This is a genomic window from Isoptericola sediminis, from assembly GCF_013085345.1.
GTDB classification, from domain to species: domain Bacteria; phylum Actinomycetota; class Actinomycetes; order Actinomycetales; family Cellulomonadaceae; genus Isoptericola; species Isoptericola sediminis.
Genome location: NZ_JABFAJ010000021.1, coordinates 55,130 through 111,963 on the forward strand (window position 1 = coordinate 55,130; position 56,834 = coordinate 111,963).

Annotated in this window: 53 protein-coding genes and 1 pseudogene (2 of these 54 running past the window's edge); 19 read left to right on the forward strand and 35 right to left on the reverse strand. The window is 74.2% G+C overall.

All coding sequences use genetic code 11. The features are described from left to right. From murG to mraZ, 10 genes are all read right to left on the reverse strand, one after another. On the reverse strand, positions 1-89 hold the 5' portion of the coding sequence (gene murG / locus HLI28_RS11675) for an undecaprenyldiphospho-muramoylpentapeptide beta-N-acetylglucosaminyltransferase (RefSeq protein WP_343035808.1). It extends 1,039 nt beyond the left edge of the window; the window shows 89 of its 1,128 coding nt (coding positions 1-89); the start codon lies at positions 87-89; the stop codon falls past the left edge of the window. 26 nt (positions 90-115) lie between these two features. Next, entirely contained in the window at positions 116-1,348 is a 1,233-nt protein-coding gene (ftsW, locus tag HLI28_RS15590) for a putative lipid II flippase FtsW (RefSeq protein ID WP_171247738.1), read from the reverse strand. Positions 1,349-1,356: 8 nt separating this feature from the next. Continuing rightward, positions 1,357-2,766, reverse strand: coding sequence for a UDP-N-acetylmuramoyl-L-alanine--D-glutamate ligase (gene murD, locus HLI28_RS11685; protein WP_216077670.1), 1,410 nt, complete (start codon positions 2,764-2,766; stop codon positions 1,357-1,359). After that, positions 2,763-3,845: a phospho-N-acetylmuramoyl-pentapeptide-transferase gene (gene mraY / locus HLI28_RS11690; protein ID WP_171247740.1), complete on the reverse strand. Its 1,083-nt coding sequence runs from the start codon at positions 3,843-3,845 to the stop codon at positions 2,763-2,765. The genes murD and mraY overlap by 4 nt, the downstream gene beginning before the upstream one ends. Continuing rightward, positions 3,842-5,251 carry a UDP-N-acetylmuramoyl-tripeptide--D-alanyl-D-alanine ligase gene (locus tag HLI28_RS11695; protein WP_171247741.1) on the reverse strand — a complete coding sequence of 470 codons (1,410 nt, stop codon included), beginning with the start codon at positions 5,249-5,251 and terminating at the stop codon, positions 3,842-3,844. Before HLI28_RS11695 ends, mraY begins: the two co-directional genes overlap by 4 nt. Further along, positions 5,248-6,846 carry a UDP-N-acetylmuramoyl-L-alanyl-D-glutamate--2,6-diaminopimelate ligase gene (locus HLI28_RS11700; protein WP_171247742.1) on the reverse strand — a complete coding sequence of 533 codons (1,599 nt, stop codon included), beginning with the start codon at positions 6,844-6,846 and terminating at the stop codon, positions 5,248-5,250. The genes HLI28_RS11695 and HLI28_RS11700 overlap by 4 nt, the downstream gene beginning before the upstream one ends. A 28-nt stretch (positions 6,847-6,874) precedes the next feature. Continuing rightward, positions 6,875-8,686, reverse strand: coding sequence for a peptidoglycan D,D-transpeptidase FtsI family protein (locus tag HLI28_RS11705; RefSeq protein ID WP_343035809.1), 1,812 nt, complete (start codon positions 8,684-8,686; stop codon positions 6,875-6,877). 107 nt (positions 8,687-8,793) lie between these two features. Next, a complete protein-coding gene (gene ftsL, locus HLI28_RS15305) occupies positions 8,794-9,216 on the reverse strand; it encodes a cell division protein FtsL (RefSeq protein WP_216077671.1) in 423 nt (140 codons plus the stop codon). After that, a complete protein-coding gene (gene rsmH, locus HLI28_RS11710; protein ID WP_171247744.1) occupies positions 9,213-10,223 on the reverse strand; it encodes a 16S rRNA (cytosine(1402)-N(4))-methyltransferase RsmH in 1,011 nt (336 codons plus the stop codon). Before rsmH ends, ftsL begins: the two co-directional genes overlap by 4 nt. A gap of 146 nt (positions 10,224-10,369) precedes the next feature. Next, positions 10,370-10,843, reverse strand: coding sequence for a division/cell wall cluster transcriptional repressor MraZ (gene mraZ / locus HLI28_RS11715; protein ID WP_304603722.1), 474 nt, complete (start codon positions 10,841-10,843; stop codon positions 10,370-10,372). 270 nt (positions 10,844-11,113) lie between these two features. Between mraZ and HLI28_RS11720 the strand changes: the two genes are divergently transcribed. Genes HLI28_RS11720 through HLI28_RS11730 form a run of 3 tightly spaced genes read left to right on the forward strand, consistent with a single transcriptional unit; the run spans position 11,114 to position 15,767 of the window. After that, entirely contained in the window at positions 11,114-12,169 is a 1,056-nt protein-coding gene (locus tag HLI28_RS11720) for an AAA family ATPase (protein WP_425483392.1), read from the forward strand. A gap of 2 nt (positions 12,170-12,171) precedes the next feature. Continuing rightward, complete coding sequence (locus HLI28_RS11725; protein WP_171247747.1) at positions 12,172-13,497, forward strand: DUF58 domain-containing protein; 1,326 nt, start codon at positions 12,172-12,174, stop codon at positions 13,495-13,497. Beyond that, positions 13,494-15,767, forward strand: coding sequence for a transglutaminase TgpA family protein (locus tag HLI28_RS11730; protein ID WP_171247748.1), 2,274 nt, complete (start codon positions 13,494-13,496; stop codon positions 15,765-15,767). The genes HLI28_RS11725 and HLI28_RS11730 overlap by 4 nt, the downstream gene beginning before the upstream one ends. A 126-nt stretch (positions 15,768-15,893) precedes the next feature. Here HLI28_RS11730 and HLI28_RS11735 read toward each other — a convergent pair whose 3' ends face one another. From HLI28_RS11735 to HLI28_RS11745, 3 genes are read right to left on the reverse strand one after another with little or no spacing between them, the layout of a single operon-like run. Continuing rightward, positions 15,894-16,307 (reverse strand): DUF3040 domain-containing protein, encoded by a 414-nt coding sequence (locus HLI28_RS11735; RefSeq protein WP_171247749.1) that lies wholly within the window; start codon positions 16,305-16,307, stop codon positions 15,894-15,896. 53 nt (positions 16,308-16,360) lie between these two features. Beyond that, positions 16,361-17,608 (reverse strand): DNA polymerase IV, encoded by a 1,248-nt coding sequence (locus tag HLI28_RS11740; RefSeq protein WP_171247750.1) that lies wholly within the window; start codon positions 17,606-17,608, stop codon positions 16,361-16,363. Beyond that, entirely contained in the window at positions 17,605-18,018 is a 414-nt protein-coding gene (locus tag HLI28_RS11745) for an SAV_6107 family HEPN domain-containing protein (protein ID WP_246246690.1), read from the reverse strand. The genes HLI28_RS11740 and HLI28_RS11745 overlap by 4 nt, the downstream gene beginning before the upstream one ends. Before the next feature lie 127 nt (positions 18,019-18,145). Between HLI28_RS11745 and HLI28_RS11750 the strand changes: the two genes are divergently transcribed. Then, positions 18,146-19,042 (forward strand): spermidine synthase, encoded by an 897-nt coding sequence (locus HLI28_RS11750; protein WP_171247752.1) that lies wholly within the window; start codon positions 18,146-18,148, stop codon positions 19,040-19,042. 68 nt (positions 19,043-19,110) lie between these two features. Here the strand turns inward: HLI28_RS11750 and HLI28_RS11755 are convergent, their stop codons facing one another. From HLI28_RS11755 to HLI28_RS11775, 5 genes are all read right to left on the reverse strand, one after another. Continuing rightward, complete coding sequence (locus HLI28_RS11755; protein WP_171247753.1) at positions 19,111-19,314, reverse strand: cold-shock protein; 204 nt, start codon at positions 19,312-19,314, stop codon at positions 19,111-19,113. Positions 19,315-19,529: 215 nt separating this feature from the next. Then, a complete protein-coding gene (locus HLI28_RS11760; protein WP_171247754.1) occupies positions 19,530-20,462 on the reverse strand; it encodes a PAC2 family protein in 933 nt (310 codons plus the stop codon). 95 nt (positions 20,463-20,557) lie between these two features. Beyond that, complete coding sequence (locus tag HLI28_RS11765) at positions 20,558-20,998, reverse strand: response regulator (RefSeq protein ID WP_171247755.1); 441 nt, start codon at positions 20,996-20,998, stop codon at positions 20,558-20,560. A gap of 9 nt (positions 20,999-21,007) precedes the next feature. Beyond that, positions 21,008-22,177, reverse strand: a complete 1,170-nt coding sequence (locus HLI28_RS11770; RefSeq protein WP_171247756.1) for a sensor histidine kinase — start codon at positions 22,175-22,177, stop codon at positions 21,008-21,010. Continuing rightward, positions 22,167-23,492 (reverse strand): PP2C family protein-serine/threonine phosphatase, encoded by a 1,326-nt coding sequence (locus tag HLI28_RS11775; RefSeq protein WP_171247757.1) that lies wholly within the window; start codon positions 23,490-23,492, stop codon positions 22,167-22,169. Before HLI28_RS11775 ends, HLI28_RS11770 begins: the two co-directional genes overlap by 11 nt. 143 nt (positions 23,493-23,635) lie before the next feature. On the opposite strand from HLI28_RS11775, the gene HLI28_RS11780 reads away from it, so the two are divergent. Together HLI28_RS11780 and serA are read left to right on the forward strand one after the other, a co-directional pair. Further along, positions 23,636-25,897: an AAA family ATPase gene (locus HLI28_RS11780; RefSeq protein ID WP_171247758.1), complete on the forward strand. Its 2,262-nt coding sequence runs from the start codon at positions 23,636-23,638 to the stop codon at positions 25,895-25,897. Between the two features lie 43 nt (positions 25,898-25,940). Further along, entirely contained in the window at positions 25,941-27,179 is a 1,239-nt protein-coding gene (gene serA / locus HLI28_RS11785) for a phosphoglycerate dehydrogenase (protein WP_171247759.1), read from the forward strand. Between the two features lie 9 nt (positions 27,180-27,188). On the opposite strand, the gene nrdR is transcribed toward serA, so the two are convergent. Next, positions 27,189-27,674, reverse strand: coding sequence for a transcriptional regulator NrdR (gene nrdR / locus HLI28_RS11790; RefSeq protein WP_171247760.1), 486 nt, complete (start codon positions 27,672-27,674; stop codon positions 27,189-27,191). Between the two features lie 93 nt (positions 27,675-27,767). Further along, entirely contained in the window at positions 27,768-28,109 is a 342-nt protein-coding gene (locus HLI28_RS11795; RefSeq protein WP_171247761.1) for a LysM peptidoglycan-binding domain-containing protein, read from the reverse strand. A 222-nt stretch (positions 28,110-28,331) separates the two neighbouring features. Here HLI28_RS11795 and lexA point away from each other — a divergent pair, with 222 nt between their 5' ends. Beyond that, positions 28,332-29,075, forward strand: coding sequence for a transcriptional repressor LexA (gene lexA / locus HLI28_RS11800; RefSeq protein WP_171247762.1), 744 nt, complete (start codon positions 28,332-28,334; stop codon positions 29,073-29,075). Positions 29,076-29,108: 33 nt separating this feature from the next. Here lexA and HLI28_RS11805 read toward each other — a convergent pair whose 3' ends face one another. The 3 genes from HLI28_RS11805 to hflX are packed head-to-tail and all read right to left on the reverse strand — an operon-like array spanning position 29,109 to position 33,706. Beyond that, positions 29,109-30,068, reverse strand: a complete 960-nt coding sequence (locus HLI28_RS11805) for an L-lactate dehydrogenase (protein WP_171247763.1) — start codon at positions 30,066-30,068, stop codon at positions 29,109-29,111. Positions 30,069-30,078: 10 nt separating this feature from the next. Further along, on the reverse strand, positions 30,079-32,124 hold the full coding sequence (locus tag HLI28_RS11810) for a helicase C-terminal domain-containing protein (protein WP_171247764.1): 2,046 nt from the start codon (positions 32,122-32,124) through the stop codon (positions 30,079-30,081). A gap of 52 nt (positions 32,125-32,176) precedes the next feature. Further along, positions 32,177-33,706: a GTPase HflX gene (gene hflX, locus HLI28_RS11815; protein WP_171247765.1), complete on the reverse strand. Its 1,530-nt coding sequence runs from the start codon at positions 33,704-33,706 to the stop codon at positions 32,177-32,179. A gap of 73 nt (positions 33,707-33,779) precedes the next feature. On the opposite strand from hflX, the gene HLI28_RS11820 reads away from it, so the two are divergent. Further along, positions 33,780-34,397, forward strand: coding sequence for a methyltransferase (locus HLI28_RS11820; RefSeq protein ID WP_171247804.1), 618 nt, complete (start codon positions 33,780-33,782; stop codon positions 34,395-34,397). Positions 34,398-34,419: 22 nt separating this feature from the next. Here HLI28_RS11820 and HLI28_RS11825 read toward each other — a convergent pair whose 3' ends face one another. From HLI28_RS11825 to miaA, 3 genes are read right to left on the reverse strand one after another with little or no spacing between them, the layout of a single operon-like run. Continuing rightward, positions 34,420-35,514, reverse strand: a complete 1,095-nt coding sequence (locus HLI28_RS11825) for a hypothetical protein (protein ID WP_171247766.1) — start codon at positions 35,512-35,514, stop codon at positions 34,420-34,422. Beyond that, the gene (gene dapF, locus HLI28_RS11830; protein WP_171247767.1) at positions 35,511-36,446 is read right to left on the reverse strand and encodes a diaminopimelate epimerase; all 936 of its coding nucleotides are present in this window, start codon (positions 36,444-36,446) and stop codon (positions 35,511-35,513) included. The genes HLI28_RS11825 and dapF overlap by 4 nt, the downstream gene beginning before the upstream one ends. Then, positions 36,443-37,426 carry a tRNA (adenosine(37)-N6)-dimethylallyltransferase MiaA gene (gene miaA / locus HLI28_RS11835; RefSeq protein ID WP_171247768.1) on the reverse strand — a complete coding sequence of 328 codons (984 nt, stop codon included), beginning with the start codon at positions 37,424-37,426 and terminating at the stop codon, positions 36,443-36,445. Before miaA ends, dapF begins: the two co-directional genes overlap by 4 nt. A gap of 52 nt (positions 37,427-37,478) precedes the next feature. Between miaA and HLI28_RS11840 the strand changes: the two genes are divergently transcribed. Continuing rightward, a complete protein-coding gene (locus HLI28_RS11840; RefSeq protein ID WP_171247769.1) occupies positions 37,479-37,949 on the forward strand; it encodes a hypothetical protein in 471 nt (156 codons plus the stop codon). A 1-nt stretch (position 37,950) separates the two neighbouring features. Here HLI28_RS11840 and HLI28_RS11845 read toward each other — a convergent pair whose 3' ends face one another. Beyond that, positions 37,951-38,550, reverse strand: coding sequence for a hypothetical protein (locus HLI28_RS11845; RefSeq protein WP_171247770.1), 600 nt, complete (start codon positions 38,548-38,550; stop codon positions 37,951-37,953). A 110-nt stretch (positions 38,551-38,660) separates the two neighbouring features. On the opposite strand from HLI28_RS11845, the gene HLI28_RS11850 reads away from it, so the two are divergent. After that, positions 38,661-39,152: a YbjN domain-containing protein gene (locus tag HLI28_RS11850; protein WP_246246692.1), complete on the forward strand. Its 492-nt coding sequence runs from the start codon at positions 38,661-38,663 to the stop codon at positions 39,150-39,152. Further along, entirely contained in the window at positions 39,149-39,658 is a 510-nt protein-coding gene (locus HLI28_RS11855) for a type III secretion system chaperone family protein (protein WP_425483393.1), read from the forward strand. The genes HLI28_RS11850 and HLI28_RS11855 overlap by 4 nt, the downstream gene beginning before the upstream one ends. Positions 39,659-39,677: 19 nt before the next feature. Here the strand turns inward: HLI28_RS11855 and miaB are convergent, their stop codons facing one another. Next, entirely contained in the window at positions 39,678-41,315 is a 1,638-nt protein-coding gene (gene miaB, locus HLI28_RS11860; protein WP_171247772.1) for a tRNA (N6-isopentenyl adenosine(37)-C2)-methylthiotransferase MiaB, read from the reverse strand. 146 nt (positions 41,316-41,461) lie between these two features. On the opposite strand from miaB, the gene HLI28_RS11865 reads away from it, so the two are divergent. From HLI28_RS11865 to HLI28_RS11880, 4 genes are all read left to right on the forward strand, one after another. After that, entirely contained in the window at positions 41,462-42,262 is an 801-nt protein-coding gene (locus HLI28_RS11865; RefSeq protein ID WP_171247773.1) for an amino acid ABC transporter ATP-binding protein, read from the forward strand. A 44-nt stretch (positions 42,263-42,306) separates the two neighbouring features. After that, positions 42,307-43,188 (forward strand): glutamate ABC transporter substrate-binding protein, encoded by an 882-nt coding sequence (locus tag HLI28_RS11870; protein WP_171247774.1) that lies wholly within the window; start codon positions 42,307-42,309, stop codon positions 43,186-43,188. A 114-nt stretch (positions 43,189-43,302) separates the two neighbouring features. Further along, positions 43,303-43,980, forward strand: a complete 678-nt coding sequence (locus HLI28_RS11875; protein ID WP_171247775.1) for an ABC transporter permease subunit — start codon at positions 43,303-43,305, stop codon at positions 43,978-43,980. Beyond that, positions 43,977-44,924 carry an amino acid ABC transporter permease gene (locus tag HLI28_RS11880; protein ID WP_171247776.1) on the forward strand — a complete coding sequence of 316 codons (948 nt, stop codon included), beginning with the start codon at positions 43,977-43,979 and terminating at the stop codon, positions 44,922-44,924. The genes HLI28_RS11875 and HLI28_RS11880 overlap by 4 nt, the downstream gene beginning before the upstream one ends. Positions 44,925-45,032: 108 nt before the next feature. On the opposite strand, the gene HLI28_RS11885 is transcribed toward HLI28_RS11880, so the two are convergent. Together HLI28_RS11885 and recA are read right to left on the reverse strand one after the other, a co-directional pair. After that, the gene (locus HLI28_RS11885) at positions 45,033-45,575 is read right to left on the reverse strand and encodes a regulatory protein RecX (RefSeq protein WP_343035810.1); all 543 of its coding nucleotides are present in this window, start codon (positions 45,573-45,575) and stop codon (positions 45,033-45,035) included. Between the two features lie 65 nt (positions 45,576-45,640). Next, positions 45,641-46,786: a recombinase RecA gene (gene recA, locus HLI28_RS11890; RefSeq protein WP_171247777.1), complete on the reverse strand. Its 1,146-nt coding sequence runs from the start codon at positions 46,784-46,786 to the stop codon at positions 45,641-45,643. Between recA and HLI28_RS11895 the strand changes: the two genes are divergently transcribed. Further along, positions 46,785-46,937: a hypothetical protein gene (locus tag HLI28_RS11895; RefSeq protein WP_171247778.1), complete on the forward strand. Its 153-nt coding sequence runs from the start codon at positions 46,785-46,787 to the stop codon at positions 46,935-46,937. The two genes, recA and HLI28_RS11895, sit on opposite strands and share 2 nt — an antisense overlap. A 62-nt stretch (positions 46,938-46,999) precedes the next feature. Here the strand turns inward: HLI28_RS11895 and HLI28_RS11900 are convergent, their stop codons facing one another. Next, complete coding sequence (locus tag HLI28_RS11900) at positions 47,000-47,233, reverse strand: DUF3046 domain-containing protein (RefSeq protein WP_171247779.1); 234 nt, start codon at positions 47,231-47,233, stop codon at positions 47,000-47,002. A 55-nt stretch (positions 47,234-47,288) separates the two neighbouring features. On the opposite strand from HLI28_RS11900, the gene HLI28_RS11905 reads away from it, so the two are divergent. Together HLI28_RS11905 and HLI28_RS11910 are read left to right on the forward strand one after the other, a co-directional pair. Beyond that, positions 47,289-51,974 carry an ATP-dependent helicase gene (locus HLI28_RS11905; RefSeq protein ID WP_171247780.1) on the forward strand — a complete coding sequence of 1,562 codons (4,686 nt, stop codon included), beginning with the start codon at positions 47,289-47,291 and terminating at the stop codon, positions 51,972-51,974. Then, complete coding sequence (locus tag HLI28_RS11910) at positions 51,974-52,774, forward strand: DNA-formamidopyrimidine glycosylase family protein (RefSeq protein WP_171247781.1); 801 nt, start codon at positions 51,974-51,976, stop codon at positions 52,772-52,774. Before HLI28_RS11905 ends, HLI28_RS11910 begins: the two co-directional genes overlap by 1 nt. Here HLI28_RS11910 and HLI28_RS11915 read toward each other — a convergent pair. From HLI28_RS11915 to pgsA, 3 genes and pseudogenes are all read right to left on the reverse strand, one after another. Beyond that, positions 52,758-53,215: pseudogene (locus HLI28_RS11915) on the reverse strand (helix-turn-helix domain-containing protein). The gene HLI28_RS11910 and the pseudogene HLI28_RS11915 sit on opposite strands and share 17 nt — an antisense overlap. Before the next feature lie 108 nt (positions 53,216-53,323). Then, a complete protein-coding gene (locus HLI28_RS11920; RefSeq protein ID WP_171247782.1) occupies positions 53,324-53,803 on the reverse strand; it encodes a CinA family protein in 480 nt (159 codons plus the stop codon). Next, positions 53,800-54,435 (reverse strand): CDP-diacylglycerol--glycerol-3-phosphate 3-phosphatidyltransferase, encoded by a 636-nt coding sequence (gene pgsA / locus HLI28_RS11925; RefSeq protein WP_171247783.1) that lies wholly within the window; start codon positions 54,433-54,435, stop codon positions 53,800-53,802. Before pgsA ends, HLI28_RS11920 begins: the two co-directional genes overlap by 4 nt. Positions 54,436-54,477: 42 nt before the next feature. Here pgsA and HLI28_RS11930 point away from each other — a divergent pair, with 42 nt between their 5' ends. Further along, the gene (locus HLI28_RS11930; RefSeq protein ID WP_343035811.1) at positions 54,478-55,734 is read left to right on the forward strand and encodes a CapA family protein; all 1,257 of its coding nucleotides are present in this window, start codon (positions 54,478-54,480) and stop codon (positions 55,732-55,734) included. Positions 55,735-55,742: 8 nt separating this feature from the next. Here HLI28_RS11930 and HLI28_RS11935 read toward each other — a convergent pair whose 3' ends face one another. After that, positions 55,743-56,834: the final stretch of an FtsK/SpoIIIE family DNA translocase gene (locus tag HLI28_RS11935; RefSeq protein WP_171247784.1), read on the reverse strand. 1,491 nt of this gene lie beyond the right edge of the window; the window shows 1,092 of its 2,583 coding nt (coding positions 1,492-2,583); its start codon lies off the right edge, out of view; its stop codon occupies positions 55,743-55,745.

Genomic DNA, 56,834 nt, shown 5'->3' on the forward strand with positions numbered 1-56,834 from the left:
GAGTCGCGGGCGCGCAGCTCGTCGGCGACCGCGAGCAACGGGTTGACGTGGCCGGCGGTCCCTCCGCCGGCCAGCACGACAGAACGCACGGAGGAAGTCTTCACACGGGCAGACCCTACCGGCCCCGGGCCCGCGCCCGGCCCAGCACCGTCAGGGAGCGGCGGACCACACCGGGTCGCGCGGCGAGCGCCTCGGCGGCACCCGGTTCGGACCGTGCGAAGCTGATGACCATGCCGAGCGCCGCCATCGTCGTCACCAGCGCCGACCCGCCGGCCGACACCAGGGGCAGCGGCACGCCGATCACGGGCAGCAGCCCGAGCACCACGCCGATGTTGACGAAGGCCTGGCCCACGATCCAGCAGGCCACGGCCGCCGTCGTGATCTTGACGAACGGGTCGGTGTGCCGGCGCACGATCCGGGCCATCGCGACACCGAGCACGACGAACAGGGACAGCACGAGCAGCGTGCCGAGGAGACCCAGCTCCTCGCCGATGATGGCGTAGATGAAGTCGTTGTGGGCCTCGGGCAGGTACCGCCACTTCTCGCGGCTCGCCCCGAGCCCGACGCCGAACAGACCGCCGGTCCCGAGGCCGTACATCCCGTGCAACGACTGGTAGCACTCCCCCTCGGCGTCCGTGCACCCGCCGTAGGTCGCCAGGATGCGGCCCATGCGGTTCGCGTTGCCCAGCACGAACAGCCCCACGACCGCGGCGAGCGCGACGCTGCCGCCCAGGGCCAGCATCCGCCACGGGGCCCCGGCGACCCACAGGGCACCGGCGACGAGCCCGGCGATGACGAGCATGGTCCCGAGGTCGTTGCCGGCGATGACCAGGCCCAGGACCACCAGGGCCCCGGGCACGGCGGGCACGACGGCGTGCGCCCACGAGCCCAGCAGGTGCTGCTTGCGGCCCAGCACGGCGCCCAGCCAGACGGCCAGGGCGAGCTTGCTCACCTCGGCGGGCTGGACGGTGATCCCGCCGAGCGAGATCCAGCCGACGTTGCCGCCCTGCGCCCGGGCGAGCGCAGGGACCAGGGTCAGCGACTGCAGCACGATCGCGCACGCCAGCGCGGGCCAGGCCAGGCGCCGGTACCAGTGCACCGGCAGCCGCGCGGCGACGATCATCACGGGCAGGCCGATCAGGGCGAACCGCGCCTGGGTCAGCCCGGCGGCGTAGGGCGGCTCCCCCGCGGCGATCGAGGTGACGGTCGTGCTGGAGAACACCATGACCAGGCCGATGAGCAGCAGCAGCCCGGTCGCCCCGACGACGAGGTAGTAGCTCGTCACGGCGGAGTTCCACTGCCCCAGCCACGGCCGGTCGGTGCGGCGTGCGGCAGACGTGACCGCCATCGTGCTCCCTACGTCAGGTCCCGCACCGCGGAGGCGAACTCCTCACCCCGTGCCGCGTAGGACGCGAACTGGTCCATGGACGCCCCGGCCGGGGCCAGCAGCACGGTGTCGCCCGCCCGGGCGGCCTGCCGTGCCGCGGCGACGGCGCGACGCATCACGGTGCCAGTGTCGCCGGGATCGATCACGGTCACGGGTACCTCGGGCGCGTGTCGGGCGAGCGCGTCGACGAAGGGTGTCGGGTCCGTCCCGATGACGACCGCGGCGCGCAGCCGGTCCGCGCGGCCCGCGACGAGGTCGTCGAAGGACGCCCCCTTGGCCAGCCCGCCCGCGATCCAGACACCCGTGCCGGGGGCGCAGGCCGCGAGGGACGCGGCCGCGGCGTGGGCGTTGGTGGCCTTGGAGTCGTCGACGTACGTCACCCCGTCCAGGGTGCGGACGACGGCGGCACGGTGGGCGTCGGCGGAGAAGCTCCGCAGGCCCTCGCGGACCGCCCGGGCGTCGACTCCGTGGGCCCGGGCGAGCGCCGCCGCGGCGAGGGCGTTGGCCACGACGTGCGGGGGCGGGCCCTGGGGGCCGCCGAGGTGGGCCAGGTCGTCGAGGGTGGCCAGCTCGGCGGCCGTGCGGTGCCGGTCCGGGGCGTCGGTCGGCGCGTGGAAGGCGCGGTCGACCAGCACGTCCTCGACCAGACCCAGCTGTCCCGGACCGGGTGGGCCGAGCGTGAACCCGACGGCCCGCGCCCCGTCGGCGACCTCGGCGTCGCGCACGAGCTGCTCGGTCCGCGGGTCGGCGACGTTGTAGACGCACGCCACCTGCGCGCCGTGGTAGATCCGGCCCTTGTCAGCGGCGTACGCCTGCGCCGAGCCGTGCCAGTCGAGGTGGTCGTCGGCCACGTTGAGCACGGCCGCGGCCTCCGCGGTCATGCTCGTGGTGTGGTGGAGCTGGAAGCTGGACAGCTCCACGGCCAGCACGTCCAGGTCGGGGTCCTGGGCGGCGGTGAGCACCGGGGTGCCGACGTTGCCGACCGTGGCGGTGCGCAGCCCGGCGGCGGTGAGGATCGAGGCGAGCATCTGCACGGTCGTCGTCTTGCCGTTGGTCCCGGTGACGGCCAGCCACGGGGCTCCGGTCCGCAGCCGCCAGGCCAGCTCCACCTCGCTCCACACCGGGACCTCGGCCTGCCGGGCGGCGGTGAGCAGCGGCGTCGACGGCGCCCACCCCGGCGACGCGACCACCAGGTCGGCGTCCGCGACGAGGCCGGCGACCACCCGCGGGTCCGTCGCGTCGGCCCCGGTCACGTCCGCGTCGCCGGCGCGGCCGTCGACCGTCGTCACCGTGGCCGCGCGACCCGCGAGCGCCGCGACGACGGCGCGGCCGGTCACGCCGAGCCCGGCCACGACCACCCGGGCACCGGTGAGCCTCAACTGACGACCCACTCGGCGTAGAAGATCCCCATGCCGAGGGCGGAGAAGAGGCCCGCGATGAGCCAGAACCGGATGACGATGGTGACCTCGCCCCAGCCGGACAGCTCGAAGTGGTGGTGCAGCGGGGCCATCTTGAACACCCGCTTGCGGGTGAGCTTGAAGGACCCGATCTGGATGATGTCGCTGAGCACGATGATCACGAACAGACCACCGATGATGGCGGCGAGGATCTCGGTGCGGGTGAGGATCGACAGCGCCGCGAGCGCACCGCCCAGGGCCAGCGACCCGGTGTCGCCCATGAAGATCTTCGCCGGACTGGCGTTCCACCACAGGAATCCGAAGCAGGCTCCCATGACCGCCGCCGCCACGATCGCCAGGTCCTGCGGGTCACGCACCTCGTAGCAGCCCGGTCCGGCGGCGGCGAGGCGCTGGCAGGACTGGTTGAGCTGCCAGATGCCCACGAGCACGTAGGCGCCGAACACGATCAACGACGACCCGGTCGCGAGCCCGTCCAGGCCGTCGGTGAGGTTGACCGCGTTGGACCATGCCGTGATGAGGAAGTTCGCCCAGATCACGAACAGGATCAGGCCGATCGTCGTTCCCGCGAAGGCAAGGTCCAGGTCGGTGTCCCGCAGGAACGAGATCTTGGTCGAGGCCGGCGTGCGGGAGTTGGCGTTGGGGAACTGCAGGGCCAGCACCGCGAACGAGATGCCGACGAAGCCCTGGCCGACGATCTTCGCGCGCGCCGTCAGGCCCAGCGACCGCTGCTTGCGGATCTTGGTGAAGTCGTCGAGGAACCCGACCAGCCCCAGGCCGGTCATGAGGTACAGCGCGAGCAGGGCCGAGGCGCTCGGCGGACGGCCCGCGAGGATCATCGAGGCGGCGACGCCCAGCAGGGTCGCCGCGATGATCACCACGCCGCCCATCGTCGGGGTGCCGCGCTTGGTGAAGTGCGCCGTCGGGCCGTCCTGGCGCACGAACTGGCCGTAGTTGCGGTGCACCAGGAAGCGGATGAACAGCGGGGTGCCCAGCAGGGCGACGAGGAGCGAGACGCCGGCGGCGGCGAGGACGGCGATCATCCGGCGGCCTCCACCAGCTCGTCGGCCAGCCGCCACAGCCCGGACCCGTGCGAGGCCTTGACCAGCACGACGTCACCGTCCGTGAGCGTCTCGGCCAGGAGCACGCGGGCCGCGTCCAGGTCCGGCACGAACACCGACTCCTCTCCCCAGGACCCCTCCTGCTGGGCCCCCTCGTGGATGTGGTACGCGCCCTCGCCGACCACGACCAGCAGCTTGACGTTGAGCCGGACGGCGAGCCGACCGATCGCGTCGTGCTCGGTGCGCGCGACCTCGCCGAGCTCGAGCATCTCGCCCAGCACGGCGACCGACCGGCGCGACCGGCCGGCCATCACGGCCAGGGTACGCAGGGCGGCCCGCATCGAGTCGGGGTTCGCGTTGTAGGAGTCGTCCACGACGGTCACACCGTCGGCCCGCTCGGTGACCGCCATGCGGTGCGGGCTCCGCGGCGTGGCCGACGACAGCCGCTCGGCCACGACCGGCAGGTCGACGCCGAGCCGCAGGGCCGCCGTCGCGGCGGCGAGCGCGTTGGTCACGTGGTGGGCGCCGACCAGCCGCAGCGCCACGTCGGCCGCACCGGCGACCGTGCGGAGCGTGAACCGGGCGCGGCCGCCCTCGACGGTCACGTCCTGGGCGCGCACGTCGGCCGAGGAGATCGTGCCGAAGGTGACCACCTCCGTGCCGGGCTCCGCGCGGTCCGCCATCGCGGCCACGCGGGTGTCGTCGGCGTTGAGGGCGACCACACCGCCGGGGCGCACACCGGCGACCATCTCGCCCTTCGTGCGCGCGATCGTCTCCACGTCGCCGAAGACGCCGAGGTGCGCGGTGCCGACCGCGAGCACGATGCCGACGTCCGGCGGGGCGATGCGGGTCAGGTCGGCGATGTTGCCGGGCCGGTCCGCGCCCATCTCCAGGACCAGCAGGCGGGTGTCCGCGGTCGCCCGCAGCACCGTCAGGGGCAGACCGATCTCGTTGTTGAACGAACCGGTGGGCACCACGACGGCATCGGCACCGAAGGATGGCTCGAGGAGCTGGCCGAGCAGGTCCTTGGTGGTGGTCTTGCCCACCGACCCGGTGACGGCCACCACCCGGACCTCGTGCCGCTCGCGCAGCCGGGCCAGCACGACGCGGGCGAGCTCGCCGAGGGCCGTCTGGACGTCGTCGACGACGACGCAGGGCACGTTCTCGACGGGCCGCGCGGCCAGCACGAGGGCGGCCCCGGCCTCGACCGCGGCCGCGGCGAAGTCGTGGCCGTCGACGTGCTCGCCGGGGAGCGCGACGAACAGCGCGCCGGGTGACACCTGCCGGGAGTCGACGACGACCGGGCCGCGGACGACCACGTCGTCCCCGGCGCCGTGCGACGACCCCGCGGTCGCGGCGGCGACCTCGGCAGCGGTGAGCTCGATCATGCGGTGGGGGTCCTCTCTGCGCGGGCACGCAGCGCAGCGCGCGCCTCGACACGGTCGTCCAGCTCGAGGTCCACGCCGCGGACCTCCTGGAGGGTCTCGTGGCCGCGGCCGGCGACGAGCACCGTATCGGTGCCGGCCGCCTCGAGCACGGCGCGCCGGATGGCCTCGGCGCGCGGTGCCACCTCGGTGACGGTGACGTCGCGGCCCGCCGCGACGGCGCGGTCCCGGGCGGCCTCCGCCCCGGCGCGCACCGCGGCACGGACCGCGGCGGCGTCCTCGTCGTGCGGGTCGTCGTCCGTGACGACGACCACGTCGGCCCCGGCCACGGCGGCCGCACCCATGAGCGGACGCTTGCCGGGGTCACGGTCGCCGGTCGCGCCGAAGATGACGACCAGGCGTCCGGTGGTGGTCGGGCGGAGCGCCGCCAGGGCCAGCTCGAGCGCGTCGGTGTTGTGCGCGAAGTCCACGACGACCCGGGGATGGGTGCCGTCCCCGGGTCCGACGACCTCCATCCGTCCCGGCACCTGCGCGGACAGCCCGTCGCCCGCCTCGAGGGCGGCGACGACGTCGTCCAGCGCGACCCCGGAGGCCAGCACCATGACGACCGCCAGGGCGGCGTTGGCGACGTTGAAGTGGCCGGGCAGCGACGTCCAGGCCCGCAGCGACCGGCCGTCGGCATGGGTCAGCGTGAAGGCCGACCCGGTCCCGCGCGGGGCGACCTCCGCGACGGTCCAGTCCGCGGCCGGCGCACCCTCCCGGGCCGGTCCGGTCCGGACGGTCTGGACGGGCACGGTGGCCGCGGCGGCCATCCGCTCGCCCCAGACGTCGTCCACCACGACGACGCCCTGCCGGGACCTGGCGGGGGTGAACAGCTCGGCCTTGGCGGCGAAGTACGTGGCCAGGTCCCCGTGGAAGTCGAGGTGGTCCTGGCTGAGGTTGGTGAACCCGGCGACGTCGTAGACCACCCCGTCGACCCGGTGCATCGCGATCGCGTGCGAGGAGACCTCCATGGACAGCGAGTCCACGCCGTCCTCGCACATCGCCGCGAGCACCGCCTGCAGGTCGGAGGCCTCCGGCGTCGTGAGCCGGCTGGGCAGCACGCGGTCTCCCGAGCGGGTCTCGACCGTGCCCACCAGGCCGCCGCGGCGTCCCAGCGCACGCAGCAGGTGGTCGAGCTGGTAGGTCGTGGTCGTCTTGCCGTTGGTGCCGGTGACGCCAAAGGTCGTCAGACGCTCCGCGGGGGCGCCGTGCACCCAGGCGGCGACCGGGCCGAGGAGCAGCCGTGGCTCGTCGGTCACCAGCACCGGGACGGAGAGGTCCCCCAGGTCTGCGGCCCCCTCCGGGTCGGTCAGGACGGCGCGCGCGCCACGGGCCACGGCGTCGGCGGCGAAGGCTGCCCCGTGGGCCCGGGCACCGGGCAGCGCCACGAAGAGATCGCCGTCGGACACGGCACGGTTGTCGCTGGCCACCGCGGTGACCTGCACCTCGGCGAGCGTCCCGGGGTCCGAGGTGGTCAGGTCGAACCGTGCGGCGAGCTCGGCCACGGGGCGGGGGACGAGCACCGCGGGCCGGATGCGGTCGGTCGGGGATGTCACGGGGAAGAACCTACCTGGTACCGGCTCGTCACCAGGTCAGCGGGAACAGGTCGGCCGGCTCCTCGGAGGGCGGCACGCCCGCGGAACGCAGGACGTAGCCCATCAGCTCGCTGAACACCGGGGCGGCCACGACACCACCGTAGATCGAGGACCGCGGGCTCTTGAGGAACACCGACACGGTGTAGCGGGGGTCGTCGGCGGGCGCCACGCCGATGAACGACGCGACGTACGTGGTCCCGCCGCCCTCGAACATCTGGGCCGTGCCGGTCTTGCCCGCCACGCGGTAGCCCGGGACCTGCGCGGCCGTGCCCGTGCCGTCCTCCGCGGTGACCGCCTCCATCATGGTCAGCACGTCCTGCGCCGTCTGCGACGACACCACCCGGGTCCCCTCCGCCCGCTCGGCGGGCACGACCTCCCCGGCAGCGGTCCGGGTGCCCGCCACGAGGTTGGCGGGCATCCGCACGCCGTCGTTCGCGACGGTCGAGAAGACCTGGGTCGCCTGCATCGCGCTGACCGCGACGCCCTGCCCGAACAGCACCGTGTACGGCGTGCGGTTCTCGATCTCGTCGATGTCCTCGTCGGGCAGCAGACCCGCGCTCTCCCCCGGCAGGCCGAGCGCCGTGCGCTGCCCGAAGCCGAACTTGCGCAGGTAGTCGTAGCGCACGGCGAAGGGGATCTCCTTGCCCATCATGACCGTGCCCGTGTTGGACGACTGGGCCAGGATCCCGGCGAGGGTCCAGCGCTCGACCGCGTGGGGGTGCGAGTCACGGAACGTCTCACCGTCCACGGTGTAGGTGTCCGGGACCTCGAACTCGTCGGTCGGTTCCCAGTAGCCGCCCTCGAGCGCGGCCGCCATGGAGATGACCTTGCCGGTGGACCCCGGTTCGAAGACCACGTTCACCGCCCGGGACCCGTCCGCGACGTCCCCGGAGCTCCCGTTCGGGTCGACGTCGCCGGAGTCGGCCATCGAGACGACGTCGCCGGTGCGGAGGTCCTGCACGATCGCGATCCCGTAGCTCGCGCCGGTGTCCGCGACGGCCTCGTCGAGCAGCTCCTCCGCCTTCCACTGGACGTCGGAGTCCAGGGTGAGCTGGACGTCCTCGCCCGGCTCGGCCGGCACCGACTCGATCTCGGAGGTGGGGATGCGCGCACCGTCCCGGCCCCGTTCGTAGGTCAGGGTGCCGTCGGTCCCCGACAGGACGTCGTCGAAGGAGGCCTCGAGGCCGCCCACGCCGGTGTGCTCGCTGTTGACGTGCCCGAGCAGGGGGCCGGCCACCGTGCCGGCGGGATACGTCCGCTCCGACGTCAGGTGGGAGAACACGAAGCCGTACAGGCCGAGGGCCGAGACGGCCCGCTGCACCTCCGGGACGACGTCGGCGGCCAGGACGACGTACTGGTCCTCCCCGTTGAGCCGGGCGCCGAGCGTGGCCCGGCTCTCCCCCAGCACCGGGGCGAGGAGCTGGGCGATACCGAGGGCACCGTCCTGCACCGGTTCACCGTCCGCGTCGTGGCGGCCGTTGCCCCGGAACCCCTGGATGTTCACCTGGTTGGCCACGATCCGGTAGCGGTCCACGGACGTGGCTAGCACCCGGCCCTCGACGTCGAGGATGTCCCCGCGGTGCGCCTGGGTGACCTGGGTCGCCAGCCGCGCCTGCTGGGCCGTCGAGGCGAGCGCCGGCCCCTGGATGACCTGGACGTCCACGAGACGGCCCACGAACAGGGTCACCACGAAGGCCGCCAGCACGATCAGCCAGCGCTGGCGCCGCTCGGGGTCTCCCGCCGTCCGTCCCGCCGGGCGCGCCGGGCGGCCCCGCCCGGCGCCCGCGCCTCCGCGTGCCACCGGTGCGGCACCGCGCCGACGGCCGTCCGGTCGTCTCGTGGACTGCACAGCACGATCGTGCTCCCCCGCGGACCGTCCGGTGCGGCGGCGCACCGGGCGTGTCGGGGTCACGGCTGCTCCGTCGGCTCCGGGACGACGGAACGGTCGGCGGCGGAGAGCATGGTGATCTCCTCGGCGGGGACCATGCCGAGGCGGTCGGCCTGCTCGGGCAGGGACGCCTCGGCGGCCCGCAGCTCGGCACGCACCTCCTGGACGTCCTGCGCCACGAGACCGGCCTCGCGCTGCAGCTGGGACATCTCGTAGGAACCGCGCGCCATGGTCGTGTTGAGCAGCAGCGCCGACAGGAGCGCGGCGACCAGCACCAGGGCGCACAGGACCATGAAGGGCAGCCCCGAGGTCGCCTGCAGGGGCGCGCGGACGGCGTCCAGGCGGCGACCCGCACCGCCCTCGACGGCACGCAGCGGCGCGCGGCGAGGGGTGGGTTCGCCACGCGGGACCGGGTGGACGGTGGTGGCTCGCAGAGCGCTCATCGTGACTCCTTCCGGGTCTGGCCGAGCATGTGGGCGGGCGTGGGACGCAGGCGGCGGGCGGCGCGCAGCCGCACCGACGCCGAGCGGGGGTTGCGTTCCCGCTCGACCGCGTCGGCCTCCTCAGCGCCCCGGGTGAGGGCCTCGAGGTACGGCCGGTGGGTCTCGGGCTCCACCGGCAGGTCCGGCGGGGCGCTGGACGTCGTGCCGCGGGCGATCGCCCGCTTGACGATGCGGTCCTCCAGCGAGTGGTAGGACTCCACGACGATCCGACCGTCGACGGCGAGGACCTCGATCGCCGCCGGGACGGCACGTTCGAGCACCTCGAGCTCGCCGTTGACCTCGATGCGCAAGGCCTGGAAGGTCCGCTTGGACGGGTTGCCGCCGGTCCGCCGCGCGGCGGCGGGGATCGCCGCGCGCACCGCGTCCGCGAGCTCGGCGGTGCGGGCCCACGGCTCGCGCTCGCGCCGCCGGACCACCGCACGGGCGATCCGCGGGGCGAACTTCTCCTCGCCGTAGCGGCGCAGGACGCGGACGAGGTCCGCCTCGTCGTAGGTGTTCAGCACGTCGGCGGCCGTCATGCCCCGCGACGGGTCCATCCGCATGTCCAGCGGTGCGTCCTGGGCGTAGGAGAACCCGCGCTCCGGCTCGTCGAGCTGCAGCGAGGACACCCCCAGGTCCATGAGCACTCCCTGGACCGCGCCGCCCGCGTGCTCGTCGACGACGTCCTCGATCTCGTCGTACACGGCGTGGACCGGCGTGAAGCGGTCCCCGAACCGGGCCAGGCGTCGGCTCGCCAGCTCGAGCGCCTGCGGGTCGCGGTCGATGCCGAGCACCCGTGCCGTCGGGACCTGCTCGAGGACGGCCTCGGTGTGCCCTCCCATGCCGAGGGTGCAGTCCACCAGCACGCTGCCGGGCTCGGCCAGGGCGGGCGCGAGCAGGTCCACGCACCGCTGCAGGAGCACGGGCAGGTGCCGGTCGCTCGTCGGTCGCGTCGCGTCGTCGCTCACGGGCCCTCTCCTTCCTGTCGGTGACGGCCCCGCCCGACCAGGTCTCCCTCCGCGTCGTTCTGGCGCCGGGGAAGTGCGCCAGACCCTCGCGGGGAGAGGCCTCGCCGTGCGGGGCCGCGGCTGTGCTGATGTCGTCGTCGGTCGGTTCAGAACTGCAGGTCGGGAAAGATCTGTTCGGCCACGTCGGAGTAGTCGGCCTCCTGCGCGGACAGGTAGCTCTCCCACGCTCCGGCGTCCCAGACCTCGACCCGGGTGCCGGCGCCGATCACGGCGACGTCCCGGCCGAGGCCCGCGTACTCTCGCAGGTTCGCGGGGATCACCACGCGACCCTGCTTGTCCGGCACCTCGTCGCTCGCCCCCGACAGGAACACGCGCAGGTAGTCGCGTGCCTGGCGGCTGGTGACCGGCGCCTGCCGGACCTGCTCGTACATGCGGGAGAACTCGTCCATCGGCAGCAGGAACACGCAACGCTCCTGCCCCCGCGTCATGACGAGCCCGGCGGCGAGTCGGGAACGGAACTTCGCCGGCAGGATGAGCCGCCCCTTCTCGTCGAGCCTCGGGGTGTACGTGCCGAGCAGCAGCCCGGTCCCCGGGAACTGGTCTCCCAGCGTTCCTGCCACGGTCCGCACCTCCCCTCGGGCTCCCGCTTCCTCCACGCTACTCCACTTTCCTCCACCGGGCGCGGCCATTCGGCCGCCTCCCCTCCACCTGCGCACTTCCTCCCCATGTCTGCGCAGGTCAGAGAGGTGGGGGTGAAGTGGAGGGCCAGGCACCACCGGACCCCGCAGAACCACTCCCCGAGAGCCCTTCAGCGGGTGACCCGACTCACGAGACACGCCCGGGACGGGCTAGGCTGCAAGACGTACCGTCCCGCGACCGGAGGCCGCACCGTGCAGACCGACCACGTCACCGGCACCCTGCCGCCGCCCAACGAGGACGGGCAGGAGGCCCTGCGGGCCGGCCTGCGCGAGCTCGTGACGACCACGAGCCACGTGCGCGAACAGGTGGAGAGCGTCGTGACCGGGCGGCCCGACCTGGCCCGGCTGACCGTCGCCGTGCTCCTCGCCGGCGGGCACCTGCTGGTGGAGGACGTGCCGGGTGTGGGCAAGACCACCCTGGCCAAGGCGCTGGCGCGCACGATCGACTCCCGTGTCGGCCGTGTGCAGTTCACCCCCGACCTGTTGCCGAGCGACCTCACCGGCGTGAACGTCTACCGCTCGGCCACCGGTGAGTTCGAGTTCCGTCCCGGTCCCGTGTTCAACAACGTCGTGATCGGCGACGAGATCAACCGGGCCTCGCCGAAGACGCAGTCCGCGCTGCTGGAGTGCATGGAGGAGGGGCAGGTCACCGTCGACGGGTCCACCTACGTCCTGCCGAAGCCCTTCCTCGTGGTCGCGACGCAGAACCCGGTCGAGATGGAGGGCACCTACCCGCTCCCCGAGGCGCAGCGGGACCGCTTCATGGCCCGGCTCGCGGTCGGGTATCCCGACAACGAGGCCGAGATGGCCATGCTCGACGCCCAGTCGTCGGGAGACCCGCTGGCCCACCTCCGGCCGGTCACGCACGCCGACACGATGCTGCGCTACGCGGGATGGATCCGCGCGGTGCACGCGGCACCCGCGGTCAAGCAGTACATCCTGGACCTGGTGGGGCGGACCCGTGATCACGCCGGGCTGCGTCTCGGCGCCTCGCCCCGCGCCTCGCTGCAGCTACTCAAGGTCGCCAAGGCCCACGCCGCGATGGCCGGGCGGATGCACGTCCTGCCGGACGACGTCCAGGCGCTGGCGGTCCCGGTCCTGGCGCACCGCCTGGTGCTGTCCACCGAGTCCCGGCTGACCGGGCTGGACGGTCCGGGCATCATCGAGGAGGTCCTCCGGCAGACCCCGGTGCCCGCCCGGGCGCACGCCGCCCCCGGCGGCGCCGCCGTGCCACGCCAGCCCCGCTGACGATGAACGTCGAGCAGGTCACGAGCGCGCTGCGCCGCCTGGTCCGGGTCCGCCCGACGGCGCGCGGCGCGGCGCTGATCAGCGCCGGGGGCGTCCTGGTCGTCGTCGGCGTCGTGCTGGACCTGCCCGACCTCGTGGGCCTCGGGGCCGCGGCCCTGCTGGTGGTGCTGGCCGCATGGGTCTCGCTCGGCGTGCAGCGGCTCGACGCGGGTCGCGGCGCGCTGGACGTGGAACGCCGGCTCGACCCCCATCCCGTGGTGGCCGGGCAGCACGCGACCACCCAGCTCGTCGTCCGCGCCCGGGCGCGGACCGGAGCCGCGTTCGAACGGCTCGCCCGGCTGCGCCTGTCCGAGCAGGCGGCGCACGAGCTCGCCGGGCCGCACGGCATCCGCGCCCGGGTCCGCGCCCACCCCGACCGCGTCGCGGTGCAGTACACGATCGCCCCGGTGCGCCGGGGGCGCTGGTCGCTCGGACCCGTCCTGACCACGCGGAGCGACGTCTTCGGCCTGGCCCGCACCACGCAGCCGCTCGGGGCGAGCACGCCGGTGTCGGTCTGGCCGCGCACGACGCACGTGCCCGCGCACAGCGCGGCGCTCGGTGACGTCGACCGGGCCGCGTCCGGCGCCCGGCTGGCCTCCTCCGACGACTCCGTCATCCGCGAGTACGTGCCGGGGGACGACCCGCGCCGGGTCCACTGGGCGGGATCGGCACGCCAGGGCCGGCTCATGGTGAGGGCCGACGAGAGCGCGGGCCTGCGTCCGGTCACGGTGCTGCTCGACAGCGGCCTGCTCGCGCCCGCCTCGGACGAGCGGCCGGGAGGACGCGCACCGACCCACGCCACCGTCGAGGACGGCGAGTGGGCCGTCGAGCTGGCCGCGTCGATCGCCACGTCCTTCCTCGAGGCGGGTCATCCCACCCGGTTGTCCGCCACCGGCGGTACCCACCAGCCGGCGACGCACCTCAGCGGGGCCCGGACCGGTCGCGCCGTGATGCTGGACTCGACCGTGGACCTGAGCGGCCTGCGCGGGGCGGCCGCCACCCGTGCCCTGGAGCAGACCGTCCAGGCGCTGCGGGCCGACCGCCGGCAGTCCGAGATCACGGTCGCCGTCCTCGGGCCCACCACGGGTCCGACCCGCCACGCGGTCGCCTCGCTGGGGGCGGACGGGGTCGCCTGGGCGCTGCTGGTCGTCCCCCGGGCGGAGGGCATGCGCCACGACGTGGAGCCCACGGCCGACGACCTGCGCTCCGCGGGGTGGCGCGTGACGACCTGCGCCCCCGGCACGCCGCCGGAACGCGTGTGGTCCGCACTGACGGAGCGCGTCGCATGATCCCGCCGTACGCCGGTCCGGTCGCGCGGCTCGTCGCCACGGGCGCACTGGTCGCGCTGGCCGTCGCGGCGTCGATGACGGCGCTGACCCAGCTCGTCCTGCCCGGTCCGTGGGTGCGTACCGGGGTGCTGGGCATCGTGCTCGTGACGGTCACGACGACCACCACGCGCGGCTTGCTGGAGGCCCGCGCGCGGCGCCGTGGTGTCGCGGGGGACGCCGGGAGCGGCTCGGCCCTGCCCACCCTCGCCGGCGCGCTGGTCGCCACGTGGTTCGTCCTGTCCCGCTACGGCGCCCCGACGTCCGCGGCGGACCTGATCGTCGGCCCCGAGCACGTCAGCCGGGTGGTGGCACGGCTGGGCGAGGCCGGCGAGATCATCCGGTCCGAGGTCGCCCCGGTACCGGGCACGCTGCCGATGGCGCTGCTCACGGTGGGCGGCACGCTGGCCGTGCTGCTGCTGGCCGACGCCCTGGCGGGCGGCCTGCACTGGCACGCCGGCGTCGGGCTGCCGCTGCTCGCCCTCTGGGCCCCGCCGCTGGTCCTCGTCGGATCGGTGCCGCGCCTGGTCTTCGTCGTCGTGGTCGCCGCGCTGCTGCTGCTGCTGACGGTCTCACCCCGGGGCGGCCCCCGGACCCGTCAGCGTGAGCAGCCACCGCGCTCGGTACGCCGCGCCGAGGGTCTGCGGGCCGTGGTCACCACGGCCGTGGCGGTCGTGGTCGCCGCCGGCGCGGGGCTCGTCGCCACCGCCTCGGAGTCGCTGCCCGGTTACGCGGGGGCCTGGTACCAGACGTTCACCACCTCGGGCGACGCCATCCAGCTCGCCGAGGACCTGGACGTGCTCGGCAGCCTGACCGAACGGTCGAGCGAGGTCGTGCTGACCTACACCGGCCCCACCGAGGGGGTCGGTCCCTGGCGCACCTACACGACGTCCGCGTTCGACGGCCGACGGTGGCAGCGCGGGGACGAGCGCTCCGGCGAGCCGTTCGGGCCCGACGACCTGCTCTGGCCCGAGGACGTCGACCGTGACGCCCTGGCCGACGCCCGGGCCGTGGCGGTCACGGTCGGGTCGCTGCGCGACGACCAGCTCCCCGTGCCCGGCGAGCCGCGGCGCGTGACCGTCGGCGGCACCTGGGGCTACGACGCGGTCCGGGACGAGGTGGTCGGCGACCGGACGGACGAGGGCGAGACCTTCGACGTCGCGGTCCGACCGCGCGACCTCGACCCGGAACGGCTCCGCGCGGCCGGTCCGGGCACGGCGGTCGACGCGTACCTGCAGGTCCCCGAGACCGACCGCGCCGCCGACGTGGCCGCGCTCGCCGAGGAGGTCGCCGGCGACGGACCGACGGCGTACGACCAGGCCGTCGCGCTGCAACGCTGGCTGCGCGACCCGTCGTCCTTCACGTACTCCACCGAGCTGCCGCGCGGCGGCACGGGCGACCCGGTCTGGGACTTCCTCCAGCACCGGACGGGCTACTGCGTGCAGTTCGCCACCACGATGACGATGATGGCCCGCACGCTCGACATCCCCGCCCGGCTCGCGGTCGGGTTCCTGCCCGGCGAGGTGGTGTCCGAGTCCGACTCCGGGGAGCAGGCGACCTGGCAGGTGACCGGCCAGGACTCGCACGCCTGGCCGGAGCTGTACTTCGACGGGGTCGGATGGGTGCGGTTCGAACCGACCCCGGCGGTCCAGACCGGCGCCCCGCCCACCCACACGACGCCGCGGGACGGGCCCGCCGCCGGTCAGCAGGACCAGGCTCCCGAGGTGCCCGAGCAGGTGCCGCCGCAGGAACGTCTGGGCCAGGACGAGGTCGTCTCGCAGCCACCGGTCGCGGTGCCCGCCGGTGGTGGTGGGGGTCCCGAGGGCCCCGAGCCCTGGGTCTGGGTCGTCGGCGGCATCGTGGTCGTGGCGGCGGGCGTCGCCGGCGGCTTCCTGCTGCGTCGCCGGCGCGAGGACCGCCCCGTGGACGCCGAGCGCGCCTGGGAGCAGGTGCTCGCCGCGCTGGCGAAGAACGGGGTGAGCCTGCCACCGCCGACGACGCCGCGTCAGGCGCCGGAGGCCATCGTCACGGCCGTGACCCGGGCGCACGGGCAACGACCCTCCCCCGAGGTGCGCGACGGTCTGCAGCGGATCGCCGACGCCGTCGAACGGAGCCGGTACGCCGCCCCCGTCGAGGAGGCGCAGGACGACGACCTGGCCGAGCTGGCCGAGACGGTGGCCAGCGGACTGGCGCAGGGTCGTCGGGCGCGGCGGACCGCGTCGTCCGGTCGGTGACGACGTCCGGCCGGGTGCTCAGCGGGTGTCCGGCTTGGTCCAGCAGGTCACGCTTCCACGCGGACGTTCGGCGATCGCTGCGGTGCGAGCCGGGCGTCGTGCGCGGGCGCCCGACGGGTCAGGTGCTCAGCGGCCTTCGTCGCGACGCCGGTTCCAGCGCTCCTCGAGCCGGTCGAGGAACCCGGAGCTCTTGGGCTTCTTGGCCGTCCGGGTGGTCCTCCCCGAGGAGGCCGCCGACGGCGACACGGTGCCGTCACCCTTGACGACGCCCTGCGGCCCTTTCTTGCGCGGCGCCGCGAAGACGAACGCCACGCCGGCGAACATCAGCGCGAACCCGACGACACCGAGCCACGCCATCTGCGACGCGGCACCGATCACCAGGAGCAGCAGACCGAGCACCACGCCCGCACCGGCGAGCACGAAGCGCAGCGGAGAACGGCGGCGTGAGTGCTGGAGCGTGGTCGCCAACCGGGGGTCGTCGCTCTCCAGCGCGCGCTCCATCTGCTCCAGCACGCGCTGCTCGTACTCCGACAGAGGCATCGGGCCCCCCGATCTCGCTGTGGTCCACTGACGTTCTTCTAGGATATGCCCGCTCAGGGGTCCATGGTAGTCGACGGCGGGGCGAAGCTCGCCCCCAGCGCCACCGCGGACCGCCCGAACCGCGCCCGCACCGCGTCAACGGCGATCTCGGCCTCCCGACGGGCCTCGCCCCGGTCGTCCTCGGCGTCGAACAGGGTGGGCTGGCTCGACAGCCCGGACCGCGGGCGCAGGTTCTCCGCGCGGACGCCCACGAGCCGTACCGCGAGCCCTCCCCGGTCCACCCCGACCAGCAGCTCCCGCGCGACCGAGAAGAGCTCCTGGGCCACGTCCGTCGGTGCCTCGAGGGTCCGCGACCGGTTCACCGTGCGGAAGTCGCTGGTGCGGAGCTTCAGGGTGACGGTCCGCGCCACGACGTCGTGCCGGCGCAGCCTCGCGGCGACGCGGTCCGCGAGCTCGCGGAGCCGGGCCACGAGGTCGTCCGTGTCCCGCAGGTCCCGCTCGAACGTCGACTCGGCGCCGATGCTGCGCTCCGGCCGACCGGCGACCACCGGACGGGAGTCCCGCCCCCAGGCGAGGTCGTGCAGGTGCTGTCCCGCGACGGGGCCGACGGCGGCACGCAGCACGTCCACCTCGGAGTCGGCGAGCTGGGCGACGGTGGTGATGCCCCACCGGGCCAGCACCGCCTCGGTCTTGTCCCCGACGCCGGTCAGGGCCCCGACGGGCAGGGCTCGCAGGAACGGCTCGGTCGCGTCGCGCGGGACGAGCAGCAGGCCGTCCGGCTTCGCGTGCGTCGAGGCCAGCTTGGCGACGAGCTTGTTGCGGCCGATCCCGACCGAGCAGGTCACGCCGTGCTCGGACCGCACCCGTTCACGCAGGGCGGCACCGATCTCGGTCGGCAGACCGAGGCGACGACGCGCCCCCGCGACGTCGAGGTAGGCCTCGTCGACCGACACCTGCTCGACCACGGCGGTGATGTCCCCGAGCATCTCCATGACCGACCGCGACACGTCGCGGTAGGCCTGGTGGTCCGGGCGCACCACGACCGCCTGGGGGCACCGTCGCAGTGCCTGGGACATCGCCATCGCGGACCGGACGCCGTACGCCCGGGCCTCGTAGGTGGCGGCCAGCACCACGCCGCGGTCCCGTCCTCCGACGATGACCGGGCGCCCCCGCAGCTCCGGCCTGCGGGCCAGCTCGACGGAGGCGAAGAAGGCGTCCATGTCGACGTGCAGGATCGTGGCGCCGTCCTCGTCGCTCCCCCAGTTCCGGCGCACGTCCGCCGAGCGCGGCCCGCGACTCACGACGCCGCCGTCGAGCGGTCCCGCAGACGCGTCAGCGCGAACCCGGCACGCGGGTCGAGCCGCAGACCGACCTCGTCACGGAAGTCCTCGGCGCACGCGAGCAGCTCGTCGGCACGGCGGGCGGGCACCTGGTCGCCGTGGCCGGAGTCCACGACCGCCCGCAGTCGCGCACCCGAGGCGAAGTAGACGCTCCAGGCCGCCAGCTCGGGCTCGACACGGCTCAGCAGCTCCCACACCGGCCGCGCGCGGCCACGGCGCGGCACGTCGTCGTGCCGGGCGACCACGGCGGCGGCCGCACGGAGCGCCGCCAGGTGCGCGTGCACGAACCGGTCGCCGCTGTCCCGTGCGTCGACGGCCTCGGCGAGCTCGGCGTCGGCGCGGGCGAGCAGCTGCTGGACGCGCTCCGGCATCGGGACATCGTCTTGTGCGGACATCACACACCTCCAGACCCCAGAGCGGGTTCGTCCCGCCACCTCATCGTCGAACACCTGTTCGACTCCTGTCAAGATCGCGGACCGCTCGGGGAGAATGTCGGCCATGGCTCCACGCTCCCGGCGCGCCCGTCGCCCCCGATCCTCCCGCGAGGCACCGACACTGCCCGCCGGGGAGGTGCCGATCGACACCGGGACGGCACGCGTCGAGACCGACCCGGAGGACCCCGAGCGCCTGACCCTCTACGTCAACGACGTGCCGAGCTCCTGCCTCGACCTCGGCGACGCGGGGTTCCTCGCCTTCGAGTACCTGCAGCAGATGGCCGCGGTCGTCGACACGCTCCCGGACGGCCCGCTGCGTGCCGTCCACCTCGGCGCCGCCGGTTGCGCCCTCCCCCGCTACGTCGATCACACCCGGCCCGGTTCGCGTCAGATCGGCGTGGACGTCGACGCCGAGCTCCTGCGACTCGTCCGCCGCTGGTTCGACCTGCCCCGCTCCCCCGCGCTGCGGCTCCGCGCGGACGACGCCGGGCACGCGCTGGCGGGCCTGTCCCCCGGGTTGGCCGACGTCGTCGTCCGGGACGTGTTCGCCGGGGACACGACCCCCGACCACCTCGTCGGCACGGCGTTCGCCCGCGCGTGCGTCCGCGCGGTGCGCCCGGGCGGGGTGGTGCTGGCGAACTGCGCCGACCGCCCGCCGCTGACCACGGCACGGCGCGAGGTCGCGGCCTTCGCCGAGGCCCTCGGCCCGGGCGCGATCGACGGCGGCCGCCTCGCGCTGGTGGCCGAGCCCGCGATCCTCAAGGGACGTCGGTACGGCAACGTGACGATCGTCGCGGTGGCGCCGACGCCCGACGGTGAGACGGACCCGGACGGGCCGCCCGCGCTCGACGTCCGCGCGCCGGCCCTGGGCCGCGCGCTGCGGTCGCTGGCCGTCCCGGCGCACGTGCTCGCCGGCGAGGAGCTGGCCCGGTTCATCGGCTCGGTCGCACCGTTGCCGTGACGCCGCGCCCGGGAACGGCGCAGGCCGCCTCCCCGGCGGGGAGACGGCCTGCGCCGGTCGGGTACGCCTCAGATCGGGACGACCTGCTCCGCCTGGGGCCCCTTGGGCCCCTGCGTGATCTCGAACTCGACCCGCTGCGCCTCGTCGAGGGTGCGGTACCCCTGCGTCTGGATCGCCGAGTAGTGCACGAAGACGTCGGCACCGCCGTCGTCCTGGGCGATGAACCCGTAGCCCTTCTCAGCGTTGAACCACTTCACGGAACCCTGCGCCATGCTGATCCTTCGATCTTCCGTCCGATGCACGGGAGCCCCGGACGGGCACCCGCCGTCGCAGCGGGCGGTCGACGCCGGCTCGTGCGCTGCTCCGCCGATGCAACGCGGCAAGTGTGGCATGGAACACACCGGTTTGCACGGAATGGGCGGCGATGACCGGCAGGTGTCACCCGGTCGACACGTCCGACTCGGCGGGCGGGCGGCCGCGGGGACCTTCAGTCGTCGCCGCGCTCGGCCAGGAACCGCTCGAACTCGGCGCCCAGCTCTTCCGCCGTCGGCAGCGAGGAGTCCTCGGCGAGCAGGTTCTGACGGCCCACCGACCGCGCGAACGCGTCGTACTGCTCCTCGAGCTGGTGCACGACGGACGCCACCTCCTCGTTCTCCGCGACGAGCTCGGCGACCTCGACCCGCGCCTGGCCCGCCGCCTCGTCGAGCGCCCCCGTGTCCAGGGCGAGCCCCGTGGCCTTCTCGAGCTGCTGCAGCGCCAGGACCGCCGCGGGGGCGTACCGCGACTGCCCCAGGTAGTGCGGGACGTGCACCGCGAAGCCCATCGCGTCGTGCTCGGTCTCGCCGAGGCGGTACTCCAGGAGCGCCTCCCAGGAGCCCGGGACCTGCACGCGGCCGAAGTAGGTCGTCTGCTCGTCGACCAGCCCCTCCCGGGTCCCGTGCACCGTCAGCGTCAGCGGCCGGGTGTGCGGGACGGCCATCGGGATGCCGTGCAGCCCGACGGTCAGCGACACACCCAGCTCGTCGACGATCCGCCGCACCGCGGCCGCGGCCCGCTCCCACTGCAGGTCCGGCTCGGTCCCGTGCAGCAGCAGGAAGCCGGTGCCCTCGTCGTCGGCCAGGTGGTCGAGCGCCAGGACGGGTGCGTCGTACCCGGCCCAGCGGTCCGCGTCGAACGTCATCGGCGGGCGGCGGGACCGGTAGTCGACGAGCTGGTCGACGTCGAAGGTCACCAGGCGGGTCGGCGTGAAGCTCCCCAGGAGGTGCTCCGCCGCGAGCTCCCCGGTGGCACCGGCGTCCACGAAACCGCGCACCGCGTGCACCAGGACGGGCGCCGCGGCGAGTCCGCCCTCGTCGGCCGTGCCCAGGGTCCGCGCCACCGCGTCGTGATCCACCTCGTAGATGCCCTGCGGGTCCTGCACCGTTCCTCCTCACGAACCGGCTCCGGGGTGCGGTCGCACCTCTGCCGACCCACAACCCACGCCGCGCCCGAGATCATCCCGGCCGCCGGGAGCGCTCACCGCTGCGGCAGGCGCACCACCGAGACGAAGAAGTCGTCGATCTGCCGCACGACGTCGATGAACCGTTCGAAGTCGACGGGCTTGGTGACGTAGGCGTTGGCGTGCAGGCTGTAGGAACGCAGCACGTCCTCCTCCGCCTCGGAGGTCGTCAGCACCACCACCGGGATGTGCCGCAGCGCGGCGTCCTGCTTGACCGACGCCAGGACCTCGCGGCCGTCCATCCGGGGCAGGTTGAGGTCCAGCAGCACCAGGTCCGGGGTGGGAGCGGCGGCGTGCTGGCCCTCCTTGCGGAGGAACTCCATCGCGCTGACCCCGTCCGAGACGACCCACAGCGTGTTGGCGACCTTGTGCTCGGCGAAGGCCTCGCGGGTCATGAGCACGTCACCGGGGTCGTCCTCGACCAGGAGGACCTCGATGCCGACCTGCTGCTCCACCATGACCACACCCTAGTCCGACGCCGGCAGGGTCCACCGGACGGTGGTCCCGGTCGTGGCGTCCGGGTCGATCCACACCCTGCCGCCGTGGTGCTCGACGACCCGCTTGACGAGCGCCAGCCCGATCCCGGTGCCGCTGTACACCTCCTTGGGGTGCAGGCGCTGGAAGATCACGAAGACGCGTTCGGCGTACTGCGGGTCGATGCCGATCCCGTTGTCCGTGCACGCCAGCTCCCACTCCTCGCCGTCGGGGCCGCTCACCCGCCGGGCCGACACGTGCACGCGCGGCGGACGGTCCGGGTGGGCGAACTTCAGCGCGTTGCCCACGACGTTGCGCATCAGCATCATCAGCGGGCCACGCTCCCCCTCGACCACCGGCAGCGGGTCGCTGGTCACCTCGCCGTCCTTCTCGGCGAGGCGGTGCGACAGGTCGGACAGGACCTGGTCGAGCACCTCGGACAGGTCGACGTCCTCGCGCCGGCCGCCGGAGCGCCCGACCCGCGAGAAGCTGAGCAGGTCCTGGATGAGCCGCTGCATGCGGTGCGCCCCGTCCACGGCGAAGGCGATGTACTGGTCGGCCCGGTCGTCGAGCTGGTCGCCGTAGCGCTTCTGCAGGAGCTGGGTGAAGCTGGCGACCTTGCGCAGCGGCTCCTGCAGGTCGTGGGAGGCGACGTAGGCGAACTGCTCCAGGTCGCGGTTCGACCGCTCCAGCTCGGCGGCCTGCTCGCGCAGCCGCAGGTGGGCGTCCTCCACCTCCTGGTGCGCCGCGCGGGCGTCGGCGACCTGCTCGACCAGCTCGCGCCGCATCGCCTCGACGTCGCGCGCCAGGGCCGCGACCTCGCCCGAACCCACCGGTGGGATCTCGTGGTCGTGCTCGCCCGTGCTGGCGGCGCGGACCTCGGCGGCCAGGGTGGCCAGCGGGACCGTCAGGCCCCGGCGCACCTCGCGCAGGACCGTCACGGCGACGCCGACCCCGACGCCGCCCAGCACGAGCACCACGGCCAGGAGCACCTCGTTCCACACCCGGGCGTCGTCGATCGCCGCGGCGTCGGCACCGGCTTCCAGCAGCCGCTGCGAACCCAGCGTGGCGACCAGGGCCAGCAGCAGGCCGGCGACGAGGGCCACCGTCCCCCAGCGCAGCAGCCGGCGCGCGCGGTCCAGCACGGAGCGTTCAGGACTCATCGGGCCACTCCACGGAGTCCGCGAGCATGGCGGAGCGCTCGCCCGGCACGTCCTCGGACCCGGTCCAGCCGACGACCAGCATCGCGGCGTCGTCCGCCAGGGGACCACCGTGCAGGCGCCGGACCCGGCGCAGCACCCTCTCGACGACCCCGCCGAGACCTCCGCGCTCGACCTCGTCGCGGACGAGGTCGGCCAGACCGGCCACGCCCACGCGCAACGCGGCCCGCCGCCGTCCGCCCCGACCCGGTGCGGACGACTCGTCGGCGGCCAGCGACGCCTCCACCAGACCATCGGTGTAGGTGACGACCGCGAACGGACCCTCGAGCTCGAGCCGTTGCGACGTCCACCCCCCGGGCACCGGCACGCCGAGGGCGCGACCACGCTCGACCGGCGCGAGGACCTCGCACCCCGGGGTGCCGTCCGTCCCGGTGAGCAGCATCGGGGCGAGGTGACCGGCGAGACAGATCTCGACGGCGGACCGGTCGGCCTGCACGGTCACCTGGCACAGCGTCACGAAGATCTCCGGACGCGCACGCTCGGTGTGCAGCACCGTCTCCAGCGCGGGGAAGATCGCCTCGGGCGGGGTCCCGGTGAGCACGAGCGTCCGCCACGCGGTCCGGAGCGTCGCGCCGAGCGCGGCCTCGTCGGGCCCGTGGCCGGCGACGTCCCCGATCACCGAGAGCACCCGGCCGTCGGGCGTCTCGACGGTGTCGAAGAAGTCTCCGCCGAGGAGCCCCTCCCCGCCGGGCAGGTATCCCACGAGCACGGACACGGCCTCGTCGTCGACCAGGGGCGTGGGCAGCAGGGCCTTCTCCAGCCTCGCGGTCTCGGCCGCCCGGACCCGGCCGCGGTACAGGGCGCGTTCCTGCTCGGCCGACCGCCGGCGCTGCAGCGCGTAGCGCAGGGACCGGCCGAGCAGGTCCGGTCCGACCTCACCCTTGACGAGGTAGTCGTCGGCCCCGGCCGCCACGGCCTCGACGCCGAGATCGACGCCGCTGTGCCCCGTCAGCACCACGAGGGCGGGCGAGGCGGCGTGCCGGGCGCCCACGTGGCGCAGCCGCTGCACGGCGGTCAGACCCGCCGCGTCCGGGAGCCCGAGGTCCACCAGGAGGCAGTCCACCGTACCGGTGGCGACCTCGGCCGCCGCCTGGGAGACCGACACCGCGCGACGCAGCTCGACGTCGATCTCCGCGTCGGCGAGGAGCTCGGTGACCAGCAGGGCGTCGCCGTCGTCGTCCTCGACCAGCAGGACGCACGGCAGCGCGCCCCCCGCGGGGTCCCCGGCCTCCTCCCGACCCCCGTCGCCGCTGCTCATGGTCGGGATCCTATGCGCCGCTGTGGTCCACGTCACCGGTGTCGCGGCGGCGCGCCGCCCCAGATCACCCGGGGCGGGACACGACAGGGGTCACGGACGTGGAATGATGGTCGGCCGCACACCGAGCAGCACCTGGAGGACGCGTGGCGGGCAGGCACGACGAGCTGGCACGCGAGCAGGCGGTCGTCGACCGCCTCTACGCGCGACTCGACGAGCTGCGCGCCACGGCGCGCGCGCGGCTCGCGGCGGTCCGGCGCGAGGGACCCTCCGGCTCGCCGCAGAACCGTAGCGAGCGCGACGCCTTCGCGACCATGTACGAGGACCGCGCCGCCCGGCTCGACGCCGTCGAGGACCGCCTCGCCTTCGGCCGTCTCGACCTCGAGTCCGGCGAGGAGCGGTACATCGGCCGGATCGGCCTGACCGACGACGAGCACCGCGCGCTGCTGACCGACTGGCGCGCACCCGCCGCGCAGGCCTTCTACCGCGCCACCGCGCGCCACCCCGACGGCGTGCGACGCCGTCGGCACGTGGTGACCACCGGACGCACGGTGACGGGCCTGGAGGACGAGGTCCTGGACCTGGACGCCGTCGACGACGGCCTGGACGCCTCCAGCCTGTCCGGGGAGGGAGCGCTGCTGGCGTCCCTGGCGCGGCGCCGGACCGGGCGCATGTCCGACATCGTCGCGACCATCCAGGGCGAGCAGGACCGCATCGTGCGGGACGAGCTCGGCGGCGCCGTCGTCGTCCAGGGCGGTCCCGGGACGGGCAAGACGGCCGTCGCCCTGCACCGTGCCGCCTACCTGCTGTACGCCCACCGGCGGCTGCTGGAACGCTCCGGCGTGCTGCTGGTCGGCCCCAGCCGCTCGTTCCTGCGGTACATCGACCAGGTCCTGCCCTCCCTCGGCGAGACAGGCGTGGTGTCCACGACCATCGCCGAGCTCCTGCCCGGGGTGACGGCCGACGCCGTCGAGGACCCGGTCGCCGCCGAGATCAAGGGCCGTCTGCTGTGGCGCGCCGCGGTCAAGCGTGCCGTGCGGGCCCGTGAACGGGTGCCCGCGACGGACGTGCCGGTGCGGATCGACGGGGTGGAGCTGCACGTGCGCCGCCGCGACGTGCGCGACGCGATCTCCCGGGCACGACGGACGCACAAGCCGCACAACGAGGCGCGCGCCACCTTCGTGCGCGAGATGCTCGGCAAGCTGGTCGAGCAGTACCGCGAGCGCACGCAACGCGAGGTCACCGAGCACGACCTCGCCGTGCTCACCGAGGACCTGCGGGCGGACCGTGACGTGCGCGTGGCGATCAACCTGGCCTGGTTCCCCATCACGCCCGAGCGGCTCGTCGCCGACCTGTGGTCCAAGCCGCACCGCCTCGCCGAGGCGGCACCCGAGCTGTCCGACGCGGAGCGGGAGGCGCTGCGCCGCGACCCCGACGCGCCGTGGACCGAGGCCGACGTGCCGATCCTGGACGAGGCCGCGGAGCTGCTCGGCGAGGACGACAGCGTCGCCCGGGCCGAGGCCCGGGCGGCCGAGGCGCGGCGCGCCGCCGAGATCGAGTACGCCCGCCAGACGCTCGCCAGCACCGGTGCCGGCCAGGGCATGGTCGACGCCGAGACGCTGGCTGCGCGGTTCGCGGAGTCGGGGCCGTCCCTGACGACGGCCGAGCGGGCGGCGGCGGACCGCTCCTGGACCTACGGCCACGTCGTGGTCGACGAGGCGCAGGAGCTCAGCCCGATGGCCTGGCACACGCTGGTCCGCCGGGTGCCCTCCCGGTCGCTGACGATCGTGGGGGACGTCGCCCAGACGTCCTCGGCAGCCGGCGCCCGGTCCTGGCAGAAGACGCTCGGCTCCGTGCTCCGCGACGGCTGGCGCCTGCACGAGCTCACCGTGTCCTACCGGACCCCCGCCGAGGTCGCCACGACCGCGCAGCGGGTGGCCGTGGCGGCGGGGCTGCCCGTCTCGCCCCTGACCGCGGCGCGCGACGCGCCCGACTCCCTCGTCGTCGCCCCGACGGACGACCTCGTGGGGGAGACCGCTCGCCGTGCCGCCGAGGAGGCCCGCCGGCACGTGGACCCCGACGGCGCCGGACGCGTGGCCGTCATCGCGCCGGCGGACCGGGTGAACGGACTGCGCGGCGCGGTCGCCGCCGCCGTCGGCGAGGCGCTGGGGCCCGAGGAGGGCCGGCGGCTGGCCGCCCAGCGTCCCGAGGACGCGCAGGTGCTCGTGGCCTCGCCGCGGGAGATCAAGGGTCTGGAGTTCGACGCTGTCGTCGTCGTCGAGCCGGCGGCGGTCGCCGCCGGGGCCGGCGGCTGGGGCGACCTGTACGTGGCGATGACGCGCCCCACGCAGCGCCTCGTGGTCGTGCACGCCGGCGAGCTCCCCGCGGGGCTGATGCACGAGGGGTGAGACACGTTTGGCCCCGGTGCCCCGCGAGGCGCACCATAGGGGCGTGCTGCGCGCCCTTCTTCTCGAGAACATCCACCCCGACGCCGTCGCCGTCCTGGAGTCGGCCGGGATCGAGGTCGAGTCCCGCCCCGGTGCCCTCGACGAGTCCGAGCTGATCGAGACGCTCGCCGACTTCCACATCCTCGGCATCCGGTCCAAGACCCAGGTCACCCGCCGCGTGATCGAGGAGTCCCCCGGCCTGCTCGCGGTCGGGACGTTCTCGATCGGCACCAACCAGATCGACCTCGGGGCCGCGGCGGGCCACGGCGTGGCGGTCTTCAACGCCCCGTTCTCGAACACACGCTCGGTCGTCGAGCTCGCCGTGTCGGAGATCATCGCCCTGACGCGGCGGCTCACCGTCCGCGACAAGGCGCTGCACGACGGCCTGTGGGACAAGACGGCGGACGGGTCCCACGAGGTCCGGGGACGCACGCTGGGCATCATCGGCTACGGCAACATCGGGTCCCAGCTCTCGGTGCTCGCCGAGAACCTCGGCATGAACGTCGTCTTCTTCGACACCTCCGAGAAGCTGGCCCTCGGCAACGCGCGCCGTGCGGAGACCCTCGGCGAGCTCCTCGAGACCGCCGACGCCGTGACCATCCACGTCGACGGCCGGCAGGGCAACGCCGGCCTGTTCGGCGACGACCTCTTCGCCCGGATGAAGCCGGGGGCGATCTTCCTCAACCTCTCCCGGGGCTTCGTCGTGGACGTCGAGGCCCTGCGCGAGCACATCCTCAGCGGGCACCTCGCCGGGGCCGCCGTCGACGTCTTCCCGACCGAGCCGAAGAAGCGCGGCGACCACTTCGAGTCGCCGCTGCGGGGACTCGACAACGTCATCCTCACCCCGCACGTGGGCGGGTCGACGGAGGAGGCCCAGCAGAACATCGGGCAGTTCGTCGCCAAGAAGCTCCGTGACTACCTGCTCACGGGCTCGACGATGCTGTCCGTCAACCTGCCGAACCTGCAGCTCGAGCACACCGGCGTGGGGCGCATCGCCCTGCTGCACCGGAACGTGCCCGGCGTGCTGGCGGCGGTGAACCAGGTCTTCGCCGACCACGGGGCGAACATCGAGGCGCAGATGCTGGCCACCCACGGCGACCTGGGCTACGTGGTCACCGACATCTCCGACGTGACGCACCGCGGCGCGTCCAGCAAGCTCATGGCGATGGAGAACACGGTGCGGCTGCGCATCCGCGACGCCTTCGACCGCCCGGAGTTCCCCCCGGGGCCCGCGGCCGGCTGAGGTCGGCGGTCACTCCTCCGGGGCGCCGGTGGCCGACGTCTCGCGCTCGAGCCGCTCGGCCCGCAACGAGGTGATGGCCGCCTCGAAGTCCTCCAGGGACTCGAAGGCCTGGTAGACCGAGGCGAACCGCAGGTAGGCGACCTCGTCCAGCTCACGCAGCGGCCCGAGGATCGCCAGGCCGATCTCGTAGGCGTCGATCTCCGCGCTGCCCGAGGAGCGCAGGGCCTCCTCCACGCGCTGGGCGAGCAGGGCGAGGTCGTCCCCGCTGACCGGCCGGCCCTGGCAGGCCTTGCGCACCCCGGACACCACCTTGTCCCGGCTGAACGGCTCCGTCGCCCCGGACCGCTTGACCACCGACAGGCTCGCGGTCTCGATCGTGGTGAACCTCCGCTGGCAGGACGGGCACTGGCGACGACGACGGATCGCCGCACCGTCGTCCGAGGTCCGCGAGTCGACCACGCGCGAGTCGGCGTGTCGGCAGAAAGGGCAGTGCATCCGAGATCTCCTGCGGTCGGTGCCGAGCCCCTGCCCGGCTGCCCGACGAAAGTATGCGCAGGCCCGGGCTCGGTGCAACACAGCACGGCACCGCTACGACCGCGGGAGCACCAGCACCTGCCCGACCTGCAGCGACGAGTCCGGCATGCCGTTGAGGTCGCGCAGCTCGGCGACGACGACGCGCAGGTCCTCGCCGGGCTCCGCCAGCCCGGCGGCGAACTGCCAGAGCGTCTCCCCCGGGGCGACCGTGTGCAGCCGGACCTCGATCGGCTCCCCCGGCGAACCCGCCACGGCCTGGGACCCCGCCAGCGCGACCGGCAGGCTCACCGCCACCGCCAGCAGGAACAGCACCAGCCGACCGCGCGCCGTCAGCCGCAGACCCGCGAGCCCCCACCGGTCCAGGAGAACCGCCGATCGTGTCTCCGTCGTCGCCATGACGTCCGTCCCTCCGTGGTCGCGATCCTTCGTACACACGTTCGTCGAACACCTGTTCCCTTGATACCACGGGTTCGCGACACACGTCGAGAGATCTCGAACAGATGTTTGATGTCGCAGGTGATCTGGCCTAGGCTGACGACAGCGGGATGGCAGGAATGTCGGGTTCGGGCCGGGTGTGCCGGCCACCCGCACCTCGAGACGGCACCAAGGGAGCGACGGATGGCGACGCGACAGGACAAGGACGCGAGGGGCGCCGGCAGCGGTCTGGCGTCGGTCTCGGAGCTCGCGCCCGGGGCGGACCGGCTCACGGCGCGCCAGCGCGGCGTCCTGACGACCATCCGCGAGTCGGTGGAGTCCCGCGGGTACCCCCCGACCATGCGTGAGATCGGCGAGGCCGTCGGGCTGGCGAGCCCGTCGTCCGTCAAGCACCAGCTGACGGTGCTCGAACGCAAGGGCTATCTCCGGCGCGACCCCCACCGCCCCCGGGCGATCGAGGTCGTCGACCCCGACACCGGCCGGACCGCGAGCACCGACGACCGGCCCGCCCGCACCGCTCCGGCACCGGACGGCGAGGGCGAGGAGACCCCCGTGCCGTCGTACGTGCCCCTGGTCGGACGCATCGCCGCCGGCGGCCCGATCCTCGCCGAGCAGGTCGTCGAGGACGTCTTCCCGCTGCCCCGGCAGGTCGTCGGCGACGGCGAGCTGTTCCTGCTCAAGGTCGCCGGCGACTCGATGGTCGACGCCGCGATCTGCGACGGCGACTGGGTCGTGGTCCGGCGCCAGAACGTCGCGGAGCAGGGCGAGATCGTCGCCGCCATGATCGACGGCGAGGCCACGGTCAAGACGTTCAAGCAGTCGGACGGCCACACGTGGCTGATGCCGCAGAACGCGGCCTACTCCCCCATCGCCGGCGACGAGGCGCAGGTGCTCGGTCGCGTGGTGGCGGTGCTCCGCAGCCTCTGAGACCGGCCGCCCGTCCGCGCGGGCGGCACCCGGTCAGAGACCGAAGCGATGCAGCACCGCGCGCACGCTCTCCGCGGAGGCCCGCAGCCCGGCGGCCTCCTCGTCGGAGACCGGCGTGTCGATCACCGTGGTGGCACCCCGGGCGTCGACCAGCGTGGGCATCGACAGGCACACGCCGTCGATCCCGTGGAAGCCGTCGACCCGGGTGGAGACCGGCATCACCCGGTGCTCGTTCTTCAGCACGGCCTCGACGATGCGCGTCGCGGCGAGGCCGACGGCGTAGTTGGTGGCCCCCTTGCCCGAGATCACCTTGTAGGCCGACTCGACGACCTCGCGGGCGATCGTCGCGCGCGCCGCGTCGTCCAGGGGCGGTCGGCCGGGCAGGGCCTCCCACTCGAGCAGCGGCACGCCCGCGATCCGTGCCGAGCTCCACAACGCGATCTCCGAGTCGCCGTGCTCGCCGGCCACGTACGCGTGCACGTTGGCGGTGGCCACCCCGCAGTGCTCGGCGAGGGCCGCCCGCAGCCGGGAGGAGTCCAGCACCGTCCCCGACCCGAAGACGCGCTCCGGCGGAAGACCCGAGACCTGCTGGGCCGCGAAGGTCACCACGTCGACGGGGTTGGTGACCATCACGTAGATCGCATCCGGTGCGACCTCGACCAGACCGGGCAGGATCTTGCGGGTCAGCCCGATCGTCGCCTCGGCGAGGTCGAGCCGGGACTGTCCCGGCTGCTGCTTCGCACCGGCGGTCACGACCACCACGTCGGCCCCGCGGCAGACCTCGACGTCGTCCGACCCGATGACCTCGGCCTCGGGGACGAACATGCGTCCGTGCTGCAGATCGAGCACCTCCGCGTCGACCTTCGCCTTGTTCACGTCCATCAGCGCGACCGTCCGCGCGGTACCGCGCGCCAGGGCCGCGTACGCGAGGGTGGAGCCGACCGATCCGGCTCCGACGACGGCAAGCTTGGTGGTGCTGCGAGGAACGTTCACGCAGGACAGACTAGGTGTCCAGGCGCCGCAGCGCACCGCGGACCAGATGCTGGTCGGTGGTGCGCCAGAAGTCGGGCAGCGACCGGGTCAGGAACGATCCGTACCGTGCCGTGACGAGCCGCGGGTCGAGGATCGCCACGACACCCCGGTCGTCCTGGGAGCGGATCAGCCGGCCGGCGCCCTGGGCCAGCAGCAGCGCGGCGTGCGTCGCGGCGACCTGCATGAAGCCGTTCCCCCCGGCCTGCTCGACCGCTCGGGCCCGGGCCGCCTTCACCGGGTCGTCCGGTCGGGGGAACGGGACGCGGTCGATCAGGACCAGGCGACAGGCGTCGCCGGGCACGTCCACGCCCTGCCAGAGGGACAGGGTGCCGAACAGGCAGGTCGCCGGGTCCCGGGCGAACTCGGCCACCAGGCTCGGCAGCTGGTCGTCGCCCTGGCACAGCACGGGGACGTCCAGTCGCTCCCGCATCGCCTCGGCCGCCGCGGTGGCGGCCCGGCGGGACGAGAACAGACCGAGGGTGCGCCCGCCGGCGGCCTCGATGAGGCCGGCGATCTCGTCCAGCTGGGCGTCGGTCGTCGGCTCGCGACCCGGCGCCGGCAGGTGCTTGGCCACGTAGCAGATGCCCTGGCTGCGGTAGTCGAACGGGCTGCCGACGTCGATCCCCCGCCACGCGTCGTCCTCGGTGCCGGTCGACGCGGCGAGCCCGAGGGACCGGGCCAGCGGGTCGAAGCTGCCGCCCAGCGTCAGCGTGGCCGACGTCAGGATGCCGGTGCGCTCGGCGAGCAGCTGGGAGCTGATCAGCCCCGCCACCGCCAGCGGGGCCGCGTGGAGGCGGCCGACGCCGTCACCCCACGGGGCGTCGGCCGGCGGACGGGAGCACCACAGCACGTCGTCGCTCGTGTCCTCGGCGGCCATCCGCTCGGCGACGTCGAAGAGCTGCTGCACGGCCGACTGGGCCATCCGGATGCCCGCGTCCGGCTCGGCGCCGGACTCGGGCCGCAGCTCGGCGAGCAGACCGCGCGCGGCGTCCCGCACGGCGGACACCGCGGTGTGCAGGGACTCCGGGAGGCCCTGGGGGTATCGCTCGGCGGGGACGGAGGCCAGGACCTGGGCGAGGCCCTGCGCGGCCGCGTCGAGGTCGTCGGTGGTGCGTCCGCCGTGGCGACGGGCGAGGCGGGCGGCGTGCTCGACCGTCCCGGCCGCGAGGTCGACCGTGGCCGCCGAGGTGATGCGGTCGGCGAGCTCGTGCGCCTCGTCGACCACGAGCACGTCGTGCTCGGGCAGCACGTGCTGGTTCCCCGAGGCGGCGATGCCCAGCATGGCGTGGTTGGTGACGACGACGTCGGCCTCGCGGGCCGTGCCGCGGGCCTGCTCCGCGAAGCACTCGTCGAACACCGGGCAGCGCTGACCGAGGCACTCCAGGGACGTCACCGAGACCTGCCGCCAGGCACGGTCCGGGACGCCGGGGACGAGGTCGTCCCGGTCGCCGGTGTCGGTCTCCTCGGCCCAGGCGTGCAGCCGCCGGACGTGGTCGGCCAACCGGTCCGACCCGGCGTCGCCGCCGCGCGCCGACGCCGGGTGCTGCTCCGCGGCGGCGCCCTCGCCCGGTCCGGGGTCCGGGGGCAGGTCGAAGAGCGTCGCGTCGTCCGTCGGGTACCCGCCGGTGATCTTGTGCCGGCACAGGTAGTTGTGCCAGCCCTTGAGCAGGGCCACCTGCGGGGGGCGCGGCAGCGCGGGCGCCACGGCGTCGGCCACCAGGGGCAGGTCCCGGGTGATGACCTGGCGCTGCAGCGCCAGGGTGGCGGTCGAGACCACCACCCGTTCGCCCTCGGTCACCGCGTGCCGGACGGCGGGGACCAGGTAGCCGAGCGACTTGCCGGTCCCCGTCCCGGCCTGCACGAGCAGGTGCCGTCCGTCCTCGATCGCGCGCGCGACCTCGGCGGCCATCTCCCGCTGACCCTGCCGTGGGCTGCCGCCCAGAGCACCGACGGCGCGGTCGAGCAGCGCGGGGACGTCGGGGGCGGTCGCGGGCTCTGCGGTGTCGGACGGGGTCACCGGAAGATCCTACGGTCGCGCACCGACGCCGCGCCGGGCCGGTGCACGACCGTCACACGGCGACGGCGTCGAGCTCGGCCGCGAGCCCGGGGTCGACCCGACCGCGCAGCCGCGTGCCCTCGGCCAGGTACTCCTCGCCCGTGAGCTCGCCGTGCTCGTGGACCCGGTGCACCAGGTCGCCGCGGGAGTAGGGCACGACGAGGTCGATCTCCACCGCCGGACGCGGCAGGGCGTCGGCGATCAGCTCCTTGAGCTCGGCGATCCCCTCCCCCGTGTGCGCCGACACCACGGCGGTGCGACGCTCGCGCCGCTGGATCCGTCCCACGGTGACCGGGTCGGCGAGGTCGGCCTTGTTCAGCACGACGATCTCCGGGAGGTCCTCCACGCCGGGGATGTCCGACAGCACCTCGCGGACGGCGTCGATCTGGCCCTCCGGGTCCGGGTGGGAGGCGTCGACGACGTGCAGCAGCAGCGCGGCGTCGCCCACCTCCTCGAGGGTCGAGCGGAACGCCTCGACGAGCTGGTGCGGCAGGTGACGGACGAACCCGACGGTGTCGGCGAGCGTGTACAGCCGACCGTCCTCCGTGCGGGCACGCCGCACCGTGGGGTCGAGCGTGGCGAACAGCGCGTTCTCCACGAGCACCCCGGCGTCGGTGAGGACGTTGAGCAGCGAGGACTTGCCCGCGTTGGTGTACCCGGCGATCGCGACGTTCGGCACCGAGTGCCGATGACGCTCGAGGCGCTTGGTCTCGCGGGCGGGTGCCATCGCGGCGATCTCCCGGCGCAGCTTCGCCATCCGGTTGCGGATCCGGCGCCGGTCGAGCTCGATCTTCGTCTCACCGGGGCCCCGCGAGCCCATGCCGGCGCTCGCGCCGCCGACCTGGCCGCCGGCCTGCCGGGACATCGACTCGCCCCAGCCGCGCAGGCGGGGCAGCAGGTACTCGAGCTGGGCCAGCTCGACCTGGGCCTTGCCCTCCCGCGACTTGGCGTGCTGGGCGAAGATGTCCAGGATCAGGGCCGTCCGGTCGACGACCTTGACCTTGACGACGTCCTCCAGCGCACGCCGCTGGGACGGGGCGAGCTCGGTGTCGACGACGACGGTGTCGGCCCCGTTCGCGGCCACCATCTCGGCGAGCTCGACGGCCTTGCCGGACCCCAGATAGGTGCCCGGGTCGGGGTTGGCGCGCTTCTGCAGCAGGCCGTCCAGCACCTGGGACCCGGCGGTCTCGGCCAGGGCGGCGAGCTCGCGCAGCGAGATCTCGGCCTCCCGGGAGGCCGCCTCGCCGCCGGTGTGGAGCCCGACGAGGACGACCTTCTCGAGCCGCAGCTGGCGGTACTCGACCTCGGTGACGTCGTCGAGCTCGGTGGACAGACCGGTCACCCGGCGCAGCGCCGAGCGCTCGGCCAGGTCGAGCTGGTCGCCGTCGTAGGCCGAGTGCACGGTCCCGCCCTCGGCCCGCGCCGTCCCGGCCCTCGCGAGCACGCGCGCGACGACGTCGTTGGCGATCGACTGCGCGTCCCGGGGCTCCTCGGCGGCGGGCCCCGCCGCGGTCTGCTCGGGGTCGGTGGGGGTGTGGGTCAAGTCGTTCCTCTCGCTGGCTTCGGCGGGTACAACAAGGATCCCACGCGGTTTCGTCCCGACGAAGCGGATTACGATTCCCCCCGTGAGCGACCACTACTTCACGGCCCGCCCGGCGTCCGACGACGAACGACGCGGCGTCGTCGTCCACCTGGCCGGCCGGGACGTGACCGTGGAGGTCGCCCCCGGGATCTTCTCCCCCGGCGGCGTCGACAAGGGCACCCGGATCCTGCTCGCCGAGCTGCCGCCGGCGCCCGCGGGCGACCTGCTGGACCTCGGGTGCGGCTGGGGCCCGATCGCGCTGACCGCGGCGCTCGAGAACCCGGCGACCACCGTCTGGGCCGTCGACGTCAACGAGCGCGCCCTGGACCTGGTGCGCCGCAACGCCGACCGCCTGGGCGTCGCCGACCGTGTCCGCGCGATGACGCCCGACCAGGTGCCCGACGACGTGACCTTCGCCGCGATCTGGTCGAACCCGCCGATCCGCGTGGGCAAGCAGGTGCTGCACGACATGCTGCACCGCTGGCTGCCGCGGCTGGCTTCGCCGCCACCACCCGACGGGGGCGCGTGGCTCGTCGTGCAGAAGAACCTGGGCGCCGACTCCCTGGCCCGGTGGATCGAGACCGAGCTCGGGCTGGCGACCCGGCGTGCGGCGTCGTCGAAGGGGTTCCGCGTCCTGCACGTGACGCGCTGAGGTCCGGGACACCCGCGGCGCGTCACCAGCGGCTCCCGCTGCGGTCAGGCGGCGAACGCCGGGTACCCGTCGAATCCGTCTCGCCGCCCCAGACCTCCGTGGCCCAGCGTGCCGCGGCGCCGCACGTGGCGGCGAGCTCCGGCATGGCGGTGCGCAGGTTGACGGCGGCCCACCGCCACCGCGACGTCATCAGCTGCCGGTAGGACGGCGACCGCCCCGCCGGGCCGACGTGCTCGCGTCCGGCCAGGGTGCTGTCCAGGAGCCACCCGGTCATCGCCAGGACGTAGGCCCCGCTCGCCCGTTCGACCTCGCGCTGCCAATCCTCGTGAGCGACGAGGCCCGGCGCGGACTCCTCGAGCCCGACGGTGAACTCGGCGAGCAGGGTGTCGGTCAGACCGGCCGGCGGGTCGAAGACGCACCAGCAGGTCGCGAACGGCAGCATCGTGTAGGCCGCGACGAAGGCCGGGGGCTGGACGACCGTCCCCTCGAGGTCGAGGAACCACCACCCGTCGGGCCGCAGCACGGCGTTGTCGGGGCAGCTGTCGGACGGGGCCAGCACGACCGGGCCGCTCCCGGCGGTGAACGCCGTGGCGACCTCCCGCGCCTCGGCGTGCAGCCGGTCGGTGCGCGCCGCACCGCCCAGCAGCTCGCCCAGACGCGCGGCACCCCGGGTCACGTGCTCGACGACGTCCCACGGTCGCGCCCCCAGGAGCTCGCGCGCCTCGTGGACCTGGTGACGGCCGCTGCCCGCCAGTCGTCCGAGCTCCCGGGCCCAGCCGGACGCGCCGGACCAGGCGGCCTCACGATCGGCGCCCAGGAGCAGGTCGGCCAGCGTCGGCGGATCGCCCAGGTCGGACATCACGAGCAACCGCTGGGCGCCGTCGGCGGCGATCAGGTCGGGCGTCCGGCCGAGCAGGGTCAGACCCGTCCGCTCGCGGTCGTAGCCGCCGTCGTCCTCGCCGTGAAACTGCTTGACCACGACCGTGCTGCCGGCGTCGCCGCCGACGCGGCACCGCAGGACCGTCGACCGCGCCGAGCCGCCGAGGTCCTCCGGGTCGAGCAGCTGCGCGCCGAGGAGGGTCGAGGCCGCCCGCGCGACCTCGGCGACGTCCGTCACGACAGCTCGACCTCACCGGTGAACACGAGCTCGGCGGGACCGGCCAGCTCCACGTGCCCTCCGTGCAGCAGCCGGACGCGGACCTCGCCGCCGGGCACCTCGACGAACCAGGTCGACGGCACCCCGTGCGGGTCCTCGACCCCGTGCGCCGCCCAGGTGCGCACCGCGAGCGCCGCCGCGCAGGCACCCGTCCCGCAGGACCGCGTCTCACCGACACCCCGTTCGTGGACCCGCATGCGGATCCGGCCGACGGTGCCGCCGTCGGGCCCCGGCTCCTCGCCGAGCGGGACGACGAGCTCGACGTTCGTGCCGTGCGGCGGGACAGGTTCGACCGCGGGCGCCCGGCCGAGGTCCAGGGCGGCGAGCTCGGCGACGTCGGACAGCGCCACGACGGTGTGCGGGTTGCCGAGGTCGATGCTCAGGCCGGGACGGGGGGCGTCCCACCCCGGGGTCAGGACCATGGCGTCGGCGCCGGCCGCGGCGGAGTCCGGGCCGCCGGACAGGGACCAGGGCCCCATGTCCACGGCGTACCAGCCGCTCGGCTCGCGCCGGACCCGCTTGACGCCACCCCGGGTGCCGAGCGCGAGCTCGCCGCCGCCGGACAGGTCGACGAGGCCAAGCTGCTCGGCGAACGCGGTGAAGACGCGCACGCCGTTGCCGCACATCTCGGCGCGGCTGCCGTCACCGTTGCGGTAGTCCATGAACCAGATGGCCTCCGGGTCCTCGGCGAGGACGGCGTCGGCGACCTCCTCCCCCGCCCGGGCGAGCGCCGCCGTCGGGGCGAGCCGGATCACCCCGTCAGCACCGATCCCGCTGCGGCGGTCGGCGAGGCGACGCACCTGCTCGGCCGTGAGGTCCATCTCGCCGCGGGTGTCGGCGAGGAGCACGAAGTCGTTCTGCGTGCCGTGCCCCTTGGTGAAACGTACGGTCATGAGCCCAGACTACGGCGCACGGGTCGGTCCTCCGGGACCGGCAGCTCGTCGGCGTCGGCGGCCCGGACCAGGGCCAGGGCATCCTCGACCAGGGTGGGCGACCCGGCGTCCAGCCAGTGCACGCGCGGGTCGCGCCCGAACCACCCCATCTGCTTGCGGGCCAGCCGGCGCGTGTTGGTCACGACGGCCTCGCGCGCCTCGGCCTCGGTGAGGTCACCGGCGAACCAGCGCAGCAGCTCGGCGTAACCGACGGCGCGGGCCGCCGTCGTCCCGAGCCCGCGACCGGTCCCGCCCTGCGCGGGCGAGGCCAGCGAGCGGACCTCCTCGACCAGCCCGGCGGACCACATCCGCTCCACCCGGCCGGCCACCCGGGCGTCGAGCACGGGCCGGTCGCAGTCCAGCCCGATCTGGACCGCGGGACGGACGTACTCCTGCCGCGGCAGGTTCGCGGTGAACGGCCGACCGGTGATCTCGACGACCTCCAGGGCACGCACGAGACGGCGGGTGTTCGCCGGACCGATGGACTCGGCCGCGCCGGGGTCGAGACGGGCCAGCTCGGCGTGCAGCGCACGGGGGCCCTCGGTCTCGGCGCGTTCCTCGAGCCGGGTGCGGACCTCCGGGTCGGTGCCCGGGAACTCCATGTGGTCCAGCAGGGCACGCACGTACAACCCCGAGCCGCCGACCACGACCGCCCGGGCCCCGCGTGCGGCGACGGCGTCCAGGTCCGCGCGGGCCGCCGTCTGGTAGTGCGCGACGGAGGCGTCCTCGGTCGGGTCGAGCACGTCGAGCTGGTGGTGCACGATCCCTCGTCGCTCGGCCGGTGGCACCTTGGCCGTGCCGACGTCCATGCCGCGGTAGAGCTGGAAGGCGTCGGCGTTGACGATCTCCGCCGGCGCCGGCGGGCGCGACAGCGCTTCGGCGAGGTCCAGGGCGAGGTCCGACTTCCCGGTGGCGGTGGGTCCCACGACGGCGACGATCACGGACCCACGGTACGACGCGGGGGGTGGGGGCCGACGCCGTTAGGCTCTGCGGGTGCTGCTGCTGTCCACCCTCGCCGTGAGCCTGCTGTCGGGGCTCGTCCCGGTCGTCAGCATCGAGGTCTACCTCGGGGGTGTCGCGGCCGTGACGGACGTCAGCGCGGTCCCCGGCCGGGCCCTGGCACTGTCGTTGGTGGCCGGCGTCGGGCAGACGGTCGCCAAGATGGTCTGGTACCTCGGCGCGGCCCGCTCCATGGAGACCCGCTGGGTGCGCGACAAGCTGGCGGTCGGCCGGCGCCGGGAGACCTTCGACCGGTGGCAGCGGCGGATCGCGGGGCGCCCGTGGCTGAGTGCCGTCGTGCTCCTGGCCGCGGGCGCGGTCGGGTTCCCGCCGCTGATGATCATGGCCGTCGTGGCCGGCTCGCTGCGGGTGCCGTGGGCGGTCTTCGTCCCGACGGTGCTCGTGGGCCGCACCGTCCGCTTCTGGCTCCTGCTCGAGGGCGTCGGCTGGTTCGCCGGAGGCTGAGTCAGTCGGCCCAGGTGACGACGTCGTAGGTGTCCGGGAGGTGCCCCCCGCCCGGCTCGGCCACCACGCGCACGGTCGCGGTCCAGCCGTGCCGGGCGGCGAGCCCGTCGAGCACGCCGCGGACCGCCGGCGCGCAGGCGGTCGGCCCGGCGGCCGCGTCCTCGGGATCGCCGCCGGCGACCACGAGCGCGTCCAGGCCGGACAGCTCGCCGAGGCCGTAGCCCACCGCGGCGTGGTCGTCGCCGGCCAGCTGCACCACGTGCGCCCGACGGGCGGCCTGCTCCCCCACCACCGCGGCCAGGGTCAGCAGGGCGACCGAGGCCGGCACCTGGGCGGTCGGGACACCGGCGGCGATCAGCTGCCCCGGCAGCCAGCGGTCGGCGACGCCGGCGGCGGCCAGGGACGGGCGGCGGATCCCGGCGGAGCTGCGCGACGCGGGAGCGAGGACGCCCCAGCGGTCCGGCGGACCGCCGTGCGGGCCACGGACCGCGGCCAGGGCCCGCGAGACGGCGGCGCGGACCGCCGTCAGCGGCCGCGCGTGACCGGCCGCGCCGGGGACCAGGAGCGGGGTCGCGGGCAGGACGACGGCACGGGTGGGCACGTTGCCAACCTACCGGGACGTGTAGCGTGGGAGGTGTGAGGTTCTTCGGGTCGCGCCGGATCGCCAGATCGTCAGCTGCATCGCGTGAGGAGCCCCTCGACGCTGACCTGTTGCGCAGCGACGTCGAGAACGTCCTGCTGGACGGGCCGGTCGGACAGCTCGCGGGTGCCGCGCCGCGGCCGGTGTCGCGCGAGCGGGTCAGCGCCTGGCTGGACGCCTCCGGGTTCACCTACACCGTCGACAACGACGGCGACCTCGGGGGCATCTGGCACGGCCGGGTGTTCTCCTTCCTCGTCCTGGGCGACGACGGGGAGGTCGTGCAGGTGCGCGGGCAGTGGCACCGCCAGGCCACGATCGAGCGCCTCGGGGAGATCCTCGAGGTCTGCAACGCCTGGAACGCCGAGCGCATCTGGCCGACGGCGTACGCACGGGTGCGCGACGACGGCACGGTCGTGGTCTGCGCGGAGGTCACCACGAGCCTGGAGCACGGCGCCACGGACGACCAGCTCGCCCAGGTCCTGGAGTGCGGGCTGTCCACCGGGGTGATGCTCTTCGAGCACCTGGACTCGGTGTTCCCGGACCCGCTGCAGGTGACACCGTGACGGGGCCGCTGCGACGGGCGGCGACCGTGGTGCTGCAGGCGGCGCGGCGCCGACGGGCCGACGACCCCGGACCGCCGGCCGCCCGCCCCACGCCGGTGACCGCCCGGCGGATCGGCGCCGACCTGGCGCGCCGCGGCTACCGGTTCCGCACCGACGCCGACGGTGACCTCACGGGCACGTGGGACGGGCACCGCTTCTGGTTCCTGCTCCTCGGCGAGGACGGCGAGATCCTGCAGGTGCGGGGTCGCTGGTCCGGCTCCGTGCCGGAGAGCGCGCGGCCCGCGGTGCTGCAGGCGTGCAACGACTGGAACCGGGAACGGATCTGGCCGAAGGTCTACACCCGCGCCGAGGGGGGCGGACTGGCCCTGTACGGCGAGGTGTCGGTCGACCTGGAGCAGGGCGCGACCGACGACCAGCTCGCCGAGACGCTGTCGTGCGGTCTGGTGACGACGTCGCAGTTCTTCGCCGGGCTCGCCACCCTGGTGGGGCCCGAGGCCGAGGACTGAGGCCCCGGCCCGCCGGGCGTCAGCGACGCAGCGTCGGCATCCCCAGCGTGACCGGGCCACCGGGGTCGCCGCCGCCGTGGCCGTGGTCGTCGTGGCCCCCGCCGAGCCGCGCGGTCTCGCGCTGGGCCCAGGCGTCGCCGGACCGGGTGCGACGCACCGCGTAGGTGCCGCCGCCGAGCGCCGAGTCGGCGATCAGGTGGTGCGGCGCGGCACGGGTCACCTCGACGGTGACCATGTCGCCCGGGCGCGGCAGGGACGGGTCGAGCGCGCCGACCTCGGCCAGTCGCGGGTCCTCGAGCGAGACGGGCTGGTCGGCGAGGCCGCCCTCGGGCAGCACGCCGGCGGGCACCGCGAGGTGCACGAGCCGGTTGTCGGGCGCCCGTCCGGACAGCCGGTGCGTGGCGCCGTCCTTCTTCCCCGACCCTTCCGAGACGAGCACCTCGAGGGTGCGGCCGGTCTGCCGGGCCGACTCCTCGGCGCTGATCCGCTCCTGCAGGGCGAGCAGTCGGTCGAACCGCTCCTGGACGACCTCCTTGGGCAGCTGGTCGTCCATCTCGGCCGCCGGCGTCCCGGGGCGCGGGGAGTACTGGAACATGAAGGCCGAGCTGAACCGCGACTCCTCGACCACGCGCAGCGTCTCGGCGAAGTCCTCCTCGGTCTCGCCCGGGAACCCGACGATGATGTCGGTGGTGATCGCGGCGTCGGGCAGCGCGGCGCGCACCCGCTCCAGGATGCCGAGGAACTTGGAGGAGCGGTAGCTGCGCCGCATCGCGCGCAGCACCCGGTCCGAGCCGGACTGCAGGGGCATGTGCAGCTGCGGCATGACGTTCGGGGTCTCGGCCATCGCCTCGATGACGTCGTCGGTGAAGGCGGCCGGGTGCGGCGAGGTGAAGCGGACGCGCTCGAGCCCCTCGATCCGTCCGCAGGCCCGCAGGAGCTTGGCGAACGCTCCGCGGTCGCCGAACTCGACGCCGTAGCTGTTGACGTTCTGACCCAGCAGCGTGACCTCGACGGCGCCGGCGTCCACCAGGGCCTGCACCTCGGCGAGGACCTCGCCCGGACGGCGGTCGCGCTCCTTGCCGCGCAGGTGCGGCACGATGCAGAACGTGCAGGTGTTGTTGCACCCCACCGAGATGGACACCCAGCCGGCGTACACCGACTCGCGCCGCGTCGGCAGCGTCGAGGGGAAGACCTGCAGCGACTCGGCGATCTCGACCTGGGCGGCCTCGTTGTGCCGTGCCCGCTCGAGGAGCACCGGCAGCGCGTCGAGGTTGTGCGTGCCGAACACGACGTCGACCCACGGGGCCTTGTCGACGATCTCGCCGCGGTCCTTCTGCGCCAGGCAGCCCCCGACCGCGATCTGCATCCCGGGCCGCTCCGCCTTGAGCCCGGCGAGCTGGCCCAGGTTGCCGTAGAGCCGCGTCGCCGCGTTCTCGCGCACCGCGCACGTGTTGATGACCACCACGTCGGCGTTGCTCGCCGCCTCGTCGGCGGCGGTGGCACGGGTGTACCCCGCCTGCTCGAGCATCCCGGCCATGTGCTCGGAGTCGTGGACGTTCATCTGGCACCCCAGGGTGCGGACCATGTACGTCCGTCCGGCCCCGTCGGAGGGCAGGGACGTGGCGGTCTCACGGGGCGAGGGCATGGTGGTGGACATCGGTTCCAGGGTACGGTCCCGCGCGCCGCGGATCCGCCGTCGCAAGGTTGCCGATTCCCGGCTTTCCGGACAGTCGTTATCGAACCGTTGCCGACTCGGCGCGTGCTCGCACCCCACCGAAACGATCCACTGGTTAGGTTCATGACATGGATCACAGCGGAACGGCACCGGCGGACGACCAGCAGCCGCCGGCGGACGACTCGCACCTGGGCGCCCCCCTCGTCGAGCTCAGCGGGGTCGACAAGTACTTCGGCGACCTGCACGTGCTCCAGGACATCGAGCTGACCGTGCGGCGCGGCGAGGTGCTCGTCGTCATCGGCCCGTCGGGCTCGGGCAAGTCCACGCTGTGCCGCGCCATCAACCGGCTGGAGACGATCGACGGCGGCGAGATCCGGATCGACGGCCAACCTCTGCCCGCCGAGGGGCGGCAGCTCGCCCGGCTGCGTGCCGACGTCGGCATGGTGTTCCAGGCGTTCAACCTCTTCGCCCACAAGACGGTGCTCGACAACGTCACGCTCGGCCCCCGCAAGGTCCGCGGGCTGAGCAAGTCCGACGCCGAGGAGGAGGCCTTCAAGCTCCTCGACCGCGTCGGGGTGAAGAACCAGGCCGCGAAGTTCCCCGCCCAGCTCTCCGGCGGGCAGCAGCAACGCGTGGCGATCGCCAGGTCGCTGGCCATGCACCCCAAGGTGATGCTCTTCGACGAGCCGACCTCGGCCCTCGACCCCGAGATGATCAACGAGGTGCTCGACGTCATGGAGCAGCTCGCCAAGGAGGGCATGACGATGATCGTCGTCACTCACGAGATGGGGTTCGCCCGCAAGGCAGCCGACCGCGTCGTGTTCATGGCGGACGGCCAGATCGTCGAGGAGGCCACGCCCGAGGAGTTCTTCCACCACCCGCGCAGCGACCGCGCCAAGGACTTCCTGTCGAAGATCCTCACCCACTGATCTTCATCACGGCATCACCGGCACCACCGACGAAAGGACGCATCATGCGACGCACACGCACCACCGGGGTCATCGCCCTGGCGGCCACCGCCGCACTGACCCTGGCCGCCTGTTCCTCCGACGACGGCGGCGAGACCGACACCGGGGGCGAGACCACCGACACCATGGAGGAGGAGGAAGGGGCCGGCGGCGAGGGCGTCACCATCGGCATCAAGTTCGACCAGCCCGGCCTCGGGTTCATGGACGGCGACACGCCCTCCGGCTTCGACGTCGACGTCGCGAAGTACGTGGCGGGCGAGCTCGGGTACTCCGAGGACCAGATCGAGTGGGTCGAGGCCCCGTCCGCCCAGCGCGAGACGCTGCTGTCGACCGGCCAGGTCGACATGATCTTCGCCACCTACTCGATCACGGACGAGCGGCGCGAGCAGGTCTCGTACGCCGGTCCGTACTTCGTGGCCGGCCAGGACCTCCTCGTCGCGGCCGACAACACCGACATCACCGGCCCGGACACCCTGGACGGCAAGAACCTGTGCTCGGTCACCGGTTCGACGTCGGCCCAGCGCATCAAGGACGAGTACTCCGAGGGCGTCAACCTCCTCGAGCAGCCCGGGTACGCCGAGTGCGTCACCGCGCTCACCTCGGGTCAGGTGGACGCGGTGACCACCGACGACATCATCCTCGCCGGCCTGGGGGCCCAGCCCGCCAACTCCGGCCAGGTGAAGGTCGTGGGCAACACCTTCTCCGAGGAGCGCTACGGCGTCGGTATCCCGCAGGACTCCGACCAGTGCGAGGACATCAACGCGGCGCTGCAGCAGATGATCGACGACGGCTCGTGGCAGGAGTACATCGACTCCGCCACCGAGGGCACCGGCTACACGCCGAACCAGGACCTCAACCCGCCGGAGTTCGACCCCTGCGACATGTGACCGACCACTGAGAACGGATCGGGCCCGCCGCGCCACGCAGCGGGCCCGATCCGGTGCCGCCGGAGTCCCGGCGACACGTCTCTGCCGCGACCGAGCCGAAGGAGCGTCCGCCGCGTGGAGGAGTACCTCGACATCATCCGCCAGTACGACGTGCTGGGGGCGTTCTGGGTCAACATCCAGCTCGCCTTCTGGGCGGCCGTGCTCTCGTTGATCATGGGATCGGTGCTGGCCCTGTTCCGCATCTCCCCCATCGGCAGCCTGCAGTGGGCCGGCACCACCTACGTCACGATCCTGCGGAACACCCCGCTGACGATCATCATGGTGTTCATGGTCCTCGGGGCCTGGGGCCAGCTCGAGCTCACCCTGGCGACCGACTTCAACCTCAACTTCTTCTGGCTCGCGGTCGTGGGGCTGTCGATCTACCACGCCGCCTTCGTGTGCGAGGCGATCCGGTCCGGCGTCAACACGGTCCCGGTCGGGCAGGCCGAGGCGGCACGGTCCATCGGGCTGTCGTTCCTGCCCTCCGCCCGGCTGGTCATCCTGCCTCAGGCGTTCCGCGGCGCGATCGCGCCGCTCGGCAACGTCCTCATCGCCCTCATCAAGAACACCACGGTCGCCGCGGCGGCCTCGGTGGCGACGGAGACCTCCTCGGTGATGCGGACGATGATCGAGTTCCGGCCCGACTACATCTACGCGATCTTCTTCACCTTCGCGATCGGCTACGTGATCCTCGTGACCCCCGTCGGCCTGCTGTCGACCTCGTTCTCGCGTCGACTGGCGGTGTCCCGATGAGCGCCCAGACCGTCCTCTTCGACGCGCCCGGCCCCCGCGCCAAGCGCAGGATCCTGCTCGGCAACGTCGTCGGTGCCGTCATCGTCGGCGGCATCGCCGCCCTGCTGCTCGCCCGGCTCGGCGACAAGGGCCAGCTCGACCCGGACCTGTGGCTCGCCGCCGTGGACGCCGACGCCTGGGCCTACTACTACTGGCCAGGGTTCCTGGCCACGATGCGCGCCGCAGGCGTCGCCATCGTCGGCGCGTTCGCCTTCGGGCTGCTCTTCGGCGTGGGCCGGCTCTCCACGCTGCTGCCGGTGCGCGTGGTGTGCGGCGCCGTCGTGGAGTTCTTCCGCGCCGTGCCGGTGCTGCTCATGATGGTCTTCTTCTGGCTGCTGCTGGCCAACGCCGGTGTTGACTCGCCCTCCTTCTGGGGCGTGGTCATCGGCCTGGTCCTCTACAACGGGTCGGTCGTGGCCGAACTCGTGCGGTCGGGTGTCCACGGGCTGCCGTCGGGCCAGCGCGAGGCGGCGCTGTCGACCGGGCTGACGCGCGGCCAGTCGCTGCGGTCGGTCGAGGTCCCCCAGGCCCTCATCGCCATGCTGCCGGCGCTGCTCTCCCAGCTCGTCGTCGTGCTCAAGGACTCCGCGCTCGGCGCGATCATCACCTATCGCGAGCTCCTGCAGAACGCCCGGCTGCTGGGCTCCGGCGAGGGCAACATCCTGCAGACCCTGGCCGTCGCCGCCGTGCTGTTCATCCTCATCAACTGGAGCCTGACGAAGGTGGCCGAGCGGCTCGGGAACTCCTTGCGGCGTACCTCCGGGCGGACCGGGACGATGGCTGCCGGGCTCGACGCCGGCGTCGGTGTGGGTGCGACGGCCCAGGCGGCCGAGCGTCCGCACGGGGTCGACGAGGGACCCGAGGCCGGACCGGCGGATCCTGGCAAGCCGGGTCGCTGGGGCTGACGGCCGCTCGGGCGGTCCCTCGAGCGCTCCGGCGACGCCGGTCGTGCGGTCCGATGGGCATGGTGCCGCCGGGATCGCGTGGCCGGCGCGCCGGGGCGCGCCGCAGGGTCAGTCGTCGAGGGAGATCAGGTCGTCGAGATCCTCGGACTCCCCCTCGGCGGCCAGGGCGTCCTTGACGGCGGCGAAAGCGACCGAGGGGTTGTGCCCCTTGCGGCTCAGCGCCCCGACGGCGCGCCGGACGCGTCTGTCCCGGTCGAGTCCGCGGGTGCGGGCCACGTGCTTGCGGGCGAGCTCGGCCGCGGCCGCACGCTCGTCGTCGCCGTCGATCTGCTCGAGCGCAGCGGTCGCCGTCTCGGGGTCCACGCCGCGGCGCTGGAGCTCGGCCGAGATGGCTCGACGCGCCTGGCCCCGCTCGGTGTGCCGCGTGCGCACGATCATCTCGGCGTACGCGGCGTCGTCGACGAGGCGGACGTCCTGGAGCCGGTCCAGGACGTGCTCGGCGACGTCCTCGGGGTAGCCCTTGCGAGCGAGGGACCGGGCGAGCTCGGCCCGGCTCTTCGGCGCGGCGGTCAACGTGCGCAGCACGGCCTCCCGCGTGAGCTCCGTGGCCTCGTCGCGCGTGATCTCACCGGCCTCGAGGCGTTCGCTCACGCTCGGTCGGCGGCGACCGTCCTTCCGACGACCGCCCGCCGACCGTTCCTCCGCGCGTCCGGTGCTCAGAAGGGCGCCTTCTTGCTCTTGGCGCTCGACCGGCTCGTGCTCTTGGTCGCCGCGCCCGCCTTGGCGGGTGCCTTCTCCTCGTCGCCGGCGGCGACGGACGTGGCCTCGGCCGCCGGGGCGTCCCCGTCCGCCGGGGCGTCGAGCGTGGCCCCGACGCCGAGCTTCTCCTTGATCTTCTTCTCGAGCTCGTTCGCCAGGTCGGGGTTGTCCCGCAGGAACGACCGGGCGTTCTCCTTGCCCTGGCCGAGCTGGTCGCCGCCGTAGGTGAACCACGAACCCGACTTGCGGACGAACCCGTGCTCGACGCCCATGTCGATCAGGCCACCCTCCCGGGAGATGCCCACGCCGTAGAGGATGTCGAACTCGGCCTGCTTGAACGGCGGGGCCATCTTGTTCTTGACGACCTTGACGCGGGTGCGGTTGCCGACGGAGTCGGTGCCCTCCTTGAGGGTCTCGATCCGGCGGATGTCCATGCGCACCGAGGCGTAGAACTTCAGCGCCTTGCCACCCGTGGTGGTCTCCGGCGAGCCGAAGAACACGCCGATCTTCTCGCGCAGCTGGTTGATGAAGATCGCCGTGGTGCCGGAGGAGCTGAGCGCACCCGCGATCTTGCGCAGCGCCTGCGACATCAGACGGGCCTGCAGGCCGACGTGGCTGTCACCCATCTCGCCCTCGATCTCCGCCTTGGGGACCAGGGCCGCGACGGAGTCGATGACGATGATGTCGAGCGCCCCGGAGCGGATGAGCATGTCGGCGATCTCCAGCGCCTGCTCACCGGTGTCCGGCTGGGAGACGAGCAGGGCGTCGGTGTCCACGCCGAGCTTCTTGGCGTACTCGGGGTCCAGGGCGTGCTCGGCGTCGACGAACGCGGCGATCCCGCCGTTCTTCTGGGCGTTCGCCACCGCGTGCAGGGCGACGGTCGTCTTGCCGGAGGACTCCGGGCCGTAGACCTCGACCACGCGGCCCCGGGGCAGGCCACCGATGCCGAGGGCCACGTCCAGGGCGATGGAACCGGTGGGGATGACGTCCACCGGGGCCCGCCCCTCCTGGCCGAGACGCATGACCGAGCCCTTGCCGAAGCTGCGGTCGATCTGGGCGAGCGCGGCCTCGAGGGCCTTCTCACGGTCTTCCGGTCCAGGCATGTCGGTCACCTTCGTGTTCTGGGCGCGGCCGCGCGCCTTCGGTCTGCTGCTCATGTCGACGACGACGCTACGCCCCGCCACCGACACGCCCCGTCCGAGCCGGTCGCGCTGTGGACGAGCGACCCACGAGGCCTTCCTGTGGACACCCTAGCCGAACATATGTTCGACGTCAGCGTCCGCCGCGCGGCGTGTCGACACCGGGAGGCACCGCGGTCAGCGGGCCGGCGGCGCCTGCCGGTGCCGGTCCGTCCCCCACCGCTCGGCGTCCGGGACGTCGAGGGCGTCGCACAGGGCGTGCCAGACGTCGCGGGGGTCCGTCCCCGCGTCGAGCGCCTCGGCCGGGGTGCGGTCCCCGAGGCGGGGCAGGACCTGCTCCCGCACGAGCGTGCGGCCGTAGGCACGGCCGAACACCTCGTCGACGAGCTGGGCGAAGTCGGAGTAGAGCACCCGCCCAGCGTGCCACGACCACCGGCCTGTCGGTGCCCGGGTGCACCATGGGCTGGTGGCCACCGACCCGCTCGCCCGTTTCTCCCCCGCGACCCGGGCGTGGTTCACCGATGCGTTCGCCGGCCCCACGGCGGCGCAGGAGGGCGCGTGGCGTGCCGTCGAGGAGGACCGGCACGCGCTCGTGGTGGCGCCGACCGGTTCGGGCAAGACGCTCGCGGCGTTCCTCTGGGCGATCGACCGTCTCACGGCCGCTCCGCCGCCCGCGGACCCGACGCTGCGCTGCCGGGTGCTGTACGTCTCCCCCCTCAAGGCGCTGGCCGCCGACGTCGAGCGCAACCTGCGCGCCCCGCTGACCGGCATCCGGCGGGCCGCCGACCGGCTCGGGACCGACACCCAGGACGTCCGTGTCGGCATGCGCACCGGCGACACCCCCGCCTCCGAACGCCGGTCGTTCGCCACCCGTCCCCCGGACGTGCTCGTCACGACCCCCGAGTCGCTCTTCCTCGTGCTGACCTCCGCGGCGCGCGCCGGCCTGGCCGGGGTCGGCACGGTCATCGTCGACGAGATCCACGCGCTGGCGGGCACCAAGCGCGGGGCGCACCTGGCCGTCAGCCTCGAACGGCTCGACGCGCTCCTGCCACGCCCCGCCCAGCGCATCGGCCTGTCCGCCACGGTGCGGCCCGCCGACGAGGTCGCGGCCTTCCTCGCCGGGAGCCGACCGACCACCGCCGGGGGCCGGGAGGTCGCCGTCGTGCAGCCGCCGTCACGCAAACGCTGGGACCTGGACGTCGCCGTCCCGGTCCCGGACCTGACGGATCTGGGCGGGGACGACGAGCCCGACCTGTCCGGGGCGGCGAGCGGCCCGCAGCGCCAGGCGTCCATCTGGCCGCACGTCACCGACCGGGTGGTCGACCTCGTCAGCGACCACCGGTCCACGCTGGTGTTCACCAACTCCCGGCGCGGGGCCGAACGCCTCACCGCGCGGGTGAACGAGACCTGGGCGGAGCGCCAGGGACTGGCGACCCCCGACGCCGGAGCGGAGCAGGCGGCCCAGACCCCCGGCCAGTCGGGCACGGCCGCCGCCCTCGACGCCGCGGCACCGGTCCTGGCGCGGGCCCATCACGGGTCGATGAGCCGGACCGAGCGCACCCGCACCGAGTCCGACCTCAAGGCCGGTCGGCTGCCGGCCGTGGTCGCGACGTCCTCGCTGGAGCTGGGCATCGACATGGGGGCCGTGGACCTCGTGGTGCAGGTCGGGTCCCCGCCGTCTGTGGCCAGCGGGCTGCAGCGCATCGGCCGGGCCGGGCACCAGGTCGGGGCCGTCTCGCGCGGTGTCGTGCTGCCCACGCACCGTGGCGACCTCGTCCCGGCGACCGTGGTCACCCAGCGCATGCGCTCCGGCGACATCGAGCCGTTGCGGATCGTGTCGACGCCGCTGGACGTGCTGGCCCAGCAGGTCGTCGCCGCGCTCGCCGTCGACGACTGGGACGCGGACGCCCTGCTGCGCACGGTCCGCCACGCCGCACCGTTCGCCGCGCTCGGCGACGCCACCTGGCACGCCGTGCTCGACATGCTGGCCGGGCGGTACCCCAGCGAGGAGTTCGCGGAGCTGCGTCCGCGCATCGTGTGGGACCGGGCCGCCGGGCGTCTCTCGGCGCGTCCCGGTGCCCTGCGGCTGGCCGCCACGAGCGGCGGGACGATCCCCGACCGGGGGCTGTACGGCGTGTACCTGGCCGGCGAGGAGGCCGGGCGGGGCGGCAAGCGCGTGGGCGAGCTCGACGAGGAGATGGTCTACGAGTCCCGGGCGGGCGACACCTTCACCCTCGGATCCTCCACGTGGCGGGTCGAGGAGATCACCCCGGACCGCGTGCGGGTCACCCCGGCCCCCGGACAGCCCGGCCGGCTGCCGTTCTGGAAGGGCGACGCCCCGGGGCGGCCGGCCACCCTCGGGCGCGCCGTGGGCGCTTTCCTGCGCGAGAGCGACGAGATCCTGGCCGCCGACGCCGAGAAGGGGCGTACCCACCTGCGCGAGGCCGGCCTCGACGACTGGGCCGCCGACAACCTCGCGGGCTACCTGACCGAGCAGCGCACGGCGACCGGGCGGCTGCCGGACGACCGCACCGTGCTCGTCGAGCGGTTCCGCGACGAGCTCGGCGACTGGCGGGTGGTGATCCACTCGCCCCTGGGGGCGCGGGTGCACGCCCCGTGGGCGCTGGTCGTCGCGGCCCGGCTGCGCGAGCGGCTCGGCACCGACGTCGCCGCCATGCCCGCCGACGACGGCATCGTGCTCCGCCTGCCCGGTGACTCCCCCTGGGACCTCGAGGCCGCCCAGACCCGGCCGGAGATCACCACGGACGACCTGCTCGTCGACCCGGAGGAGGTCGACGCCGCCGTCCGCGCCGAGCTGGGTTCGTCGGTGCTGTTCGCCTCCCGCTTCCGCGAGGCGGCCGCCCGCGCCCTGCTGCTGCCGCGGCGTCGGCCGGACCGGCGAGCCCCCCTGTGGCAGCAGCGCCAGCGCGCCGCGCAGCTACTGCAGGTGGCGTCGGCGTACCCCGACTTCCCGATCATGCTCGAGGCGGCCCGCGAGTGCCTGCAGGACGACTTCGACGTCGCCTCCCTGCGCACGCTCATGGCCGACCTCGCGGCAGGCCGGGTCCGGTTGGTCGAGATCTCCACCGACGGTCCCTCGCCGTTCGCCCGGTCGCTCCTGTTCGGGTACACCGCGCAGTTCCTGTACGACGGCGACGCGCCGCTGGCCGAGCGGCGGGCCGCGGCCCTCTCGCTGGACCCCACCCTGCTGGCCGAGCTCCTCGGCGAGCAGGGCGCCACCGACCTGTCCGACCTGCTGGACCCGGAGGTCGTCGAGCGGACCGAGGCCGAGCTGCAGGGGCTGGCCACGGACCGCCGGGCGCGGGACGCCGAAGCCGTCTGGGACCTGCTGCGCCGCACCGGCCCGCACCCCCTCGACGAGGTGCGTCACCGCACGGCCGAGGACGCCGGCCTCGCCGTGCCGGACTGGCTGGCCGACCTCGAGCGGGACCGCCGGATCATTCGCGTCCGCCTCGCCGGCGCCGAGCAGTGGGCGGTCGCCGAGGACGCCGCCCGGCTGCGCGACGCGCTCGGGGTGGCACCACCCGCCGGGCTGCCGGACGCCGTGATGGCGCCGGTCGACGACCCGCTGGCCGACCTGCTGCGACGCCACGCCCGGACGCACGGCCCGTTCACCGCCGCCGAGGTCGCACACCGCTTCGGGCTCGGTGTCGCCGTGGCGACCGGCGTGCTGACCCGTCTCGAGCGCGACGGCGCGCTCGTGCGCGGTGCGCTGCGGCCGGAGGCCGTCGGCGGGACCGGGGACGAGTTCTGCGACCCGCAGGTACTGCGCACGCTGCGGCGACGCAGCCTGGCGGCGCTGCGGTCCCAGGTGGAACCGGTCGAGCCGGAGACGCTCGGCGTGTTCCTGCCGCGCTGGCAGGGCGCCACCGGTCCGCGGCTGCGCGGCAGCGACGGCCTGCTGCGGGCCGTGGAGCAGCTGGCCGGCGCCGCGGTCCCGGCGTCGGCGCTGGAGACGCTGGTGCTCCCGGCCCGCGTGACGGACTACTCCCCCGCCCTCCTGGACGAGCTCACCACCACCGGGGAGGTGGTCTGGGCCGGGCACGCCGCGCTGCCCGGCACGGACGGCACGGTGAGCCTGCACCTGGCCGAGGACGCTCCCCTGACCCTCGCGCCGCCCGCCCCGCTGGGGCCCGAGGGGACCCTGGACACCGACCTGCACCGCGTGCTGCTCGACCTGCTCACGTCGTCGGGCGGCTACTTCCTGCCCCGCCTCGTCGAGCTGGCCGACGCACCGGCCGGCGAGGTGCTGGAGGCGCTGTGGGACCTCGTCTGGGGCGGCCACGTGACGAACGACGGCCTCGCGGTGCTGCGTGCCCGGCTCGGCGCGGGCGGCGGGGCGCACCGGGCTTCCCGCCGTCCGGCCCGCGCCCGGCCGGTGCGCCGGTCGCGCTTCGCCGTCGCCCGCCCCGTCGTGCCACCGGCCGGCGGGGGCCGCTGGTCGGGTCTGCCGGCGCGCGAGCAGGACCCGACGGTCCGGACGCACGCGCTGGCTCAGGTCCTGCTGGACCGGCACGGGGTGCTGACGCGGGCCGTCGCGCCCTCGGAGCACGTGACCGGTCAGTTCCGCGAGGTGTACCGGGTGCTCACCGGGCTCGAGGAACGCGGAGCGGTCCGTCGCGGCTACTTCGTGGAGCGGCTGGGCGGTGCGCAGTTCGCGCTGCCCGGCGCGGTCGACCGGCTGCGCGTCGACGCCGCCGACCGCGAGCGTGTCCGCGACGACCCCGACGCGTCCCCGCCGGGACTGCTGCTCGCCGCGACGGACCCCGCCAACCCCTACGGCGCGGCGCTGCCCTGGCCGGCGACCACCTCGGCGGGCGACGACGGCGGCGGGCACCGCCCGGGACGCAAGGCGGGCGCCGTCGTCGTGCTGACCAACGGCGAGCCGGCGCTGTACGTCGAACGGGGCGGACGCACGCTGCTGTCGTTCACCACGGCTCCGGACGCGCTGGCGGTCGCGGGAGCCCTCCTGGCCGACCATGTCCGGCGCGGGCACCTCGGCCGGCTGGTGGTCCAGCGGCTCGACGGCGTCCCGGCCCTGGAGGCCGCCAAGGAACGCTCCGCGGCGGCGGACGCCCTGCTCGACGCCGGGTTCACGGTGACGCCTCGCGGGCTGAGGGTGGCGGTCTGATGCCCGAGGGCGACGTCCTGCGGCTCACGGCCGAGCGTCTCGACCAGGCGTTGCGAGGTCGCCCGCTGGTCCGCGCCGAGCTGCGCTGGCCGGGGACGGGAGGCACCGACCTCACGGGCCGGACGGTGACGGGGTGCGTCTCCTACGGCAAACACCTGCTGACCCGGTTCGACGACGGCCGCACCCTGCACACCCACCTGCGGATGGAGGGGTCCTGGCGCGTGGTGGCGACGAGCGACCGTGCCGCCGCGGCCCGCCATCCCGAGGTCCGGGCGGTGCTCGCCACCGCACGGTGGACGTGCGTCGGGTGGCGGCTCGGGATGCTGGACCTGCTGCGGACCCACGACGAGCCCCGGCTGCTGGCACACCTGGGCCCGGACGTGCTCGGAGCGGACTTCGGCACGGCGGGTCTCACCACGGCGCTGGACCGCTGGCACCGGCAGGGGGACCGGCCGTTGTGCGACGTGCTCCTCGACCAGTCGGTCGTGGCAGGACTCGGCACGATCTGGATGGCGGAGTCGCTCTTCGACCGCCGGCTGCACCCGTGGGCGCCCGCCGACTCCCTCGACGACGAGGAGGTCCGGGCCCTCCTCGTGACCGCGCGCCGACTGGTCGGTCGCAGCGTCGACGTCGGGCGGCGTGAGGGCCTCGGTGAGGTGCCGCGCGCCGTGCACGGCAAACTGGGGCACCCGTGCCGGCGGTGCCGGACACCGGTCGCCGTCGGGCAGGCCAACGAGCCGCCGTACGAACGGCCGGTGTTCTGGTGCCCCACCTGCCAGGCGGTCAGCCGACCGGCGTGAGGTCCTCGCGCTCGACGGTTCCGCGCGAGAGCATCCCGGCGAGCACGTCCGTGGGGATGGTGTCGGGGACGAGCAGCCCCTCGGCGACCGCGATCCGGTCGCTGACCTCGCGCAGCACGAGGGACAGCGGGATGTCGAGAGCCTCGCAGATCGAGGCCAGCAGCTCGGAGGAGGCCTCCTTCTGCCCGCGTTCGACCTCGCTCAGATAACCCAGCGAGACCCGTGCGGCCGAGGACACCTCACGCAGGGTGCGCCCCTGACCGAGGACACCTCACGCAGGGTGCGCCCCTGACGCTGCCGCGCGTCGCGCAGCACGTCACCGATCTCCTGTCGCAGGACGACCATGTCACGCCCCCTTCCTTCCGCCGGCACCCCCTGACGAGGGTTGGCACTACCGTACCCCGACGCACGCGGGGCGCGTCGCCCGGGAGTCGCATCGATACCGCTTCGTGGCCTGTTGGCGATCACACCTGCCCAACGCACGACACCACGGCCGTGTTCCCGACGCACCGGGTCGTCCAGGATCCCCCCGGGCCACGCACGGTTCCTTCACCCCGGCGTGGCGTCGCCCAGGGTCGTGCGGCACAGGTCCAGGACCGCGGCGACAGCCCCCGACCGGACGGCGGGCCGGTCACCGGTCAGGTCGCAGCGCCGCACGGCCGTCCCCTCGGGGGTGGCGACGGCGACGAAGACCAGGCCGGGTGGACGGCCGTCCTGCGGGTCGGGCCCGGCGACCCCGGTCGTCGCGAGCCCGACGTCCGCGCCGGTCGCGGCACGCGCACCCTGGGCCATGGCACCGGCCACGTCGGCGTCCACGGCACCCCGGGACGCCAGCAGCGCACGGTCGACCCCGAGCAGAGACGCCTTGAGGTCCGTCGCGTAGGCGACGACGCCGCCGCGCAGCACCGCTGAGGCACCGGGCACCGTGGCGAGCTCGGCGGCCACCATCCCGGCGGTCAACGACTCGGCGACACCGAGGGTCCACCCCCGGGCGGCCACCGCCCCGAGGACGTCACGCGCGGTCGTCATCCGTCCGACCGGCCGCCCGGAGAGCGCTGGTCGTCCGCACGGCCGAGCGTCCTCTCCAGCCGGGCCCGGCGGCTCAGTCGCAGCCCCTGGACGGCGTAGTCGACGCCGGTGACGACGGTGACGGCGATCGCCGCGCCCATCACGACCCACGCCACGACACCCACGGCGTCCGGCAGCTGCGCGAGCGGCAGCAGGAAGAGCGCGATGGCGACCACCTGCAGCACCGTCTTGATCTTGCCGCCCCGGGAGGCCGGCATGACGGCGTACTTCAGCACGGCCATGCGCATCAGGGTGATCCCGAGCTCGCGGACCAGGATGACCGCCGGTACCCACCAGGGCAGCTCGCCCAGCGGCCACCACAGCAGGACCAGCGCGGTGCCCACCAGGGCCTTGTCCGCGATCGGGTCGAGGAGCTTGCCGAGGTCCGTCACCAGGCCACGCGACCGCGCCAGGTGGCCGTCGACCTTGTCGCTCAGCGCGGCCAGCAGGAAGATCGCGGTCGCCACCAGACGCCACGTCACCGACTCACCGCCGTCCACCAGCAGCGCCGCCGCGAAGACCGGGACGAGGGCGATACGGATCATCGTGACGATGTTCGCGATGTTCCAGGGCGAGGGCGCAGCGTCGGGCATGTCACCAGCCTACTGGGACCGCCACCGCGATAGCCTCGCACCGTGGCCGACGTCGCCCCGCGCAGGACCTCCCTGGTCGTGCTCGCCGTCACCGTGCTCACCGTGACGGCAGCCTGCGGTGTCCTCACCCCGGACGCCCCGCCCCCCGCTCCCCGGGTGACGGTCTCCCCGGACGTGGCGCGGGCCAAGATCGCACCCCCGCAACCTGTCCCCCCGGTCAGCTTCACGGTCCTGGCCGCCGGGGACCTGCTCCCGCACGGCCCCGTCGTTCGTTCCGCCGACGGCGGCGAACGCTTCGACCGGCTGCTCGCCGGGCTCGACCCCTGGGTGGCCGGTGCCGACCTCGCGCTGTGCCACCTCGAGGTGCCGGTCGCGCCCGACGGAACGGCCCCCAGCGGCTACCCGATCTTCGGCGCACCGCCGGAGCTGGTGCCGGCCCTGGCGGACCAGGGCTGGGACGGGTGCTCCACCGCCTCCAACCATTCCGTCGACCGCGGCTACGCCGGCGTCGTGACCACGCTGGACGCCCTCGACGCCGCGGGCATGGGCCACGTCGGCACCGCCCGGTCCCACCGTGAGCAGTCGAGACCGCAGCGTTACGAGCTGGAGCGATCGGGGCGTTCGCTGGTGGTGGCGCACCTGTCTGCCACGTACGGGCTCAACGGGCTGCCGATGCCGTCCGAGGCCCCGTGGGCCGTCGACCTGATCGACACCGGTGCCCTCGTCCGGGCCGCCGTGAAGGCGCGCGACCGGGGTGGCGCCGACGTGGTGGTGGTCAGCGTGCACGCCGGGACCGAGTACACGGAGGTGCTCACCGAGCAGCAGGTCGACGTCGCGGCCGCACTGGCCGCCTCGGGGGCGGTCGACCTCGTCATCGGCCACCACGCCCACGTGCCCCAGCGCATCGAACGGCTCGACGGCGGCCCGCACGGTGCGGGGATGTGGGTCGCCCACGGGCTGGGCAACCTGCTGTCGAACCAGAGCGCCTCGTGCTGCGACGCCCGGACGAGCAGCGGTGTCCTGCTGACCGCGACGATCACCGAGGAGCGGCCGAGCGCGCCGGCGCTGGTCACCGACGTGCGCTGGACCGCCAGCACGGTCGACATCCCGGCAGGGCACCGTGTCCAGGTCCTCGACGGGTCGCCTCCCCGCAGCACGACGCTCGACCGGCGCGAACGCCGAGTCCGCCACGAGCTGGTGGCGGACGCGGTCGGCGGGAAGGCCCGGGAACGGTCCGAGCCTCCCCGACCCACCGGCGACCAGCCGACGGTCCTGCCCCGCGTCCCCGCGGGCGGCTGACGACCCGCTCAGCGCACGGGGTGCTCGGCGTCGGTGTCGGCGCCGTCGTGGTATTCCGCCGCCACCGGAGGACGGTGGCCGTCCGTGCCGTCGCCGTACTGGTCGCCCGACGCCGCGGTCTCGGCGTCCTGGTCGTAGGCGGCCTCGGCGGGCGTCTCGCCCCGGATCAGGGCGAGTGCGGAGGACAGACCCTCGGGCTGGACGAGCACCTCGCGCGCCTTGGACCCCTCGGACGGGCCCACGATCTCGCGCGACTCGAGCAGGTCCATCAGACGCCCGGCCTTGGCGAATCCGACCCGCAGCTTGCGCTGCAGCATCGACGTCGAGCCGAACTGCGTCGACACGACGAGCTCGGCAGCCTGGAGCAGCACGTCGAGGTCGTCGCCGATGTCCTCGTCGATCTGCTTCTTGGCGGCCGCGGGGGCGGTCACGTCCTCGCGGTAGATGGGCTTGAGCTGCGACTTGACGTGCTCGGTGACCGCGTGGACCTCGGACTCGCTGACCCAGGCCCCCTGGACGCGCATCGGCTTGGAGGCACCCATCGGCAGGAACAGGGCGTCACCCTGACCGATGAGCTTCTCGGCGCCGGGCTGGTCGAGCACGACGCGGGAGTCGGCCAGGGACGACGTCGCGAACGCCAGCCGCGAGGGCACGTTCGCCTTGATCAGACCGGTCACGACGTCCACCGACGGACGCTGGGTGGCCAGCACGAGGTGGATACCCGCCGCCCGCGCGAGCTGGGTGATGCGCTGGATCGCGGCCTCGACGTCCCGGGGGGCGACCATCATGAGGTCCGCGAGCTCGTCCACGACGACCAGCAGGTAGGGGTAGGCGGCGACCTTGCGCTCGGAGCCCGGCGGCGGCGTGACCTTGCCGGCGCGGACCGCGGCGTTGAAGTCGTCGATGTGCTTGTACCCGAAGGTCGCCAGGTCGTCGTACCGGGCGTCCATCTCGCGGACCACCCAGTCCAGCGCCTCGGCCGCCTTCTTGGGGTTCGTGATGATCGGCGTGATCAGGTGCGGGATGCCCTCGTACAGCGTGAGCTCCACGCGCTTGGGGTCCACGAGGATCAGCCGCACCTGCTCCGGGGTCGCCCGCAT

Bases quoted from the DNA above. Each gene is read 5' to 3' on its own strand.
- ftsW (WP_171247738.1), bottom strand. From the start codon at position 1,348: ATGGCGGTCACGTCTGCCGCACGCCGCACCGACCGGCCGTGGCTGGGG.
- mraY (WP_171247740.1), bottom strand. From the start codon at position 3,845: ATGATCGCCGTCCTCGCCGCCGCCGGCGTCTCGCTCCTCGTCGCCCTG.
- HLI28_RS11695 (WP_171247741.1), bottom strand. From the start codon at position 5,251: ATGATCGAGCTCACCGCTGCCGAGGTCGCCGCCGCGACCGCGGGGTCG.
- ftsL (WP_216077671.1), bottom strand. From the start codon at position 9,216: ATGAGCGCTCTGCGAGCCACCACCGTCCACCCGGTCCCGCGTGGCGAA.
- HLI28_RS11725 (WP_171247747.1), top strand. From the start codon at position 12,172: ATGAACGTCGAGCAGGTCACGAGCGCGCTGCGCCGCCTGGTCCGGGTC.
- HLI28_RS11730 (WP_171247748.1), top strand. From the start codon at position 13,494: ATGATCCCGCCGTACGCCGGTCCGGTCGCGCGGCTCGTCGCCACGGGC.
- HLI28_RS11735 (WP_171247749.1), bottom strand. From the start codon at position 16,307: ATGCCTCTGTCGGAGTACGAGCAGCGCGTGCTGGAGCAGATGGAGCGC.
- HLI28_RS11745 (WP_246246690.1), bottom strand. From the start codon at position 18,018: ATGCCGGAGCGCGTCCAGCAGCTGCTCGCCCGCGCCGACGCCGAGCTC.
- HLI28_RS11750 (WP_171247752.1), top strand. From the start codon at position 18,146: ATGGCTCCACGCTCCCGGCGCGCCCGTCGCCCCCGATCCTCCCGCGAG.
- HLI28_RS11755 (WP_171247753.1), bottom strand. From the start codon at position 19,314: ATGGCGCAGGGTTCCGTGAAGTGGTTCAACGCTGAGAAGGGCTACGGG.
- HLI28_RS11765 (WP_171247755.1), bottom strand. From the start codon at position 20,998: ATGGTGGAGCAGCAGGTCGGCATCGAGGTCCTCCTGGTCGAGGACGAC.
- HLI28_RS11770 (WP_171247756.1), bottom strand. From the start codon at position 22,177: ATGAGTCCTGAACGCTCCGTGCTGGACCGCGCGCGCCGGCTGCTGCGC.
- HLI28_RS11775 (WP_171247757.1), bottom strand. From the start codon at position 23,492: ATGAGCAGCGGCGACGGGGGTCGGGAGGAGGCCGGGGACCCCGCGGGG.
- nrdR (WP_171247760.1), bottom strand. From the start codon at position 27,674: ATGCACTGCCCTTTCTGCCGACACGCCGACTCGCGCGTGGTCGACTCG.
- HLI28_RS11795 (WP_171247761.1), bottom strand. From the start codon at position 28,109: ATGGCGACGACGGAGACACGATCGGCGGTTCTCCTGGACCGGTGGGGG.
- lexA (WP_171247762.1), top strand. From the start codon at position 28,332: ATGGCGACGCGACAGGACAAGGACGCGAGGGGCGCCGGCAGCGGTCTG.
- dapF (WP_171247767.1), bottom strand. From the start codon at position 36,446: ATGACCGTACGTTTCACCAAGGGGCACGGCACGCAGAACGACTTCGTG.
- miaB (WP_171247772.1), bottom strand. From the start codon at position 41,315: ATGTCCACCACCATGCCCTCGCCCCGTGAGACCGCCACGTCCCTGCCC.
- HLI28_RS11865 (WP_171247773.1), top strand. From the start codon at position 41,462: ATGGATCACAGCGGAACGGCACCGGCGGACGACCAGCAGCCGCCGGCG.
- HLI28_RS11870 (WP_171247774.1), top strand. From the start codon at position 42,307: ATGCGACGCACACGCACCACCGGGGTCATCGCCCTGGCGGCCACCGCC.
- HLI28_RS11880 (WP_171247776.1), top strand. From the start codon at position 43,977: ATGAGCGCCCAGACCGTCCTCTTCGACGCGCCCGGCCCCCGCGCCAAG.
- HLI28_RS11895 (WP_171247778.1), top strand. From the start codon at position 46,785: ATGTCGGTCACCTTCGTGTTCTGGGCGCGGCCGCGCGCCTTCGGTCTG.
- recA (WP_171247777.1), bottom strand. From the start codon at position 46,786: ATGCCTGGACCGGAAGACCGTGAGAAGGCCCTCGAGGCCGCGCTCGCC.
- HLI28_RS11910 (WP_171247781.1), top strand. From the start codon at position 51,974: ATGCCCGAGGGCGACGTCCTGCGGCTCACGGCCGAGCGTCTCGACCAG.
- HLI28_RS11920 (WP_171247782.1), bottom strand. From the start codon at position 53,803: ATGACGACCGCGCGTGACGTCCTCGGGGCGGTGGCCGCCCGGGGGTGG.
- pgsA (WP_171247783.1), bottom strand. From the start codon at position 54,435: ATGCCCGACGCTGCGCCCTCGCCCTGGAACATCGCGAACATCGTCACG.